Annotated in this window: 64 protein-coding genes and 1 pseudogene (2 of these 65 only partly in view); 47 read left to right on the top strand and 18 right to left on the bottom strand. The window is 61.0% G+C overall.

The features are described 5' to 3' along the window. The 3 genes from ACZYHG_RS06405 to nusG all read left to right on the top strand — a co-directional run. On the top strand, window positions 1–626 hold the 3' portion of the coding sequence (locus tag ACZYHG_RS06405; RefSeq protein WP_464613046.1) for a DEAD/DEAH box helicase. Its footprint begins 958 nt before the window's first position; 626 of the gene's 1,584 nt are visible here — the last part of the coding sequence; its start codon lies off the left edge, out of view; its stop codon occupies window positions 624–626. Then, window positions 623–1,546: a hypothetical protein gene (locus ACZYHG_RS06400; RefSeq protein ID WP_464613045.1), complete on the top strand. Its 924-nt coding sequence runs from the start codon at window positions 623–625 to the stop codon at window positions 1,544–1,546. Before ACZYHG_RS06405 ends, ACZYHG_RS06400 begins: the two co-directional genes overlap by 4 nt. A gap of 519 nt (window positions 1,547–2,065) precedes the next feature. Next, entirely contained in the window at window positions 2,066–2,605 is a 540-nt protein-coding gene (gene nusG / locus ACZYHG_RS06395) for a transcription termination/antitermination protein NusG (RefSeq protein ID WP_464613044.1), read from the top strand. A gap of 111 nt (window positions 2,606–2,716) precedes the next feature. Here nusG and ACZYHG_RS06390 read toward each other — a convergent pair whose 3' ends face one another. Together ACZYHG_RS06390 and ACZYHG_RS06385 are read right to left on the bottom strand one after the other, a co-directional pair. Further along, window positions 2,717–3,013, bottom strand: a complete 297-nt coding sequence (locus ACZYHG_RS06390) for a PilZ domain-containing protein (RefSeq protein WP_464613043.1) — start codon at window positions 3,011–3,013, stop codon at window positions 2,717–2,719. A 188-nt stretch (window positions 3,014–3,201) separates the two neighbouring features. Continuing rightward, window positions 3,202–3,408, bottom strand: coding sequence for a DUF2188 domain-containing protein (locus tag ACZYHG_RS06385; RefSeq protein WP_464613042.1), 207 nt, complete (start codon window positions 3,406–3,408; stop codon window positions 3,202–3,204). Window positions 3,409–3,450: 42 nt separating this feature from the next. On the opposite strand from ACZYHG_RS06385, the gene ACZYHG_RS06380 reads away from it, so the two are divergent. From ACZYHG_RS06380 to ACZYHG_RS06355, 6 genes are all read left to right on the top strand, one after another. Beyond that, on the top strand, window positions 3,451–3,780 hold the full coding sequence (locus tag ACZYHG_RS06380; RefSeq protein ID WP_464613041.1) for a hypothetical protein: 330 nt from the start codon (window positions 3,451–3,453) through the stop codon (window positions 3,778–3,780). Between the two features lie 41 nt (window positions 3,781–3,821). Continuing rightward, window positions 3,822–4,298: a terminase small subunit-like protein gene (locus ACZYHG_RS06375; protein WP_464613040.1), complete on the top strand. Its 477-nt coding sequence runs from the start codon at window positions 3,822–3,824 to the stop codon at window positions 4,296–4,298. A gap of 76 nt (window positions 4,299–4,374) precedes the next feature. Next, window positions 4,375–4,935, top strand: a complete 561-nt coding sequence (locus tag ACZYHG_RS06370; protein ID WP_464613039.1) for a terminase large subunit domain-containing protein — start codon at window positions 4,375–4,377, stop codon at window positions 4,933–4,935. Beyond that, window positions 4,932–5,687: a phage terminase large subunit family protein gene (locus ACZYHG_RS06365; protein WP_464613038.1), complete on the top strand. Its 756-nt coding sequence runs from the start codon at window positions 4,932–4,934 to the stop codon at window positions 5,685–5,687. The genes ACZYHG_RS06370 and ACZYHG_RS06365 overlap by 4 nt, the downstream gene beginning before the upstream one ends. Beyond that, complete coding sequence (locus tag ACZYHG_RS06360) at window positions 5,684–5,893, top strand: hypothetical protein (RefSeq protein ID WP_464613037.1); 210 nt, start codon at window positions 5,684–5,686, stop codon at window positions 5,891–5,893. The genes ACZYHG_RS06365 and ACZYHG_RS06360 overlap by 4 nt, the downstream gene beginning before the upstream one ends. 300 nt (window positions 5,894–6,193) lie before the next feature. Further along, on the top strand, window positions 6,194–6,664 hold the full coding sequence (locus tag ACZYHG_RS06355; protein WP_464613036.1) for a hypothetical protein: 471 nt from the start codon (window positions 6,194–6,196) through the stop codon (window positions 6,662–6,664). 55 nt (window positions 6,665–6,719) lie between these two features. Here ACZYHG_RS06355 and ACZYHG_RS06350 read toward each other — a convergent pair whose 3' ends face one another. Next, window positions 6,720–7,388, bottom strand: a complete 669-nt coding sequence (locus ACZYHG_RS06350) for a Crp/Fnr family transcriptional regulator (protein WP_464614634.1) — start codon at window positions 7,386–7,388, stop codon at window positions 6,720–6,722. A 244-nt stretch (window positions 7,389–7,632) separates the two neighbouring features. Here ACZYHG_RS06350 and ACZYHG_RS06345 point away from each other — a divergent pair, with 244 nt between their 5' ends. The 21 genes from ACZYHG_RS06345 to ACZYHG_RS06245 all read left to right on the top strand — a co-directional run bounded on the left by ACZYHG_RS06345 (window position 7,633) and on the right by ACZYHG_RS06245 (window position 31,475). Then, window positions 7,633–7,827 carry a hypothetical protein gene (locus tag ACZYHG_RS06345; protein WP_464613035.1) on the top strand — a complete coding sequence of 65 codons (195 nt, stop codon included), beginning with the start codon at window positions 7,633–7,635 and terminating at the stop codon, window positions 7,825–7,827. 95 nt (window positions 7,828–7,922) lie between these two features. Next, the gene (locus ACZYHG_RS06340; RefSeq protein ID WP_464613034.1) at window positions 7,923–9,671 is read left to right on the top strand and encodes a portal protein; all 1,749 of its coding nucleotides are present in this window, start codon (window positions 7,923–7,925) and stop codon (window positions 9,669–9,671) included. Beyond that, window positions 9,668–9,988 carry a Bbp19 family protein gene (locus ACZYHG_RS06335; protein WP_464613033.1) on the top strand — a complete coding sequence of 107 codons (321 nt, stop codon included), beginning with the start codon at window positions 9,668–9,670 and terminating at the stop codon, window positions 9,986–9,988. Before ACZYHG_RS06340 ends, ACZYHG_RS06335 begins: the two co-directional genes overlap by 4 nt. A gap of 58 nt (window positions 9,989–10,046) precedes the next feature. After that, on the top strand, window positions 10,047–10,619 hold the full coding sequence (locus ACZYHG_RS06330; protein WP_464613032.1) for a hypothetical protein: 573 nt from the start codon (window positions 10,047–10,049) through the stop codon (window positions 10,617–10,619). A 46-nt stretch (window positions 10,620–10,665) separates the two neighbouring features. Further along, a complete protein-coding gene (locus tag ACZYHG_RS06325; RefSeq protein ID WP_464613031.1) occupies window positions 10,666–11,574 on the top strand; it encodes a hypothetical protein in 909 nt (302 codons plus the stop codon). A 44-nt stretch (window positions 11,575–11,618) separates the two neighbouring features. Beyond that, window positions 11,619–12,608 carry a Coat protein gene (locus ACZYHG_RS06320; protein ID WP_464613030.1) on the top strand — a complete coding sequence of 330 codons (990 nt, stop codon included), beginning with the start codon at window positions 11,619–11,621 and terminating at the stop codon, window positions 12,606–12,608. Between the two features lie 57 nt (window positions 12,609–12,665). Beyond that, the gene (locus ACZYHG_RS06315) at window positions 12,666–12,848 is read left to right on the top strand and encodes a hypothetical protein (protein WP_464613029.1); all 183 of its coding nucleotides are present in this window, start codon (window positions 12,666–12,668) and stop codon (window positions 12,846–12,848) included. A 2-nt stretch (window positions 12,849–12,850) separates the two neighbouring features. Further along, window positions 12,851–13,444: a phage connector family protein gene (locus ACZYHG_RS06310; protein WP_464613028.1), complete on the top strand. Its 594-nt coding sequence runs from the start codon at window positions 12,851–12,853 to the stop codon at window positions 13,442–13,444. 5 nt (window positions 13,445–13,449) lie between these two features. After that, complete coding sequence (locus ACZYHG_RS06305) at window positions 13,450–13,728, top strand: hypothetical protein (RefSeq protein WP_464613027.1); 279 nt, start codon at window positions 13,450–13,452, stop codon at window positions 13,726–13,728. A 21-nt stretch (window positions 13,729–13,749) separates the two neighbouring features. Beyond that, window positions 13,750–15,912 (top strand): phage tail protein, encoded by a 2,163-nt coding sequence (locus ACZYHG_RS06300; RefSeq protein ID WP_464613026.1) that lies wholly within the window; start codon window positions 13,750–13,752, stop codon window positions 15,910–15,912. A gap of 84 nt (window positions 15,913–15,996) precedes the next feature. After that, window positions 15,997–16,371, top strand: a complete 375-nt coding sequence (locus ACZYHG_RS06295) for a hypothetical protein (protein ID WP_464613025.1) — start codon at window positions 15,997–15,999, stop codon at window positions 16,369–16,371. A 3-nt stretch (window positions 16,372–16,374) separates the two neighbouring features. After that, window positions 16,375–19,866, top strand: coding sequence for a D-Ala-D-Ala carboxypeptidase family metallohydrolase (locus ACZYHG_RS06290; RefSeq protein WP_464613024.1), 3,492 nt, complete (start codon window positions 16,375–16,377; stop codon window positions 19,864–19,866). Next, window positions 19,866–24,143 (top strand): AAA family ATPase, encoded by a 4,278-nt coding sequence (locus tag ACZYHG_RS06285; protein WP_464613023.1) that lies wholly within the window; start codon window positions 19,866–19,868, stop codon window positions 24,141–24,143. Before ACZYHG_RS06290 ends, ACZYHG_RS06285 begins: the two co-directional genes overlap by 1 nt. A gap of 285 nt (window positions 24,144–24,428) precedes the next feature. After that, window positions 24,429–26,720 carry a hypothetical protein gene (locus ACZYHG_RS06280; protein WP_464613022.1) on the top strand — a complete coding sequence of 764 codons (2,292 nt, stop codon included), beginning with the start codon at window positions 24,429–24,431 and terminating at the stop codon, window positions 26,718–26,720. 135 nt (window positions 26,721–26,855) lie between these two features. Next, window positions 26,856–27,938, top strand: a complete 1,083-nt coding sequence (locus ACZYHG_RS06275) for a hypothetical protein (protein WP_464613021.1) — start codon at window positions 26,856–26,858, stop codon at window positions 27,936–27,938. A 6-nt stretch (window positions 27,939–27,944) separates the two neighbouring features. Continuing rightward, the gene (locus ACZYHG_RS06270; protein ID WP_464613020.1) at window positions 27,945–29,081 is read left to right on the top strand and encodes an acyltransferase family protein; all 1,137 of its coding nucleotides are present in this window, start codon (window positions 27,945–27,947) and stop codon (window positions 29,079–29,081) included. A 237-nt stretch (window positions 29,082–29,318) separates the two neighbouring features. Beyond that, complete coding sequence (locus ACZYHG_RS06265) at window positions 29,319–30,170, top strand: glycoside hydrolase family 108 protein (RefSeq protein ID WP_464613019.1); 852 nt, start codon at window positions 29,319–29,321, stop codon at window positions 30,168–30,170. Next, window positions 30,167–30,460 (top strand): hypothetical protein, encoded by a 294-nt coding sequence (locus ACZYHG_RS06260; RefSeq protein WP_464613018.1) that lies wholly within the window; start codon window positions 30,167–30,169, stop codon window positions 30,458–30,460. The genes ACZYHG_RS06265 and ACZYHG_RS06260 overlap by 4 nt, the downstream gene beginning before the upstream one ends. Next, the gene (locus ACZYHG_RS06255; protein WP_464613017.1) at window positions 30,423–30,614 is read left to right on the top strand and encodes a hypothetical protein; all 192 of its coding nucleotides are present in this window, start codon (window positions 30,423–30,425) and stop codon (window positions 30,612–30,614) included. Before ACZYHG_RS06260 ends, ACZYHG_RS06255 begins: the two co-directional genes overlap by 38 nt. Before the next feature lie 16 nt (window positions 30,615–30,630). After that, window positions 30,631–30,963, top strand: coding sequence for a hypothetical protein (locus tag ACZYHG_RS06250; RefSeq protein WP_464613016.1), 333 nt, complete (start codon window positions 30,631–30,633; stop codon window positions 30,961–30,963). After that, window positions 30,960–31,475, top strand: a complete 516-nt coding sequence (locus tag ACZYHG_RS06245; RefSeq protein ID WP_464613015.1) for a hypothetical protein — start codon at window positions 30,960–30,962, stop codon at window positions 31,473–31,475. The genes ACZYHG_RS06250 and ACZYHG_RS06245 overlap by 4 nt, the downstream gene beginning before the upstream one ends. Window positions 31,476–31,575: 100 nt before the next feature. Here the strand turns inward: ACZYHG_RS06245 and ACZYHG_RS06240 are convergent, their stop codons facing one another. Next, entirely contained in the window at window positions 31,576–31,806 is a 231-nt protein-coding gene (locus tag ACZYHG_RS06240; RefSeq protein ID WP_464613014.1) for a hypothetical protein, read from the bottom strand. 85 nt (window positions 31,807–31,891) lie between these two features. Between ACZYHG_RS06240 and ACZYHG_RS06235 the strand changes: the two genes are divergently transcribed. Genes ACZYHG_RS06235 through ACZYHG_RS06225 form a run of 3 tightly spaced genes read left to right on the top strand, consistent with a single transcriptional unit; the run spans window position 31,892 to window position 33,194 of the window. Next, entirely contained in the window at window positions 31,892–32,773 is an 882-nt protein-coding gene (locus ACZYHG_RS06235) for an ATP-dependent DNA ligase (RefSeq protein WP_464613013.1), read from the top strand. Continuing rightward, window positions 32,748–32,957, top strand: coding sequence for a hypothetical protein (locus tag ACZYHG_RS06230; protein WP_464613012.1), 210 nt, complete (start codon window positions 32,748–32,750; stop codon window positions 32,955–32,957). Before ACZYHG_RS06235 ends, ACZYHG_RS06230 begins: the two co-directional genes overlap by 26 nt. A 3-nt stretch (window positions 32,958–32,960) precedes the next feature. Beyond that, a complete protein-coding gene (locus ACZYHG_RS06225; RefSeq protein WP_464613011.1) occupies window positions 32,961–33,194 on the top strand; it encodes a hypothetical protein in 234 nt (77 codons plus the stop codon). A 16-nt stretch (window positions 33,195–33,210) separates the two neighbouring features. On the opposite strand, the gene ACZYHG_RS06220 is transcribed toward ACZYHG_RS06225, so the two are convergent. Then, window positions 33,211–33,387 carry a Flp family type IVb pilin gene (locus ACZYHG_RS06220; RefSeq protein ID WP_464613010.1) on the bottom strand — a complete coding sequence of 59 codons (177 nt, stop codon included), beginning with the start codon at window positions 33,385–33,387 and terminating at the stop codon, window positions 33,211–33,213. A 132-nt stretch (window positions 33,388–33,519) separates the two neighbouring features. Between ACZYHG_RS06220 and ACZYHG_RS06215 the strand changes: the two genes are divergently transcribed. The 4 genes from ACZYHG_RS06215 (at window position 33,520) to ACZYHG_RS06200 (ending at window position 36,321) form a co-directional block, all read left to right on the top strand. Continuing rightward, window positions 33,520–33,741, top strand: a complete 222-nt coding sequence (locus ACZYHG_RS06215; RefSeq protein ID WP_464613009.1) for a DUF768 domain-containing protein — start codon at window positions 33,520–33,522, stop codon at window positions 33,739–33,741. 906 nt (window positions 33,742–34,647) lie between these two features. Next, entirely contained in the window at window positions 34,648–34,941 is a 294-nt protein-coding gene (locus ACZYHG_RS06210; RefSeq protein ID WP_464613008.1) for a hypothetical protein, read from the top strand. 713 nt (window positions 34,942–35,654) lie between these two features. Further along, window positions 35,655–35,870: a hypothetical protein gene (locus tag ACZYHG_RS06205; protein WP_464613007.1), complete on the top strand. Its 216-nt coding sequence runs from the start codon at window positions 35,655–35,657 to the stop codon at window positions 35,868–35,870. A gap of 286 nt (window positions 35,871–36,156) precedes the next feature. Continuing rightward, the gene (locus tag ACZYHG_RS06200) at window positions 36,157–36,321 is read left to right on the top strand and encodes a hypothetical protein (RefSeq protein ID WP_464613006.1); all 165 of its coding nucleotides are present in this window, start codon (window positions 36,157–36,159) and stop codon (window positions 36,319–36,321) included. 7 nt (window positions 36,322–36,328) lie between these two features. Here the strand turns inward: ACZYHG_RS06200 and ACZYHG_RS06195 are convergent, their stop codons facing one another. From ACZYHG_RS06195 to ACZYHG_RS06185, 3 genes are all read right to left on the bottom strand, one after another. Next, window positions 36,329–36,712 carry a hypothetical protein gene (locus ACZYHG_RS06195; RefSeq protein ID WP_464613005.1) on the bottom strand — a complete coding sequence of 128 codons (384 nt, stop codon included), beginning with the start codon at window positions 36,710–36,712 and terminating at the stop codon, window positions 36,329–36,331. Further along, entirely contained in the window at window positions 36,709–36,936 is a 228-nt protein-coding gene (locus tag ACZYHG_RS06190; protein WP_464613004.1) for a helix-turn-helix domain-containing protein, read from the bottom strand. Before ACZYHG_RS06190 ends, ACZYHG_RS06195 begins: the two co-directional genes overlap by 4 nt. Before the next feature lie 63 nt (window positions 36,937–36,999). Beyond that, the gene (locus ACZYHG_RS06185) at window positions 37,000–37,212 is read right to left on the bottom strand and encodes a hypothetical protein (protein ID WP_464613003.1); all 213 of its coding nucleotides are present in this window, start codon (window positions 37,210–37,212) and stop codon (window positions 37,000–37,002) included. On the opposite strand from ACZYHG_RS06185, the gene ACZYHG_RS06180 reads away from it, so the two are divergent. Continuing rightward, window positions 37,211–37,927: a hypothetical protein gene (locus ACZYHG_RS06180; RefSeq protein WP_464613002.1), complete on the top strand. Its 717-nt coding sequence runs from the start codon at window positions 37,211–37,213 to the stop codon at window positions 37,925–37,927. The genes ACZYHG_RS06185 and ACZYHG_RS06180 overlap by 2 nt on opposite strands. Window positions 37,928–38,038: 111 nt before the next feature. Here the strand turns inward: ACZYHG_RS06180 and ACZYHG_RS06175 are convergent. Continuing rightward, a pseudogene (locus ACZYHG_RS06175) lies at window positions 38,039–38,296 on the bottom strand (magnesium chelatase domain-containing protein); the annotation flags it as partial. Between the two features lie 242 nt (window positions 38,297–38,538). Then, complete coding sequence (locus ACZYHG_RS06170) at window positions 38,539–39,735, bottom strand: glycosyltransferase (RefSeq protein ID WP_464613001.1); 1,197 nt, start codon at window positions 39,733–39,735, stop codon at window positions 38,539–38,541. 53 nt (window positions 39,736–39,788) lie between these two features. Here ACZYHG_RS06170 and ACZYHG_RS06165 point away from each other — a divergent pair, with 53 nt between their 5' ends. Then, entirely contained in the window at window positions 39,789–40,862 is a 1,074-nt protein-coding gene (locus ACZYHG_RS06165; protein WP_464613000.1) for a glycosyltransferase family 2 protein, read from the top strand. Between the two features lie 92 nt (window positions 40,863–40,954). Here the strand turns inward: ACZYHG_RS06165 and gshB are convergent, their stop codons facing one another. The 3 genes from gshB to ACZYHG_RS06150 form a co-directional block, all read right to left on the bottom strand. Then, a complete protein-coding gene (gene gshB / locus ACZYHG_RS06160; RefSeq protein ID WP_464612999.1) occupies window positions 40,955–41,908 on the bottom strand; it encodes a glutathione synthase in 954 nt (317 codons plus the stop codon). A 130-nt stretch (window positions 41,909–42,038) separates the two neighbouring features. Further along, window positions 42,039–42,413, bottom strand: coding sequence for a GtrA family protein (locus ACZYHG_RS06155; RefSeq protein ID WP_464612998.1), 375 nt, complete (start codon window positions 42,411–42,413; stop codon window positions 42,039–42,041). Window positions 42,414–42,416: 3 nt separating this feature from the next. After that, window positions 42,417–43,418 carry a glycosyltransferase gene (locus ACZYHG_RS06150; protein ID WP_464612997.1) on the bottom strand — a complete coding sequence of 334 codons (1,002 nt, stop codon included), beginning with the start codon at window positions 43,416–43,418 and terminating at the stop codon, window positions 42,417–42,419. 162 nt (window positions 43,419–43,580) lie between these two features. Here ACZYHG_RS06150 and ACZYHG_RS06145 point away from each other — a divergent pair, with 162 nt between their 5' ends. From ACZYHG_RS06145 to ACZYHG_RS06110, 8 genes are all read left to right on the top strand, one after another. Then, entirely contained in the window at window positions 43,581–44,078 is a 498-nt protein-coding gene (locus tag ACZYHG_RS06145; RefSeq protein WP_464612996.1) for a hypothetical protein, read from the top strand. Further along, window positions 44,078–45,373 carry a GtrA family protein gene (locus tag ACZYHG_RS06140; protein WP_464612995.1) on the top strand — a complete coding sequence of 432 codons (1,296 nt, stop codon included), beginning with the start codon at window positions 44,078–44,080 and terminating at the stop codon, window positions 45,371–45,373. The genes ACZYHG_RS06145 and ACZYHG_RS06140 overlap by 1 nt, the downstream gene beginning before the upstream one ends. Window positions 45,374–45,583: 210 nt before the next feature. Then, window positions 45,584–46,933, top strand: coding sequence for a putative bifunctional diguanylate cyclase/phosphodiesterase (locus ACZYHG_RS06135; RefSeq protein ID WP_464612994.1), 1,350 nt, complete (start codon window positions 45,584–45,586; stop codon window positions 46,931–46,933). 155 nt (window positions 46,934–47,088) lie between these two features. Further along, the gene (locus tag ACZYHG_RS06130; protein ID WP_464612993.1) at window positions 47,089–47,856 is read left to right on the top strand and encodes an SDR family NAD(P)-dependent oxidoreductase; all 768 of its coding nucleotides are present in this window, start codon (window positions 47,089–47,091) and stop codon (window positions 47,854–47,856) included. Beyond that, window positions 47,853–48,806, top strand: a complete 954-nt coding sequence (locus ACZYHG_RS06125; protein WP_464612992.1) for a 2-dehydro-3-deoxygalactonokinase — start codon at window positions 47,853–47,855, stop codon at window positions 48,804–48,806. The genes ACZYHG_RS06130 and ACZYHG_RS06125 overlap by 4 nt, the downstream gene beginning before the upstream one ends. Further along, on the top strand, window positions 48,803–49,441 hold the full coding sequence (locus tag ACZYHG_RS06120; RefSeq protein WP_464612991.1) for a 2-dehydro-3-deoxy-6-phosphogalactonate aldolase: 639 nt from the start codon (window positions 48,803–48,805) through the stop codon (window positions 49,439–49,441). Before ACZYHG_RS06125 ends, ACZYHG_RS06120 begins: the two co-directional genes overlap by 4 nt. Continuing rightward, window positions 49,441–50,316: an SMP-30/gluconolactonase/LRE family protein gene (locus tag ACZYHG_RS06115; RefSeq protein ID WP_464612990.1), complete on the top strand. Its 876-nt coding sequence runs from the start codon at window positions 49,441–49,443 to the stop codon at window positions 50,314–50,316. The genes ACZYHG_RS06120 and ACZYHG_RS06115 overlap by 1 nt, the downstream gene beginning before the upstream one ends. Before the next feature lie 153 nt (window positions 50,317–50,469). After that, window positions 50,470–51,540 carry a D-alanine--D-alanine ligase family protein gene (locus ACZYHG_RS06110; RefSeq protein ID WP_464612989.1) on the top strand — a complete coding sequence of 357 codons (1,071 nt, stop codon included), beginning with the start codon at window positions 50,470–50,472 and terminating at the stop codon, window positions 51,538–51,540. 76 nt (window positions 51,541–51,616) lie between these two features. Here ACZYHG_RS06110 and ACZYHG_RS06105 read toward each other — a convergent pair whose 3' ends face one another. The 5 genes from ACZYHG_RS06105 to pyrF all read right to left on the bottom strand — a co-directional run. After that, window positions 51,617–52,033, bottom strand: coding sequence for a GFA family protein (locus ACZYHG_RS06105; RefSeq protein ID WP_464612988.1), 417 nt, complete (start codon window positions 52,031–52,033; stop codon window positions 51,617–51,619). A 17-nt stretch (window positions 52,034–52,050) separates the two neighbouring features. Further along, window positions 52,051–52,518, bottom strand: coding sequence for an SRPBCC family protein (locus tag ACZYHG_RS06100; RefSeq protein ID WP_464612987.1), 468 nt, complete (start codon window positions 52,516–52,518; stop codon window positions 52,051–52,053). Next, complete coding sequence (locus ACZYHG_RS06095; RefSeq protein ID WP_027062292.1) at window positions 52,515–52,835, bottom strand: ArsR/SmtB family transcription factor; 321 nt, start codon at window positions 52,833–52,835, stop codon at window positions 52,515–52,517. Before ACZYHG_RS06095 ends, ACZYHG_RS06100 begins: the two co-directional genes overlap by 4 nt. Window positions 52,836–53,071: 236 nt before the next feature. Further along, entirely contained in the window at window positions 53,072–53,359 is a 288-nt protein-coding gene (locus ACZYHG_RS06090) for a DUF1330 domain-containing protein (RefSeq protein ID WP_464612986.1), read from the bottom strand. A gap of 81 nt (window positions 53,360–53,440) precedes the next feature. Next, window positions 53,441–53,882, bottom strand: the 3' portion of a protein-coding gene (gene pyrF / locus ACZYHG_RS06085; protein ID WP_464614633.1) for an orotidine-5'-phosphate decarboxylase. 242 nt of this gene lie beyond the right edge of the window; the window shows 442 of its 684 coding nt (coding positions 243–684); the start codon falls outside the window, past its right edge — the gene reads right to left on this strand; the stop codon is at window positions 53,441–53,443.

Genomic DNA, 53,882 nt, shown 5'->3' with positions numbered 1-53,882 from the left:
GCAAGTCCTTCTCATCGCACATCCAAGAAATGGGCCGGGTGATGCGGATCGCGGACGGCAAAGAATTCGGGCTGTGGCTCGATCATTCGGGAAACAGCATTGCCTTCGCTGAACAAACCGCCTGGCTCTACGAATATGGCGTTGACAGTCTGTCCTCCGCGCAAAAGCAGGACAGCGAAGTGCGGGAGCCTGTAGAGCGCGTCAAGACAAAGCACTTCTGCGGCGGGTGCGGCTTCCAGCTGGAGCCGCTGGCGATCGCTTGTTTCTCCTGCGGGTGGGAACGGCCTCGCCGGGGTGAGATCAAGACCGTTGAAGGAACGCTGATCGATTTCGACCTGAGCGACCGGCATGCTTTCACTCCGCGCAAGGGCCTGCGCGTCGCCTGCCTCGGCAACCCCCGTGCGATTTGGAACGCGGCGTTGGCCTATTGCTTCGCCAACGGTCGTCGCGGCGAAGATGCGTCTCGGAAATGGGCATACGGAATCTGGGCGGGCATCTACCCGGGCAGCAAGCTGCCTTATGGGCTCTACGATGCGGCATGCCAGCATAGCACTGTCCATCCCGATGAGTACGGGTTGATCGATCGCGAGACGAAGCGCTTCCGCAAGTCGAGGAAGGCAGCATGACGGTCGATGAAGCGATCACCTCGGCATGCGATCAAGTCGGCATCCTCCCGCCAAAGATCGCCGGTTTCGGTCGCTGGCTGAAAACGGACACGATGTCGGGAAAGTCGGGCAAAGGTGACGGCCGCCTGATCGTCAACGATATGCATGTGACGGCGTGGAACTGGCAGACGGGTGAAAAGGTGACGGTCGGCCTGAAGGAGGCATTCTCCACGGCCGAGCGGCGCGAGATTTCCCAAAGAATCAAGGTCGCAAACCAGAAGAAGCGCCAGCGCGCAATCACGGCGGCCGACAAGGCTATGGCGATGATCGGTCGCGCTTCACCGGCGCAGCATCCTTACCTGGCGGGCAAGGGCTTCCCTCATGAGCGGGCACTGGTGATCGCTGCCGCTTCCGTGCGGGAGATCGGTGGGGAATATGGCGCCTACCTCATGCCGGACGGCGGCGGCGAACGAGCGCTTCTGATTCCCGCCCGGATCGGCGCTCGGGTGTCGAGCCTGCAACTAATCTGGGAAGACGGGACAAAAAAATTCCTTGCTGGCGGTGAGATGGAGCAAGCTCACCACCGCATCGCCAGCGGCGCATTCACCTGGCTGTGCGAGGGATATGCCACAGGCCTAACGCTTCGTTCGGCGGTCAAGTCCCTGCACCGCAACGACGGCGTGCTGGTGTGCTTCTCGGCCTCCAATGTCCTGGCGGTGTCGCGCACTGTGAAAGCACGCCGCGCAATCCTGACCGACAACGACAAGCCACTGCCTCAATATGGCGGGATCGGCACGGGGGAATATTTCGCCTATCAGGCCGACATTCCCTACCTGATGCCGCCTCTCGTCGGTGACGACTTGAACGACGTGCATCTGAGAGACGGCATCTTTGCCGTGCAGCGCCTCGTGTCCAACTTTCTGCGGGAGGCGACCTTGTAGAAAACTCAAGGCCGAAAGGTGCCAATGGCCGATGCAAGCGGCGGCGTATTTGCCTGAGCCTGCCTCCGGGAAGCGGTCTGGTAAAGCCGTGCGTCGCGCCGATAACAGCGACAACATATTCTGCACTGAGACCACGGCGACCGTGGCGGGGATTACCGGGATACGAGACCGGACCCGATCGCAGAGGCACCCTTACTCACACAGGACGCACCCCGAAAGGAGGTGCAGCCTCTCCCTGATCGTCTGGATGGTCTTCGAGGGGTGCCGCTGCCAAGCGATGCGCGTGTAGGGCCGACAGGGTAACCCCGGCTCGAGCCTCAAAGAGGCAATCACGTATCCAGATGTGCGCGAGACCCCGTCCCACCTGGCACGGAATCGCGTCACGCTTCGTCCTGGACGGGCGAAGTGTGTCTGGAGGGGAAGGGGGCCGGGATTATGGGAGCCCTAAGAGGGCGACCGATGGAGCGTAGCGGATGACGCCAACAATGGACAACGAGCCGACCAGCGAGGACCTGCACCATGAACGCACAGACGAAGACTAAGCTGCCCGCCTGGCTGGCGGTACAGACGAAGCCCGGCGGCGAGTACCGCGCCGTTACCGAGATGCAACGCCTGGGAATCCCGGTCTACATCCCGCAGTACCGCCACGAGTACCGGCATCACCGGACCAAGGCTTGGCTCGTGAAGAACTTCCCGCTGTTCCTCGGCTACGTCTTCACGCCGGCTCACGACGTGAAGTGGGGAGCCCTTAACAGTTGCGATGGCCTGGTCCGTAACGGCGTGCTCTGCGACATCGAAGGCAAGCCGGTGCCGATCTCTGGCGAGGACATCAAGGGCATCCGCGATGCGGAGGAGAAAGGCGTCTTCGACAAGATGCGTGAGCATGGGCTGCGGTTGAAACCGGGCGAAGGTGTGAAGGTCATGGAAGGGGTCTTCACCGGCGCCGACGGGGAGATGTTGACGGCCAAAAGTGTCAACAGCGTGCGCGTCCTGCTGGACATGTTCGGCGGCAAGGTTGTTGCCTCCGGGCCTGTTGCAAAGATCGCCAAAAAGGAATAGGTTCCTACGATCTGATTTGGCGATACGCCTGTCTGCGCGGGGCTTTCACAGTCACCCGCCGGGGCGATGAGGGGCACAATCGCCACCCTGACCCCGGAAGAAGTCATATCCTCAGCCGTAATGCAGTTTTGGCTTTGGCTCGGTGCCGGTGAACTTTACCCCGACGCGATCGTTGCGCCGCCACCGAACCTCGCAACGATAGGCAACGCCATCCGTCGGTACATAAAGCAGAAAGTGCTCTGGCACTCGCGCATCCGCCGCGACTCGAAGTTCGGCACCGTCGTCATGCTGATTTTTGATCGAGCAGCTGATTTCTGAATTCTGGATGCCGGTAATTATAGCAGCGCCCTTCAATACCCGCTGGCGATGGCGGCGGCGAAGTTCATCATTCGGTTGAACGGTGGCCATTCACCACAACGAAGCAGACGCTCGATAGATCCATTTCCCTGCGGCAATTGGTTAACGTTGACCAAGCCGTGCCCCGACTTTTCAGCGCTGATCTCGGCTACGCAACCAAAGCCTTTCGCTCGATCCTGAGAAGAGCCCGACGGGGCAAGGCCGCAACCTTGGACCGGGGAAGCTAGAGCGCCGATCTTTTACTCACTCGGCCACTCGGTACGCCACTTGTCGTCGATACCTTGGACAAGGACCTCTGCGTCGTGGCCACGCGACGCGGCTGCTTTCGCCCCTTTGATTGCCGCCACGACGGCGGCAACATTCGAAACGTACGGGTATTCCTCTCCGTCATAGCGGACCTTCCAGCGATCACCGTCTTTGAAGACGTAGTACTTCGCATTCGCCATGTCGGGCGCACCGTCAATTACCTACCCAACGGAGAATGAGAAATGTCTACACGATATGCAACCATCATTCCGAACGATGACGGCCAGGAGGTCGTCTCGAACATCGCCCAGATCGAGGGTGCCGCGCCGCAGGTAAGCTTCGGCAAGGTCGAGAAGGTCGCCGACGGCGTTCTGATCGGCATGGTTCGCGGCGGTCCTGTCAGCCCGGTTGCCGGCTTCGGCTTCCCTGAAGGCACGCCCGGCACCGGTGAGCGTGGTGTTGGCGTTGCCAAGGCCGAACCGAAGGACAAGCGCGTCAAGGCGAAGGAAAAGCCCGTCGCTGACGATCCTGCGGCTGATCCGCCTGCCGATCCCGATAAGCCGGCAGAGTGAGCTAACACGCGATGGCGCGACCGACGGACTATTCGCCAGCGATGGCAGACAAGATTTGCGAACTCCTCGCCGACGGCAAGAGCCTCCGCAAAATCTGCCTTGCTGACGATATGCCCGATAAGGCAACGGTCTGTCGGTGGCTCGCCGTCCACCAGGCGTTTCGCGACCAGTACGCGTGCGCCCGCGCGATTCAGGCTGACGAGCTCTTCGACGAAACAATCGAGATCGCCGACGACGGGTCGCAGGACTATTCGACGAAGACCAATCCCGACGGATCGACCTATGAGGCGTTCAACTCCGAGCACGTCCAGCGCTCGAAGCTCCGCGTCGACACGCGCAAGTGGGCGGCGGCCAAGCTGGATCCGAAGAAGTATGGCGAGAAGCTGGACCTGAATGTCGCGGGCACGCTGAACACGGTATCGGAAGAGGCGATAGATGCTCGCATCGCTGAGCTACTCGGAAAAGCAGGAACTGGCGCAGCTCCTGGAGGAGCGGGCAAGGCGGAAGGCGAGGAATAGGCTCCTCGGCTATCAGCCATATTCCAAGCAGCGCCAATTCCACGAAGCCGGCGCAACCAATCGTGAGCGGCTGTTCATGGCCGGCAACCAGTTGGGTAAGACGCTGGCCGGCGGCGCTGAATGGGCAATGCATCTCACCGGGCGATATCCTGACTGGTGGAAGGGCAAGGTTTTCGACAAGCCGGTGGCGATGTGGGCTGCTGGTCTCACCGGCGAATCCACACGCGACACTGTGCAAAAGATGCTGATCGGTCAGCCTGAGCGCAAAGACGCTTGGGGAACCGGCATGATCCCGGGTGACGCGTTCGCCGAAACCTATCTGGCGCGCGGCATTCCTAATGCGCTTGATAGCATAGTGGTCAAGCATGGCGGTGGTGGTGACGTCCAGTCCGGTCGCTCGATCCTCGGCTTCAAATCCTACGAGAAGGGCCGGGAGAAGTGGCAGGGGCCGACGCTTGACGGTGTGTGGTTCGATGAGGAGCCGCCCCCGGATATCTACAGCGAAGGTCTGACGCGTACGAACGCAACCGGCGGCATCACGATGATAACCTTCACGCCGCTGCTCGGCATGTCTGAAGTGGTGCTGATGTTCCTCACGGCCGATCAGGTCAACCACATGGTGAAGAGCAAGCAATGAGCCGTCACGTCACCTTCATGACCATCGATGATGCCGAGCACTACACGCCTGCGCAGCGCGCTGAGATCATCGCCGCCTATCCTGAGCATGAGCGTGAAGCCAGGGCAAAAGGCATCCCGGTGCTGGGCTCTGGGCGCATCTTCCCTGTTGGTGAGGAGATCGTGGGCTGTGAGCCGTTCCCCCTGCCACGCTTCTGGCCGCGTCTCGGCGCTCTCGACTTCGGATGGGACCATCCTTCAGCCGCGGTCGAATTGGCATGGGATACTGAGGCCGACGTGATCTATGTCACCAAGGCGCATCGCGCATCGCAACAGACGCCAGCCATGCAGGCCATCACGCTCAAGCCGTGGGGCGCATGGTTGCCGTGGTCATGGCCGAAGGACGGGCGACGCGACACGCTGGAAGGTGCGGGCGTAGCGCTAGCCAAGCAATATGCCGATGCTGGGCTGAACATGCTGCCGACCTGGGCGCAGTTCCCAGACAAGTCCGTCTCCGTCGAGGCGGGCCTGATGGACATGCTCGATAGGATGCAGTCGGGCCGTCTTCGGGTCTTTAACACCTTGCTCGATTGGTTCGAGGAATTCAGGCTGTACCACCGCAAAGACGGCGAAGTCGTAAAGCTGCGGGACGATCTGATGTCGGCGACGCGCTACGGCGTCATGATGATCCGTGAAGCGTTGGTCGATCCTGCTGAGTTCAAGGCTGCTCGCCGCAGCAACGTGCAATCCGATCCGCTGGCAGGGTATCGATGAGCGCTCGCGTCCAACGTTTCAGCCCTGGGACAGGCAACTATGTCCTGATCGACGTGGCCAGCGGCATGGTGCTTCAAGAGCGGCCCGCCGTGCGTGAGCCCGGCAAGCCGCTCGGTTCTCCGTTCAGTGATGTCGACGAGATTGAGCCTATCGAGGCTAAGCAGTTAATTGGCAGCCAGAGTGATCCGCTCGCTGACTACCGGTGAGTTTTCTGGGAACGAAACTGGTCGTGCCCGGCGCGGCTAGGAACTGGGAGGGCTGTCACATTCGACCACTGTTCCACTTATCAACAGATAACGAACGGTCAAGAAGTAGCCCTTGTTGGGTCTCCCAAGGTCAATGAACTCGGCGCGGACAATTGGATCGTAAAGCTCTTGATTGGGAAATTTTCGAAGGTCGAATCGCCTGCTCTCCCGACAGTATTCGTCCGCCTTGAGGAATTCTTCTGGTGTGAAGTCGATCACAAGGCGTCGCATGGAACCTTCAACTAAGATGCTTCCGCAAGCATGACTGTTCGTATCGTTGGTGGCAACATCCGCGACCTGTCCTACATCGCCGCAAACCTTCGGCCGGAAGACAGGGCAGAGATCGACTGTCAGCTCGACGAGTGGTCGCCGGAATCGCTGGCGCTGCATGCCATGCAGGGGCCGGCCTATGTGGTCGAGATCGACGGCAACCCGGAAGCAGCCTTCGGCGCGGCGGAACTGCGGTCTGGCCTCTGGATCGCCTGGTCATGGGGCACTCGGCGCATGAAGCGCTGCGTTCCTCGGATAACGCAATTCTTCTGGCAGGTGCTCGGCCCTGACGTCGCTGCGCAAGGTGCATGGCGGGTCGAGGCTCGGGCCTCGGCATCGAATGACCTGGCGCTGCGCTGGCTGCATCGCCTCGGCGCAACGGAACGCTGCCGCTTACCTGCCTACGGCAAGGGCGGCGAAGATTTCATCCTGTTCGATTGGACAAGGGAGACGTGGAGATAGCAGCGCCGCGCGTTTATCTAGTCCGGTCTATCCACCGATCCAGGGCGTTCAACGCTTAACCTATTTCTCCGAGAAGTCTCACATACTCGGCTTCCGGCACACCATATCCGCCATTGGCTAGCGCAATCAGTCCAGGGCGATCCACTATGATGACCTGATTACGGCGCGACCGGATCAGGCCAAGACCTTCCAGTCCCTGAAGGGCAACCGTAACGCCTGGCCGTCTTACCCCCAACATAATGGCGAGAAACTCGTGCGTAATGGAAAACCGCACGCCGGCCACACGGTCGTCGCACATCAGCAACCACCGTGCCAAACGAGGCGCTAACCTCGCGCGAACATTGACAAGCGCGGTGCACCCGGTCTGGACCTGAAGAGAATTGACGAAGCCTAACAGGAATAATCGCAATGTGGGGCTGGCCCTAAGGGCATCGGTGAACCTGCGTGCGTCGATCCGCATCGCTTGGCCTTCAAGTTGCGCAAAACAGGCAAGTGGCGAGCGGTCGTCGTCCATCACCAGCGAAGTCCCAGTCATTCCTTCATAGCCGATGAATCCGATCTCGGCCTCGCGTCCACCGGACGTGCGGGCAACAATGGATGCAATGCCTCGCTCGATAAAGTAGACGGCTTCAATCGGCACGTCGGGGGTTACAAGCGGCATTCTCAGCGGCATGGCCACCGGATGCAAATCTCGTGCAATCAGCGCGAAATCCTCCGCGCTCATCTTCCGCAACAGTGCATTTCGGAATTCTGACTGACAGTGGCCCTCATAAGCCGGTATGCCGATGACAGTCGATTGGGTGATTTCAATGTCCATCTTATAGCTCCCGCGGGGCGGGAGCACGATCGACACTCTCAAGCGCCAGCGCCCGTTCAGTGGCTAGCGACACACCTTATGTACGCAACCGACAATCGGATTGCGAGTCATTCGAGGCAATCCCTGCAATCAACCTCGGAAGGAGCCAACGATGTGCCTATTTCAGAAGCCGCCTGAGCTGAAGCCGTTGCCGCCGACGCCGACCGCGCAGGACAAGGACGTGCAAGCACGCGCCGACGCTGTCCAGGCTGCGCTCAAGACCAATGACGGCACGGCCAACACGGTCAAGACCGATCTCGATCCGACTGCCCTCGTGGGGCAGAAGCGCGTTCTGCTGGGCGTCTGACCATGGGCGCGATGAAACGAACGTTCCGCGATCGTGCCGGCCGCGCCTGGGCGATCTGGCGCGCCATTGCACATCGCATCAAGCGGAAGACCTGAATGAGCGATTCCCGCGCGCACGATATCCTGTCTCGCCAGTCCGACCTTGAGACTGAGCGCTCGGCCTATGAGACGGTGTGGGAGCAAGTCGCGGAATTCTGCGACCCCGATGCGCCCGACGTCTGGAGCGGCCGGCGTACGTCTGTCCCCGGTCGTGACAGCCAGGCAGAGCGTCAAGAGCGTCGCGGCTCTCGGGTCTATGCAAACACGATCAACAGCGCTGCCAACCGGCTCGCTGCTGGTCTGGAGAGCCTGATCATCCCCCAATCGGAAAAGTGGCATGGTCTGTCGACCGCCGCTATGAACGACGAAGAAACCGACGACGAAAAGGAATGGGCCGAAAGCCTGCGCGACTTCCTGTTCTCGCTGCGCTACTCGGCGAACTCGAACTTTGTGCCAGCGACACAGGCCTGCCTGCGCAACGTGGTCCGCTATGGGCCGGCCTATCTCTACGCTGAAGAGGGCTTCGGCTCGACCCTGATCCGCTACGCGTCCATTCCGGTGGTCGAGGGCTATCTGTCGCGCAACCGCTGGGGCATTGTCGACACCTTCCATCGTCGGTATGAGCGCACCGCGCGCCAGGCTGCGCAGCTGCTTGGCTATGAGAAACTGCCGCCCAAGATCAAGACGCTGGTCGACGATCCGACGAAGTGCGACACGAAGATCTCGCTCATCCAGTGCATCCAGCCGCGCGATGAGCGCAAGATGTACAATCTCGCCGGCCGATACGACTATCTCGACACGGCCTTCGCCTCCTACCACTTGGTCGAGGAGGAAGAGACAATCGTGAAGGAAAGCGGCTTTCGCACCTTCCCAGTCTCGACATTCAGCTGGCGCCGCTACGAAAGCGATCCTTACGGCATCTCGCCGACCATCGAGGCGCTGGTGACGGTGAAGGAAGAGAACGCGGTGCGGCGCTCTGGTCTCCGCGCACTGCAACAGATCACTGATCCGCCGACGGCTTCGGCCGCGCGCCTTGACTTTATCCCGGTGCTCAATCCCGGCCAGAATTATGAAGGCGTGCTGGACAACCAGGGCCGGCCGCAAATTGTGCCGATCAACACCGGCGCCAATCCGACATTCGCATTCGACTATGCCAAGACGCGCGCCGATGAAGTCCGGGATATGATGTTCGTGAACCTGTTTCAGGTGCTCGTGCAAAACCCGCAGATGACGGCAACTGAAGCGCTGATCCGAAACGAGGAGAAGGCATCGCTGCTCGGTCCCTCGGGCTCGATCATCCAGGCCGGCTTTGCGACGAACCTCGATCGCGAACTCGGCATTCTCGAAGACAAGGGCCTCTACGATCAGGACAGCCGCTTCCTGCCGCCTGAGAGCTTGGCCGGCAAGCAGGTGCGTCCGACCTTCACCAGCCCGCTCGACGTGCTGCGTCGCTCCGCCGAGGCGAAAGACACGATGCAGGTGCTTCAAGCCGCCGGCCAGATCGCACAGTTCCAGCCGGAAGTGATGGACACGATCGACGGCGAGGAAGCGCTGCGCGTCATCCACGGCGCCGGCCGCAGCCCGCAACGCATCTTCCGCAGCCAGGACGATATCGCCGCCATCCGCGATACCAAGGCCAAAGCCGCGCAAGCGCAGAAAGGCATGGCGGGCATTGCAGCAGCGGCCAGTGTCGCCAAGGACGCGGTGCCAGCAGCGGTGCAGGCGCGTGACAGCGGTCTACTCGATCAACTGCAAGGCATGATGCCGCAAGGCGGGCAAGCCGCTCCGCAGGGTGCGCAGCAATGACCGAGAAGCGCTTCGCTTACTCCAAGCAAGCCGGCGGCCCTGCCAAGGCACAGGACGCGCTGACCAAGGCTTATCTCCGCGTCTTCTCCGGGCAAGAGGGCGAAATGGTGCTGGCCGATCTGGTCGCGACGGTTGGCTATTACCGCCGGCCTTCATACGGCCAGTGGATGGCAGACACCAAGTCGCCGCACGGCTTCGAACTCCACAGCGCTCTGTCGAATGCCCGGGCTGAAGTCGTGCAGCACATCATGCGATTCCTGACGCTGACCGATGATCAGTTGATCGCGCTCGAACGCGCTGCGCGACTCGAACAGTAGTTTCTGCCCGCGGCGGGTCCAGCCGATCAATCCCTCCCCAGAATGAAGGAATATTGTTATGGCACGTGGACTTCCGCGAACCCTTGCGCGCGCCGCTGCGCGTGAAGCTGGCACTCATCCCCCGGTCGCCGGCCTGAAGGCTGAGACCACAGGCGGAGGCGGCACCTATCGGACCGTCTTTACCTTCAACGGCATGCAGGTGCCGGTTACCGACGCTCTGGCTTATGCCTCGCTCAAGATCTTCGACTTCCTCGACGGTAAGGTCCGCATCAAGGGCGGCACCGCAAGGCTGCAGTTTGCCGTTCTCGGCGTTCGCGCCAGCACGATCAATGACAACGCTGCGCTGACATGGTCCCTTGGCTCCGCTGCGGCGTCCAGCGCCACGCTGGCCGGCACGATGGTCAACGTCATCGCCTCGACGGCTCGCACGCTGGACGGGGCCGCTGCAGCACTGTCGACGGCATCGACGGCTGATGTGGTTGCTGCTGCCACGCTCGACGGCACCACAACCGCCGTTGACCTCTTCCTGAACCTCGCCTTCGCCACCGGCACCGACATCGATGCCGACGGCGTGCTGGCGATCACCGGCACCATCACGCTCCTGCATGAAAACTGGGGCGACAACGTCTAACGGCCCTGCGGCTGGGTGAGCCGCCCAATCGAAGGAACATTCTCTCATGACAGATTTGGCAGCAGCTGGGTCCGTGGCGGAAACGCCGGCGGGCAACCTGGAGAAGCCAGCGGCAACGGTGGAAAACGGGTCCACCACCGAAGCCGGCAAAAGTTGGTTTGACGGTCTTTCCGAAGGCAACCGCAAGCTCGCTGAGAACAAGGGCTGGACCAAGCCGGAAAGCGGCATCGATAAGGTGCTGTCTTCCTATGCGGAACTCGAACGAATGCAGGGCGAGAGCCTGCGCGTTCCCGCAGCCGACGCAGCGGCGGAGGAGTGGGAGAAATTCAACTCCAAGCTTCCCGAGACGATGCGGCCGGTAACATCGCCTGACAAGCTGGAATTCAAGCGCCCGGAAGGGCTTCCTGAGAACGTCCCCTATTCGGCGGAACTCGCAACGGCGGCCAAGCAATGGGCGGTCGATGCGGGCGCAACGCCGAAGGTGGCGCAGGCCTATCACGATAAGTACGTGGGCTATGTGGCCGAGCAGGCGAAGGCGGCGCAAGCCGAACTCGCCAAGCAGGTCGAGAGCACGCACACCGAACTCGTGAAGGACTGGGGACCGGTGGAAAGCGACGGCTTCAAGCAAAAGCTCGAAGTTTCCAACCGCGCGCTGAAGAAGCTTGGCCTGGTCGACGCCTACAAGGCGAAGGGCATCCTTCTGCCTGACGGCACGCTGACCGATCCTCAGATCGCACGGGCTTTCCATGCGGTCGGCGAGGCGATGTTCAAGGAAGACACGATCGAAGGCGGCGCAGCGCACGGCGGGGAAAACCCGTTCAAGCGCAACGCGGCCGGCGAACGCAATATCTCGGCGATTTCAGCCCTCGTCAAAAGCGACCCTGAACGCGCGAAGCGGCTTGCCCGCGAGGCCGGTGAAAACCCGGATCTCTGGGTGTCCAGCAATCCCCGCTGACGGGGACCGACACCGCTCCGCATTGCTTGAAGGAATGAAATAAAATGGCTGACGCCTATACCCGCATTGCGAACTCGATCGTCCCGTCCGTCTATGCGCAGTACTCCTTCGAGGAGCATGTGCAGTCCCTCGAAATCTACCAGGCCGGCATCCTCTATTCGGACCCGACCATCTCGGCAAAGCTGAGCATGGGCGGCCGACAGGTCGATATGCCCGGCTGGAAGGATCTCGGCAACGATCCGTCGGAACCCGTCAACGACGATCCGACCGACAGCATCGAGATGAAGAAGATCGGTTCGCGCCGTGAAGTCGCGGCCCGCGCCGTTCGTGCCAACGCCTGGGGCATCCCGGACCTGACCAGCATCCTGGCCGGCTCCGACCCTCAGAAGATCATCGTGCAGCGTCAGACCGACTATTGGCAGCGCGCCAATAAGCTGACCCTGCTCGGCATCCTCAAGGGTGTGATCGCGGACAACATTGTGACCAACGGCAGCGACCTTGTGCTGACGACGGGCGCATCCATCACCGAAACCGACGCGATCGATGCCGCCTATCTCATGGGCGACAAGGCCGACACGTTCCGCACCTGGTGGATGCATTCGAAGCAGATGAAGGCTCTCAAGAAGAAGAACCTGATCGACTTCATCCCGTCGGCCGAACAGGGAAAGATGCTGCTTCCCTACTACATGGGCCTGCGCTGCATCGTCGATGACGATATCCCGGTGGCATCGAACGTCTACACGGCGTTCATGTTCAAGGATAAGGCGATCCTGTGGAACGAGCTTCCGGTCAACACGGAAGGCGGTCCGCTGGAATTCGACCGCAAGCCCCGCCAGGGCCACGGCGGCGGTGTTACCGAGATGGTCGGACGTTGCCACTTCGTCCCGCACGTCCCCGGCACGCGTTGGCTCGATGCCTCCACGGCCGGCGAGTTTGCTACCGACGCTGAATATGCGCTGGCGGCTAACTGGAGCCGCACCGCGTCGAGCGTCAAGAACATGACGTTCATCGCGGTCAAGACCACCGAAGCCTGATCATAGGCACGGCGCGGGGCTTCGGCTCCGCGCCTCTTTCCCGTTTGTGAGGCTCACATGATCATTCCCACCAAGCGAAACCCGAAAGAGACGCGCGCGGAAGCGGTGCGCCGGCAGTTCCGTGAGCATGCCTTGCGCCTGGCGCCGAACCCTGCCGTCATCGTCTATGACAGCTTTGGCCGGCCTCGGCGTGATCCGAGCTATCTGAGCGTCCTTGCCGCTTCGCAGATGAAGCGCTGACCATGGCGACGACGCCGCTCGACGTTGCCAACATGGCGCTCGCGGTCCTCGATGAGGCGCCGATTGATAGCCTCGATCAGGACGTCAAGGCTGCACGCCTGCTCAACCTGCATTTCGATCTGACGTGCGAAGCCGAGTTGACGAAATACGCCTGGGTCTTCGCCATCCTGCGCGCGTCAGTGGTCGGCGCCGACACGGGCACCGGTGACTGCACGATGCGCTGGTCATACGAGCTTCCGGCTGACTGCCTGCGGCCGCTGCCGCTGACCGACAATGGGGAACCGGATGGCGTGCCGATCTCGTGGCGGCAAGAGGCCGGCCTGATCTACACCAACCTGTCGGGACCGCGCATCATTCGCTACATCGCGAACCTAACCGACCCGAACGACTGGGACGCCTTGTTTACCGAAGTCGTGGTCGCGGCGCTCGCCATCAAGGTGGCGCATCCGCTGACCCACAAGTCCGGCATGATCGACGTTGCTCGCGCGGCCTATGACAGGGCGCTGGACGCGGCTTTCAATGCGCAGGCCATCCAACGCGGCGGAAAGCTTTCGACGACGTCCTGGGCGCAAGCCCGTGGCGATTGGAGGGCATAGCGCTGATGGCCACGCTCTATCCGGTCCAAGATACCTTCGTCCGTGGCGAGATCAGCCCTCGCTTGCATGCCCGCGCCTCGCTGGACCTCTACCGCGCGGCGCTGGCGCTGTGCCAGAACTTCGTGACCCTGCCACATGGCGGCATCCGCAAGCGCGGTGGCACCTATTTCTGCGCGGAGGTGAAGACCTCGGCGAAAGAGACACGCAGCATCCCTTTCATCTTCTCGTCCGACCAGGCTTACATGCTGGAATTCGGCGACCTCTACATCCGCGTCTATGCCTAGGGCGTCGCGGTCGGGGTGGAGGTGGTAACGCCCTATCTCGAACCGGACCTGTTCGAGCTCGACTATGTGCAGTCCGCCGACCAAATGTGGATCACGCATGCGAACTACCCGCCGAAGGTGCTGACCCGGACGGCGCACACGACTTGGACGCTAACGGATTTCCAGTTTCTCGATGGCCCCTATGACGACGTCAACACCACTGCAACCACGCTGACGCCGGCAAACACGGGCCATGTAACGCCGCAAATGACGTCATGGACGGCGCCGAGCGGCACGGTGACCGACGATGGCACGGGCACCAACTCCTACAAGGTGTTCGATCGTGATATCACGCAACAGATCAAAATCACCGGCGGCAGCAGCGGCTTCTTGCAGTATCAGTTCCCGGCCGGACAGGGCAGAGCCGTCAACGCCTACTGGCTGGCTGCTTCCGACAACGTTGCTTCGAACGGCGATATGGCGACGCAATGGACGCTGTCGGGGTCGAACGACGGCATCAATTATACGACGCTCGATAGTCACGCTGGTGAGACGGGGTGGTCAGGCTCGGAAGTGCGCTTCTTCGAGTTCCAGAACGCGACCACATACCTGTATTACAAGTTTGCGTTCTCAGGCGGTGGCGGCGGCGACGCCAGTGTGACAAGCCTTGCAGAAATCGCCATGGCCGAGAATGGCGACACCATGACGCCGTTCAATCTGACTGCGTCGTCGATCGTCGGCATCAACGGTGGGACGGGGTTTCAGACAACCGACGTTGGCCGCTCAATCCGCCTGCTCGGCGGTGACAACGTTTGGCGCTGGGCGAAGATCACAAGCCGCACCAGCACAACGGTCGTCGTCGTCAGGATGTATGGCCACGCGCTGCCCGACCTGTCTCCGATCACCCGTTGGCGGCTCGGCACGTTCGTCCCCGGCAAGTATGTCGAGAGCGGTTCACTCTATGAGGAGCGGCTGGCCTTCAGCCGGCGCTTCTCCGTCTATGCTTCAAAGACGGGCGACTTCGATAACTTCGCGCTCGGCGAAAAAGACGATGACGCGCTGGAATTCCTGCAAGCCGGCGGCGGCCAGGCGAACGACATCCAGTGGATCGCGGAATCGGATGGCGCCTTGATGATCGGTACCTCGGGCGGCGTCCGCGCGCTGTCGGGCTCCGGCGTCGATGAAGCGCTGACGCCGTCGTCCTTCAAGAACCGGCGCTCGCGCACTTTCGGATGTGCCAAGATCAGGCCGGTTGATGCCGGCCAATCGTTTATCTACGTGACGCGCTCGCGCAAGGCGATCGCTGAACTGACACAGGTGGCGACGAACAAATTCACATCGGATGACATCGGACAGATTTCCGAGCACCTGCCGAAAAAGGGCGTCATCGAACTTGCCTATCAAACCGACCCGGACCCGGTGATCTGGTTCCCGGTCGATACCGGCGAAATCTGCGGCTACACCCATCAGCCATCGCAAGACGTGCGCGGGATGCACCGCCACCAGATCGGCGGCACCTTTACCGGCTCCGGCTGGGCGCAGGTAGAAAGCGCCTGCGTGACGCCGGGCCAAGACGGCGTCGATGACATCTGGCTGATCGTGAAGCGCACCATCGGCGGTGTAACGAAACGTTACATCGAAATCATGCAGCCGCCGTTCGAATACGGCAATCTGGTCGATGCCTTCGCAGTCGACTGCGGCCTGACCTATTCAGGGGCGGCCGTGGGCACTGTCTCCGGCCTTGCACACCTCAATGGCCAGGTGGTCGACGTGCTGGCCGATGGCAAGGTCTATACCGGGCTGACTGTCGGCACGGGTCAAGTCACGCTGCCCGACGGCGTCACCGCGGCTAAATGGCAAGTCGGCCTGCCGTTCGATGCTGAAGCGGACACGCTCGAACTGGACGTAGGCGGGAAGGATGGCTCGATCATTGGCCGTCGCAAGAAAGTCGCTCGCGTGATCCTCTCGGTTCTGGAAACGGACACCACGGGGCTGTCGGTGCAATCCTTCATGCGCGGCAAGTGGGAGAACGTGCGCCTGCCCAGCGTCGTTGCGCCTGACGGCAAGGCAAACCTCTTTACCGGCAACGTCGAGGTGCCGATCGACGATAGCTGGGAAGGTCAGGGCCGCGTGAGGATTCGCCACACGAACCCGACCCCGTGCACGATCCGATCCTTCACCCCTGCCTTTGACGCCGAACCGTAGGTTTACCCCATGTGCTCCATTGCCCTTATCGGCCTCGGCCTATCGGTCGGCGGCGCGCTGGTCGAAGGCCAGCAGCAGAAGCAGATGGCCGAGATGCAGGCCAAGGCTTACGAACAGCAGGCCCAAGCTGACGCCAATGCAGCGGCGTTCGAACAGACGCAGGAAAAGCACAAGCAGGACTTGCTTGCGTCCCAGGCACGCGCTGCGGCCGGCGCCTCGGGTGTGGCGGTTGCCGGCTCTCCGACCGAAGTGCTGGCGGCCAATGCCCGACAAAATCAGCTGGACCTGAAGGCGATCCAATTCAATTCGCAGCTGCGCCAGAACAACCTGAACACGCAAGCGTCAATCTCGCGGTTTCAGGGCAAGCAGGCCGTGACGTCGTCCATTTTCAAGGCTGGTGGCGATCTGTTCTCCGGCATCAATAAAATCCAGATGGCTCAAAACCCGTTGGCGGCGTGATAGATGGCAACCATTCCTCTTCAAGTCGCTGAACGTCGGCTCGATCCGGGCAACGTCGTCCAATATCCGGGCGGCGGCGATGTCGGCCGCGCCATGCAAGATGCCGGCGGCGAGGTCACGGCCGTCGCCGATCGCATTCAGCAGCGCCAGGACGAGATGGACCGCTTCAAGCGGATCACCGTCGAGAACGCCATGGATGCGGATACTGCCAACCAGGCGGCTGAAGCCGCTCGGAATGGCTCGGCCGACGGCACCGGCTTGCACGATACGATCGTCGGCCAGATCGATCCAGCGACCGGCAAGGTCGCAAAGCCCGGCTTGTTCGACAACATCGCGGATCAATATCGCGCGCAAGTCCCGCAAAGCCAGCGAGGCTTTTTTGACGCCTCGCTGCCGGCGAAGCGGCTGCAACTGTCGGGAAGCGCGGCGTCGGCGCAGTTCGAGCAAGAGCAGAAATATGCCACGCTCGAGACTACGAAAATTCAGAACGGCATCATCGGCAGCATTCTGCAGATGGACCCGAACGACACTGCATCGTACGACGCCTATAAGGCGCAAGGGCGAAAGGCTATCCTCGCAAGCCCACTTAGCCCGCTGGCAAAGCAGGCGACGCTGGAAAGCTGGGACCAGGCCACACCGAAGGCCCTCGCCCAGGCGATCAGTGCTCGTGATCCCGGCCAATTGCGCCGGCTATTCGGCATGGCCCCGCCGGCTGGCGCGGGCAAAGGCGCATCGGCAAACATCGTTGCGACCGACGTCATTCCCCCGGAAGGCGCGGCGCTGCTCAACACCATCGCCGGCACCGAAAGCGACGGCGCCTATGACGTGATCAATGGCGGAGAGAAGTTCGCCAGCTTTGCCGATCACCCCAAGGCCGGTCAGCATGGTAGCTCGGGCATCGCTGCCGGCCGGTATCAGGATCTGCCGTCTACGTGGGATCGGATCAAGAACGCAACCGGCGTGCCAGATTTCTCGGCACGATCGCAGGACATCGGCAACTGGTGGCTGGCACAGAACGACTATAAGCAGAACACCGGCCGCGATCTGCTGACCGATTTGAAGTCACCGGATGCGAACGTCAAGGCTGGTATTCGCCGCGCGCTCTCCAGCACGTGGGCCGGTCTGAAGACATTGGGCGATGGCGACTTCGCCAATCAAGTCAACGGCGGCCCAGTCAGCGGCGGCGGTGCAGCGGCCGCGCCGAAGCACACCGGGCCTGATCTGCCAATCGTGTTCGGCGATACAACAGGGCGTGTCTCTGCCGTCCCTGACATGACGGGCGTTCACCCGGAGGTGATCAGCCGCTTCAAGAGCCTGCAGAATTCCCTCGGCTTCTCGCTACCTGTCGTGTCGGGTTTCCGTGATGCTGCTCGCAACGAACGTGCCGGCGGTGCCAAGGCCTCGCAGCACATCGAGGGCAACGCGCTCGATCTCGATGTCCGGGGAAAATCCCAGGCCGAGCAAATCCAGATTATTCAGGAGGCGCGCGCACAGGGCTTCGGCGGCATAGGCGTCTACGGAAACTCGATCCACATCGACACAGGCCCGCAACGCGCCTGGGGTGCATCGCATCATTCCGACAGCTTGCCGATGTGGGCGCGCCACGCGCTTGATAGTGCGCCGGTCGGCCAGGCTGTGGTGCGCACCGCGAACGCGCCGATGGACCCGCGCTTCACCGGCATGTCGCCGGATGACATGCTGGCGCTGGCAAATCAGGACGATGTCGCCTTTCGTCAGAAGCAATCGGCCGATGTTGCCCAGGCCAAGGTCGAGTATGGCGCCTACAAAGACCATATCGAACTTGGCATTCGCACTGGTGAAATCCGCGACCCTGCGCTGATCCTGAGCAGCAAGTTGAACGAGGGCGATCAGGCGACGCTCTACGAAATGCTGAAGACGGAGAACAAGGACAACGCGGGTGTCGATGCCATCATCAGCGCGATCGGCTCCAACCAGAAGGTGCCGATCAACAGCTTCGACAGCGATCAGGCAAAGATCGGCGACAAGGCCTATAACCAGTTCGTCGCGGCTGTGCCTCCCGAGAAGCGCGGCGCGGCGGCCGCAACCTATGTGCAGGCAACGGGATACATCCCCGATCCGCTGCAAGCGACGCTTCGCCAGGGTGCTGCCGCCAAGACGGCGCCTGAACTCTCCTCGGCGCTCTCCCAGGCGGACACGGTCGAACGCATTGCGCCGACTTCCTTCAGCAACATTCCCGGCGGTGATGTGCAGACGAAGCTGACAGATTACCGGCATTTCGTGAATGACCTCGGCATGACTGGCGAGGATGCGGCACAGGAAATCTTGCGCCGTTCCGATCCTACCAGCAAAGCCACGCGGGAGGTGCTGAAGCCCCAAGCCGAAAAATTCCTGAAGGGCCTATCCGTCGGCGACGTGACAAACGCGTTTGACACTTTCACCGGTCCCGGTGGCGAGCCTGGCGCCGGCGTCATGCCGCAGCAGCCGACCGAACTGTTGGCCGAATACAAGGAACTGGCGACCGACGCCTTCTATGACACGGGTGGCGACGCTGGCGCGGCCAAGGCGCGGGCAATCGCCGGGATCAAGAAAACCTGGGCGGTGAGCAACATCTCAGGATCTCCGAACCTGATGAGGATGGCGCCCGAGCTCTACTATCCCCCGGTCGGCGACAATCTCGACTATCTGCGCGCCGACGCGATGAAGACGGCCCAAGCTTACGCTGACGAGCACACGCCGGGCCGCACGGTCGAGAACATCGCGATCAAGATGAGCCCGGACTGGACGCGGCGCGACGTCGAGATGATGCGCACCGACAAGAGCCGGTTCCCTCGGTACAAGCTCTACTACCAGTTTGATGACCATGGCCAATCGACATGGGAAGAAGCCTATGGTGTGCCGTGGGGCGTCGATGCTGCCACGATCGCCAAGACCCGTGACATTATTGCCGGCAAGTCGCAGCAGGAATCGGAAGCGACCGCCGTCGATGGCGGCATCCTCCGCGCTGCGCAGGGCAAGGCCAAGGCAATCAATGCCGACCCGGGCACGCAGGATTTCATCAAGGCGCTGAATTCCGAAGCGACCATCGGGGCGGCACAGTTCCAGGTCAACGTGAACAAGGACGACAGGGCAGGAGCAGCGGCGGCACAAGCGCAAGCAAATGCACAGAAGGCCGGAGAACTCGGGACGGCGGCTGGCAATCTGGCCGGTCAGAAGAAGACCGGGTCGGGCGATGCCCCCGGCAACATCCCGGCCAATATCCCCGCGCGGCCGGCAGACGCTGCGCCCGCTGGGCGGCCCGCGATTGACCAAGCCCCAGCCCAAGCTACGCCGCTGACCGATCAGGACTTCGTCGACTTCCAAAAGCGAATGGCAGACGCCTCAGCGGAAGAACGCGCCAAGGCGCGGGACGAAGCCGCCGCTGCCGAGCAGAGGGCCAAGGCCGACTATGAAACGCGGGTCGCCGAGCACAAGCGCATTCGAAAGATCCTTCAACAGCAGAACGGCGCAAACTGATGGGCGCTATCACCTATCCCGACGATCCGCTGCCGATCTCGCAGTTTGGTGCTGTCGACTATCGCCCGCAAGAAGATGGTCCTGGCCCCGATGCGATGACCGTCATCGGTGCGGCCGTGCGCCAGAGCAATACGATCGGCTCGATGGCGTCGAACAAGATGGCCGGCATCGACACCTATGCGCCAGAAGACGGGTGGACCAGCCGAACGGCCTATGACCGGATCAAGGGCACGAAGTACGAACCCTACTGGGATCGCTTTGCGCCGCTTCAAAACAGCACCGCCTTCAACGCGATGCAGTCGCAGATCGACATGGAGCAGGAGGACCGCCGCAACCTCGATTCCGCTGGCTGGCTCGGAACTGCCTTCAGCGGCGCGGCGTCGATCGTCGACCTACCGTCATTGATACCTGGCGGGGAAGCGGTCACCGGTGTCCGAATGGGTCGGGCAGTCTTTCAGACCGCGCTGCGCACCGCCGTTGCTGGTGGCCTAAGCGCGACCGCTTCCGAAATCGCGCTGCAAGCATCGCAGCAAACCCGGCCGCTTGCAGATAGCGCGATGGGAATCGGCGCCGGCTTCGTCCTCGGCGGTGTGCTGGGGTCTGGTGCGGGCGCGCTGATGTCGGTTGCCGAGCGCAAGGCGGCCATGGAAACCGTACGCAAGGTGATGGCCGAACCGGTCAACCCGAATGCCTACAACGAATTTCGTGAAGGAGTGGCTGAAGGCGTGGCTCAAGCCGGCTCACCTCAAGGTGTCGGCGCTGCGGCGGTCTCTGGCCCCGTGCTGGAAGACTATGATATCGGCGCCGGTGCGAAAGCGGTTGGCAAGGCAACTGCGCAGCTGAACCCGCTGCTTCGCGGCTCGCACAGCCCGCTTGCCGAAGCCCGTGAGATTATGTCCGGCATGGCAGAGACCGGGTATTACATCGAGCGCAACGCGCGCGGCGAAGGTGATATCTCGGTCGAAAGCGCGGTCAAGGAATGGGATCGCGGCGCCTTTGTGAAAGCCCAGCAGGATACGCGGGCGATCTACACGGAAGCGCGCAAAGGCGATCTGACCCTGGATCCAGAACAGTTCCGGACTGCGGTTTCGAGGGCGATGCGTCGCGGCGACGAAGGCGAACACGACGCGGTGTCGAAGGCGGCCAGCATCTGGCGTTCGACGCTGTTCGAGCCGTTGAAGGATTATGCGATCAAGGAAGGCCGGTTGCCGCCGGATGTAAGCGTGAAGACGGCTACCTCTTACCTTACGCGCATGTGGAATGCACCGCGGCTAACCGCTGAAGAGGCGCGTTTCAAAGGGATCGTCCGGCCGTGGATCGATGAGCAGATTTCGCATCTCCAGTTCAAGAGCGAAGAAATCGGCCTCGGCAACAAGATCGTCGACAGCGATAAGGCGATGGAAGCGCACGATCGGCTCTCCTCGCGGGTGCAAAGTCTTGAAGACCGCTTAGCCGAACGCACCGGATCAAGGCAGCGTCGCACTGACGCTCTGACCAAGCTCAACCAGGACCGTCTCGACGTGCTCAAGACGCGCGCGCCGGCCGCGCTGGTGACAAGGCTGCGCGGCGCCGATGAAAATGCGGTGATGGTCGACGCGGTCAAGCAGGCTCGGGCCGCTGAGCGGTCGGCTGGGAAACAGCGGACGTTCGCTGAGCGCTCTCCGGTCTTGGCCATCATCAAGGCAAAGGGCGGCGCTCGCGTTGGCACCAAGCTCGACAATGAGTTGCGCGCGATGGGCGTGACGCCGAAGACGCACCCTGGCATGTTCGTCAAACGGGGCGGTATCGGCGACGTCGACAATTTCGTCCACAGCGAAGACGAGATTTTCGCCAATCTGCCGCACGACGGCAATGGCTACGTCGAGCCCCGATCCTTGATGGAAGCGGTTCGCTCGGAACTGGCCGGCAATCCTTTGCGGTCGGCGGATGAGGAAGCTGCTGCGGCGGCCGCCGACGATATCGACAAGACGGCGGCGGAATGGCTCAACCAGGTCGGCCTGCCTGCCAACGCCAAGGTCAAGGACGTTCGCGACCATATCGCCCGCGTGCAGGCGGCTGAGCGCAACACGGAAGGGCTCGACACCCGCATCTCGCGCTTTGAGCGGGAGTTGGACGAGTTCGACCAGGCAACAGACGGCATCGTAAACGAACACGCGATCAGCAAGACCGAACTGCAGAATGCCAGCGACCATCTCCAATCGCTCGAGGATGAGATTGCGAAGTCTGCCGATCTGGTGAATTCATCGCCGCGCGTGAAACTGATCGTCGACTATGCGACGGCCAAGCGCGACATCTTCAAGGCAAAGCTCTCGGAACGCTCGCTGCGCAAGCGGGTGGAAGCGCTGCGCCGGATGGAAACTGAAGGCCGCGCCAACGAGGCGATGCTGTCGGAACTGGCGGCGAAGTCGATCGACCTCGATCGCATCCAAGCCAAGGTCGAGGATCTGAAGGCAAAGGCCAACAAACTGGAGCCGATGGTTCCGAAGGTGAAACAGGAAATTCCCGATTTCGTCTCGGATGCTGACCGCGCGGATTATGTGAATGGCATCGTCAATGACATCCATGAGCAACTGACTGGCCGCGCCAAGCAGGGCATGCCGTCTTACGACATGGTGATGAGCGATCGGGGGCCGATGAAGGAACGGTCCTTCAATATCCCCGACCATCTGATCGAGGACTTCCTGGAACACGACATCGAGATGATCGGCAAGCGATATGCCCGCGTCATGGCAACCGATATCGAGCTTTCACGAATGGATCGCTCGATGGGCGGTGCCGGCGATCCGACGCTGAAGAGCCAGCTTGATCGGGTGCGCAGCGGCTATCTGGCGCTACGCGATAAGGTGAATGCTTCCGACATCGACCAATCGGCGAAGGCCAAGGCGCTCAAGGAACTGACCGCCCGCGAAAAGAGCGACGTGAACGACATTTCCAGCGTCCGCGATCTGCTGCGCGGACAGTACCAGGTGGGAAACTCGCAAACAAATTATGCGCGGGTGCTCCGCGTCGCGCAGACCTTCAACTACATGCGCTCTCTCGGCGGTGTGCTGGTCGGCTCCGTCACTGACGTCGCCCGGCCAGCGATGGTCAATGGCATCGGCCGGTACATGAATGAAGGCATCCTGCCGCTCCTGACCAACCTCAAGGGCATCAAGCTGGCGGTCGAGGACGCTAAGACGGTCGGAGCCGTGACAGAGCGGGCGCTGCAATCTCGTATCGCCTCGATGGCAGAGCTCGCGGACCCCTACGCGCACAACTCGCCGTTCGAGCGCTTCATGGACAACGCCTCCAACATCTTCTCGAAGATGACGCTGCTGCCCTGGTTCAACGACATGAACAAGTCGATTGCCTCGGTGCTGACGCAAAACCGCGTGTTGAAGAACGTGCAGGCGGACTATGCCGCGCTGGCGCCGGCAGAACGCCGCTATATGGGCTATGTCGGCATCAATCCGGACATGGCGCAGCGCATCGCCCAACAGTTCGAGCAATTCGGCACGGTCGAAGGAAACGTCCATGTTCCCGGCATCGAAGGCTGGACGGACATCGATGCGCGCCGGGCGTTCGCCGCTGCGGTCAACAAGGACGTCGACACGACGATCGTGACGAAGGGCGTAGCCGACGTGCCGCTGTTCACGCATACGCCGACCGGGCGGGCTCTCGTGCAGTTCCGGTCGTTCGTGCTGGCTTCACATCAAAGGGTGATGATGCGCGGCATGCAGGATGGTGTGGGCTCTATGCTGACAGGTTTGGTTGGGATGGCCGGCCTGGGCATGTTCGCCTATTGGGCGAAGGCTGTGGAATCGGGCCGCGACGTTTCCGACAATCCGGGGAACTGGGTCGCTGAAGGTCTCGATCGATCCGGAATTTTCCCCCTGGCTTTCGAAATCAACAATGTGTGGGAGAAACTGGGGGCGCCGGGGCTCTATGAAGCGGCGGCCCGCGTCGGCCAGCAGATCGATCCATCAGCCTCGATCAAAGGGCCGGCATCGCGCTACGCGAACCGAGACGTGTTCGGCGCCCTGCTCGGCCCATCGTTTCAGCTTGGCACGGACACCGCCCAATTGCTCGGCATCCCCGCGCAAGCTCTGTCGTCGCTTACCGATGGCGATTCGTCGACCAATCCCGACCTGAAGAAAGCCGACGTTGACAGGGCCGCGAAGATGATCCCGTTCCTAACGCTGCCCTATTTCCGATGGCTTATCGAGGGTGGCGGTCCGCTAAACGGGACCGGGATCGGCGTGAAGCCCATGCTGAAGAACGCGGTCGACGCTCAATAATCGCAGTCTTCGTCGACGCTCATGCCTTTACGGCAATCGTACGTTTCGCCGCTAGGATGGCCGACAAGCCTCGTGGCACCCCAGGCCATCACGAAAAGCACGACAAGCGCAAGTGGTATGCCGAGCCAGCTATAGCGCGGGTTTGCCCAGAACGAACCCTAGGGGCTGCTGGTCGATCGGCCATGCGAATTCCTCCCGGCGTCAACGCCATAGCCGCGCACTCAATGTCAAAACCCGCCTTTTTTCAAGCCTCGCCATCGCGAGGTGCTTAATGGAGCAAGCCCTATGGCCCGACCCGCAACTGCTGCCGTCCGCCTTCTCACCGGTGAGCGGGAACCTGTTCGCCTGGCAACAACAGCGAATATCACGCTCTATGGCCTCCAGACGATCGACGGCGTGCTGACCCAGGTCGGTGACCGCGTCGTTGTGAAGGACCAGTTGGACGGAGCCGAAAACGGCATCCGCACCGCGTCGGAAGGACAGTGGTTCCGAGCAGCCGATGCCCGCACCGCCCGGACAATGCAGAAAGGCACCACTGTCCATGTGCAGGAAGGCTCGGCCAATGCCGGCAAGACCTTCGTCTTCAACACGGATAGTCCGGTCGTCGGCGATACCGCGATCTCCATCATCTTCTACATGTCGGATTCGCTGGTAGGCGACGCCACGGCACAAGCTGTCGCCGCGGCGGCCAGTGCTGCTGCGGCACTTTCATCCCAAGGCGCGGCAGCCACAAGCGCGGGTGCAGCATCGACCAGCGCCGGCGCGGCCGCGACCTCAGCGTCAGCCGCCAGCACATCGGCATCGAACGCGGCAACCTATGCATCGGGCGCGGCTACCAGTGCAACGAATGCAGGCAATAGCGCAACTGCGGCCGCAGGCAGCGCAACTACAGCATCAACCGCAGCGACCAATGCCGGGAACTCGGCGACAGCGGCTGCTGGCTCTGCGGCTGCGGCTGCCGCTTCGGCGTCCACGATCAACCTGCCGTCCCCGGTTGCAGACACCGTTCTTTTGCGCAACCCAGGGAATACGGCTTATATCACCCAGACCAAGACACAGCTCAAGTCGTGGCTGGCCACGAGCACCGCCGACATTTCGTTTCTCCAATCGGGCACTGGTGCGATTGCCACTACAGCGGAAGCAAAGCTTCGGGGCCTCGTGTCTATCACTGACTTCGGCGGCATCGGGGATGGCCTGTTGGCGAGCGCTTCGACCAACGCAACAGCCCTCACCAACGCGCTCGCCACAGGCAAGCATGTGTGGATTCCCTACACTACTGCCGGCTATCACTTCGGCACGAACCAGATCACCGTTGGCACGAGCAAGGCAATTTTCGGTGAAAACCAGGTTCTTTTGAAATCGACCGCCACGACATCGCTGTTTTATGTGACCTCGTTTGAGGTGACGGCGGCGCCAGCCGTTATCCAAAACTTCAAGATCGATATGACAGGCTCAGGCGCCTCCTCGACCGCGATCCGCTTTGCCACGTCTCTTGGCGTCGTCGCAGGCGCGCAGCTCAACCAGCTTCTTTTTACGAATTGCGTCGAGGCCATTGGCGACGAAACCAGCGCTTCGAACTACGTTGTGGATGTCTGGGCGAAGGACATCAGGTGCCTCATCACACGAGGCAGGCAAGTGTACATCCGCCGGTCGCGCGGTTTCCTGTTCTTCGACACGCTCAGAGTCGACCAGACTGTAGGCAGTGGGCAGACCGTCACGCCTGTCACTTGGAACTCTGCGCAGTTCGAGGACTTCATTGGCCTTGAAATCAATCGTTTCGATAGTGTCGGCCCCGTCACCACGACATACCAATCGGCCGTCTATGGCCTCTACATCAACGGCACTGTTGGCGGCCAATCTTCCGTCTGGCTCAACCGGATTCTGGTGGACAACACAAGTGGCAATGGTATCGGCCTGCTCAATATCAACTACCTGAACGGCAACTGGATTGAATCTTTCCAGAACCTCGGGAACCAAATTATAATCGACACAGTAACAAAAACGCAGTTGTCCAATGTCTTCGCCAATGGCGCTGTGGGTGTCACCGGGGCAGCGGCTGGCGCAAACGGGGTGTCGATCGCCAACAGCACGCAAATTGCCGTCGCCAACCTTTACAGCAATAGCAATACCGGTGCGGCGCTGGGGGTGACGGGAACTTCGGCAGGCGTCTCCATCAGCAACCTCCAAGCGGTCTCTAACACTGGGGTTGCGTTGGTGCTGGCCAATAGCGCCGACTACGTGCTCGTTAACGGTGGTTATATCGCCTCCAACGGCGGCACCGTTTCGAACGGATCATCAGGGACGCACAATGTCATCCAGAACGTCGCTGGCTACAATCCGGTTGGGGCGGCTGCTGTCACAACGAGCGCGTCACCGTACACCTACACGGCGAGCACCTCGCCCGAGACGCTGTATTTCAGCGCCTCGACGGGCATCTCGGCGATCACACAAGGCGGAGTTTCAATCTTGCCTGCAGCGCTTGCGGCCAATGTGCCGTTCGCGGCGCAACTAGGGCCAAATGAGCCGATCGTCATCACCTATACCGGCACGCTTACGGCAAAGAAGATGGTGCACTGACAAAGTTAACCTGCTACGGGATCGCTGTCCTGAGACTTGGAATTGGCGGCCAACATGCGTAACGGACGGCTCGACTCGACACCTAGGATTATGTGGCTCCTGAACCATGCGTCGGCACGAAAGTTCGAAGTGCCCATGCTCAAGCGCATCGGCTTCAACGAGATTTTTACTCCCAAGAACTATCCGCAGGAGCCTGGATTCCGGTCAGCGGGAATTGACTATTCGGATGATGCAGACCTGACGATACCTAAGGGAGATCTGGCCGTTCTTAATGCTACCGAATGGAACGGCAACACGCGGGTGCCGCGCGACACATGGGCAATCGCCAACAAGTGGTTCGATGCTGCCTTCTTCATCATGTACGGGTACGATGCAATCACCAGCATGGCGGTGCATTTCAAAGGTTCTATCCTCTGGCGGGCTTATGGAGTTCAAAAACACATCCGTTACATCAATCTGATGAAGCTCAATGAGCCCACCTACCTCGCCTTGACGAAATCGGCCGGAGACTTCTGGTTTGCCACCGCCTACCAAGGCATTACTGACGTAGAGCCACGGGAATTATCGCGCAGGGAAGTCTACCTGCCTCTCGGGTTGCCCAGCATTGAAACAAAGGATCAGTGGTCTGGGGATACGAAACGAGTGCTGTTCGTTTGCCCCGACATCGTGATTAATTCTTATTACGCGGATGTCTACCATCAATTTCTGAAGGACTTTGGGGATCTGCCGTACTCAATCGGTGGCGCTCAATCGATAAAGGCGAGCGACCCAGATGTACTTGGGTTTGTCACTGGCGAGCAGCACGCGGAAAACATGCGCCGCTACAGCGTCATGTTCTACCATTCGCAGGAGCCGAGGCACATACACTATCACCCCTTGGAGGCCATCCGAGCAGGGATGCCGCTAGTGTATATGGCGGGAGGCCTGCTCGATCAGATGGGTGGCGCGGCGTTGCCTGGCCGAGCAAGAAACATCGAGGACGCAAGGCGCAAGATCGAGGCGATACTGAGAGGCGACAGGCGTCTCATTGAGAGCATCCGAGAATCTCAAACTCACATCCTGGAGGCCTTCGATGCGGCAAAGCTTGAGCCATTTTGGCGTGACGGCATGCTCAAAGTGCTGGGTCGTAGCGATGTCGATCTGTCCGCCGTAACCGTCCATGAGCCAAATCGGCTCCCATTGTCCAGTCTGCCTGGATACATGATACACCCGTTCTGATCAGAAATGGTCTCGAAGACTGAAACCTATCGCAGCAATCCCCTCGATGGTCTTCGAGGCATCGCGTCTGCATCTGTAATTTTTTATCACGCTATCCTTCACAATGAGACGCTGGTAAACACAGTTTTGCTGCCGCCTATACAACAGATGACCACAATTGGGGATATCGCTGCGAAGGTTGTCCTCGCCTTGGTCAACGGAAACAGCGCTGTCATTCTGTTCTATGTGTTGAGCGGATTTGTGCTTAGACTTTCGCTTGAGAGAAGCGACGAACGGCGCGAGTTGCTGCTTGTGAACTTTGTCGTACGCCGGCTGTGCAGGCTATATCCGGCCATGTTCTTCTGCATGGCTGTTTTTTTGGCTTTGGCAGTTTTGTATAAATGGATGGGATGGTCGGGGTTCCCGATGCCGAACACCAGCGATCCCTTGCTCAACGCCTTGCTCATAAAGATAACGTGGCACGGTCCGTCATCCACGATCCAGGCAGAATTTCTGGCGGTGCCGTTCATCCTTATGACATTCTTCATCGGACGAGCTTGGGGCGGCGTGGCGGTGTTAGTCTGCGTAGCTTACTCGTTCTTCGCTTTTGGAAACCCGGCGATGGTGTTGTGGGCACCTAACATGCACAGTTGGCTCTCTCCGTTCATGGTCGGCATGCTTGTAGCGGACAAGCGGCTACAGTCTTTCTTTTCAGGCGTGACCAGTCCGGCGCTCTTGGTGCTTAGTGTCGCATCGATCGTTCTTCGAGCTGTCACGAACATGGAGGGCATTCAGAGTGCTATAGGTCAGGCGGCGTTAAGTGGCGGCTTGGTCGGTGCTGTTTATTATGCCTCGCCGGGGCTGGCGGTGGTTCGCTTGCTGAACTGGGCGCCAATCCTTTTTTTGGGGCGTATCAGCTATAGCCTCTATCTACTCAACGTCATTTGGTTGTTTGTCGCTTGGTCGATAGTTGATCCAACCGGCATATACGCGACTCACCCGCTACTGACCGGTCTTGCGATCGGGACAGTCGTTCTTGTGCTAACGGCGCCTGTAGCAGCATTCTCCGAGCGTATATTCGAGCAGGGCGGTATTTGGCTCGGGCGGAGATTGACCACCCGGAAGCTTGAAATCGCTACCGATCGGCAGCCTCAAGAGGCCTAAACCAACTCGTCCTGCCGCTCGCGAAATGCGTCACGCGGATGAAGTCTCCATCCGTCGGCTCCCGGCCTAGCCCGTCCTTGACCGGTCCCCAGATTTTCACAGCTTCAATGTCGCTGTCGACCTGAACCTCGGCGCGTCACACGGCTTTGCCGTCGCGCATCATTTGGACTGTGTAATTCCCCATCGGCTCGCACTCCGGCGCCGACCATAGCCAAACATCATCTGAAAGGAAAACCCATGGCTGTTTCCCGTGAGAAGGAATCGCTTGCCCGCGTGCTTGCACATGAAGGCGGCTATTCGAACCATCCCGCAGATCCTGGCGGTCCGACGATGAAGGGCGTCACCCAGCGCGTCTATGACGGCTACCGTAAGGGCAAAGGCCTCGCTACCCGCTCGGTGAAGGGCATCACCACCGACGAGCTCAACGCCATCTATGATCACCAGTATTGGGACGCGGTTCAGGGTGACGCGCTGCCGGCCGGCGTCGATTACGTGCTCTTCGACGGCGCGGTGAACTCGGGTCCGGCACGCTCGATCATGTGGCTTCAGCAGGCCTTGCGCCCTGCCTATACCGGCGTAATTGACGGCGTCATGGGCGTTGGCACGCTGGCGGCCCTGAAGGCCGACAAGAACAACGACGCGCTGATCGATCGCATCTGCAACGCCCGCATGGCCTTCCTGAAGCATCTCAGCACCTTCGGCACCTTCGGCAACGGCTGGTCGGCCCGCGTTCGGGAGGTTCGTGCGATCGGCCAGGCATTGGCAACGGGTGAGGTGCCGCAGGCGGCAAACTTTGTCGATGGCGGTCAGGCGAAGGCGTTCGTCGAGGATGCCGACACTGCGCCGTCGACTGCGCCAGCCGACGCGGCGATCGGCGCCGGCATCGGTGGCGGCGGCATCGCCGGCACACTGCAGGATCTCCAGAACCAACTTTCTCCGATGTCTTACGGCAGCGAATTTATTATGCGGGTTGTGCTCGTCCTGGCTGTCATCAGCGCCGTGCTGCTGATGGGTGGCGCCGGCTATCGCTGGTACGTAAACCGCAAGGCCAAGCACCTCGCCGCGGCACTCGGCACGGCGCCGGCATGAGCTTCCTCATCACCCTTCTTGTCGACCGACTTGGCGTCTCGCGCCTGGTCGGCGGCATCATCGGCTGGGCAGTCATCGCCCTGGTTGCCTCGGGCACCGTCTTTGGCGGCTACGAACTCATCAAGCATTGGGGCGCCGACGAACTCCGCGCCAAGATCGAAAAGGACAATCAGGATGCGATACGCAAGGGGATTGAGGCCAGCCGCTCTTTTGACGACTGCACTTCTGCTGGTGGGCTGTGGGACTTCCGGCGTGAACGGTGTTCCAGCCCTGCGGGCGGCGATCGGTAGCAGCCTCGCCGGCGCAAAGGGGAAGACGGTCGAGGATCAGAACAAGATCGACCGGACGATGGCGCCAGGCTGTGCCGTGAAGCTCTACACGGCTGCTGAATGCGACGTGCACACCAAGGCCAGCGCCGCGCGCCGCGCCGAACTGAAATCCTGAAAGAGCGACGGGGCCGATGGCTGAAACAGACCCAAGCGAGTTGCCGCAGCGGTGGCGGGAACTCGACAAGCGCACCATTGAAATGGTCGCACGATGGAATGAGGACGAGCGGGAACGCCTCATTCAAATCAGCCATCTCAGCAAGAAGCAAATGGACCGGCTCGGCCAGTTCCTGAGCCTGCCTGACGACAAATGGGATGCAGGATTCAAGATTGTGACCCGGTCAGTGGTGATTGCCGGCGCCATTCGGCGGGTGCCGAAGTTTGTTCTGGGCCTCGCAGCGGTGCTGGTTGCCGTCAATCAAATCTGGGCCTGGGTCTCGCCTTACCTGCTGAGGGCAATCAAATGACGCTTGGGCAGAGAATTACCCGGTTCGACTGGCGATCGGCGCTCATAGCCTCCCCCTTCGCGATCCTGCTCGCTTGGTTTGTCACGGCGGTCATAGATCGTGAGCCGCCGATCATCTATGACCACGTCGCCGCCTTGAAAGACCATGTCCCCCAAGGTGGATCGATCGAGGTTGAATTTACAGTCTTCCGGCTCCGCATCTGCGATGCGGACGTCAAGCGCTGGCTGATCGATTCGAAAGGGGCGAAACACTCAATCCCCAGCTACACATTCGGGCCTCGACCGCTGGCCGGCCTCGACACTTATCGACGCTCAATCACGATCCCCGATGCCGCCGCGCTTGGGCAGGCCCTTTATCAGGTCCAGCTGAATTATACCTGCAACATAATCCACCGCCTGGGCTGGCCGATTTCGGTGCTCTCGCCCCCGATCCGTTTCACGATCACGCCGAATGAGGGAGTAGTTCCGTTCCCGCTACCGCCTCCGCCGATCAGCCAAGATACGCCCGGGTGATGAAACCAACGCCGCCGCCGCAAGTTGAAATTATGCTGGGTTGATCCCTAGCACTCCAGACCCTGCCCGCTAGCCTCACGGCTGGCGGGCTTTTTTGCTTTTAGGCCAGGCTTTTGATGCTCGGCGCTGGCGGCTTCACCGTCATCTGCAACTGCAATATCTCGATGGTGGCGACGATCGCGACGGACAGTGCCTCGGCCTCGTCCAGCAGGCTTGGACCATAAATGCCGTTCACTGCTTCCTCGCTGGGCAACACCCCCGGCGGGCAATGCTGCTCGATCACGGCTCTGATCATCCGCAACGCTGCTCTGCCCTCGGGATCGTTCTTCATGACCGATTCGAACAGCCTGCCGAGGTAAAAGTTCCGGAACCATTTAAGCGCAAGCTAATTGAATCGCGTTTTCGTGAGTCAGTTCATGCGTTTAGCGTTCGTCGAACCACTGCTGCCGACCCTTGTCGACAAGCCTCCCGAAGGCGACGAATGGATTCACGAGATCAAGTTCGACGGCTACCGATCGCAGATCATCATAGACCACGACGTCCGCATCTTCACGCGCAACGGCCATAACTGGACGCTGAAGTATCGTAATCTGGTTGGCGCGGCGAAACGGCTCGGGGTTGAGAGCGCCATCATCGACGGCGAGATCGTGGTCCTGAACGCGGCCGGCCTGTCCGACTTCGCCGCGCTCCGGAAGGCCATCACACGGCGGGAGCAGGACCTGTATTTCGTCGCCTTTGACCTCCTGTACCTCAACGGCCACGATCTGCGCGACATGGCACTGGAGGACCGCCGCGAGATCCTAGGGGGCATCATCGAACCGGACAACCATATCCAGTTCAGTCAGGCCATGCCCGGCGATGCCAAAGCGATCTTCCGCCTCATCGACGAAGCCGGCATCGAGGGCATGGTTTCAAAGCGGCGCGACAGCAAATATCGCAGCGGCCGGTCGACCAATTGGCTCAAGATCAAGAGCTACGCGATTGACGAATACGAATTGCTTGGCGTCGAGCGGGAGATGGGCAAGCCTGCCTTTGCGCTCATGGCCGACCGCGCCACTGGCAAATATGTCGGATCGGCTTTCATCAACTCAAAAGGTGCCATCCGCGACAGGCTATGGAAACGCGTCCAGGAGCATGCCGGCCCGGCGCCGAAGGGGATGAAGCGGCCGGCGACGCAATGGGTTAAGCCGGGAATCATCGGCCGCGTTAAACACTTGCGGGGAGAGGAAGACTTGCGGCATGCTTCCCTCCAGGATTTTCGGGAGGACGAACGTGCCAATTCAGAGAAGGGCGACTGAGGTCGGCATATTCGACGCGGCCGAACTGGCGCTGCTTGGAAGGGTCTACGACAAGCTCATTTCGGACGATCAGACGCGAGACGCGCGCGAAATGATCGCATCCCGGATTATCGCAAACTACATGGCGGGTGTGGTCGACGAAGACGAACTCGCTTCGCTGTCAAAGCAGCCGTTAGGGCGCTGAACCATGGCCGTGCCTAAGAAGGACCAAGAGCGCGCCGGCTACGCCTGGATGTACGGCGCGCAGGCGCGCAAAGATGGCAAGGAACGCGCTGTGCCGGAGTATTGGGAAGAGTGGCGCGACGCCTGGCTGCAGGGTTTCGACGGCGTTGCGCTGGAGGGTGCAGTCAAGCCCAAGCCGGTCAGCGACCAAATGGAGGTTGAGGTTGACGAGGCGGGAGTGGATCAGCCAACAGAATAGTTCCGGGAAAATGGAGTTACGATCCGGTGCTCGCGACTTTGGTTCCGATTGACGTGAACTTGGCATTGATTGAATTCCCCAACGCCCCGGCGCCGGTTATTATAGCCAACGCGATGAGAGCCGCGATCAGACCATACTCGATCGCGGTCGCTCCTGATTTGTCTTGAATGAACCTCTTGAATATTTTCTTCATATCCAACCTCGCCATAGTCTCTAAGGAACTCCTAATAGACCGCCGTGAGTTGCAGCTGCGTTAACTTTTTTGGTTGTCAATCCATTAAGGCCACGTCGCCCGACCTAAACCAGCGACCGAGCTTAAAGCTCGATGAGCGCACGCGGTATCAACTTCCTTGACCAGTGGATCTGGAACAACGTCCCGGAGACGGCCAAGGCCGATGTCATCTCCATCGACGAACTTACCCATAAGCTCATTGCAGATGCGAAGGCGGTCGGGATCAAGCGCGTTGATATCGATGAGGAAGTCGACAGCCTCTACCGCACAATCCTCGATGCCATCGTGCACTTTGATCCTGGGCTTCCGGAATGAGTCAGCGAGCCGTCCGCTTTTGCATCTTTGGCTGGAGCAAAACGATCTGCTTCATGGCCGCCCCGTCGATGATGCCGAGATCTCCAAGTTCGCAGCCGATCTATTCATTGAAGCTGAAACCGAAGGCATAGAATCGCGATCTCGTTAAGGACTCGGTCATCATTGCGGCGCATCGTTCGGATGGGTCCAAAACAAAGCCCCCTAGGCCCCGGACCCACCCTCGCCTAACGCCCGCTGCCGCTCCCCTCAGGCCGGCAGCGGGCTTTTTATTCCATCTGGACGCAGCGGCGCTCGCGCCAATTATAGGTATGACCAGCCGGACGGGTAAACGTGGCATGCTGCCGGGGCCGGCGAAATGATTTTCTTCCGAACTCCTGCGACAGTCTGTCCGCGTCCTCACCCGAAACCCGCCTGGATATGAAAACGTACAAACTCGAACGATCAAAGAGTTTGAGCCGGATGAATTGGACTTTTAGGCGCCTGATTGATGCGGGCATGGGAATAACGGCGCATTGCGCGCGTTGTGGCCACACAGTGAAGCTTGACCTCGTTCAATGGCGCGACACGCACGGTGCAGACGCGTCCGCTATGGCGTCTGACCTTTCGCCGAAAGTTCGCTGTCCAAATTGCAAAGGCAGGACGATAGGGTTCAGCTACAACCCGCAAGGAACCAGCTAGGGCGCGGACTCTACCGCTGAGTGGCCCGCCACCGTGAGGCAGCGGGCCACCTGATCAAGTGTCGGAAGGGCAATTGATCAGAATGACCGTGGCAAAGCTGCCCGTTCTCCTATTGTACGACCTCTCGTGGTCGAAACTCGCGTAATATCGCCCTTCGCCAGAGGAACGTTTTCGTGAATGGCCCGTTTTTGAGTTGATCGTTCCAATGACGGTCAGGAGGATACCCAAATGAACATCAAGAAGCTCTGCATGGGCGCCATGGCGCTTTCGATGATCACCGGTGCTGCACTCGCCGGCAGCACCACCGGAACGTCCGCACTCGACGATCCGGCCAAAATGTCGCCATTCTTCACCGATGCCGGCATGAAAACAATGAAGTCCGAAAAGGAAATCAAAGCAGCCTGGATGGCGATGAAGGAAGAAGACCGCGCAGGCATGATGAAGGAATGCGGCGACGAGGCCATTGCGAAGGCGCATGACAATTTCTGCAAGATGACCAAGCAGCTCGGCGGCGCAAACTGATAATGCGCACCATCAGTCGCTAACAACGCCCGCTGCCTCACGGTGGCGGGCTCTTTTAGCCGGAACTTTGCAGGTCTTGGCAAGTTGCCGAAGCAAGCGGCGGTGCCTCTCCAGGCTGGTCGCTGTGCAAGGTGCGGATCTTGGCCGGCCGGCAGAAAGCGCGTCGATCCAGACGGAACGGTCCTGTGGTAGAATACCCAGCGGAGTTCTTTACAGGGGCCAGATCCGTGATGCCGGCTCCACTGAAAACAGTGAGGGAAACAAGGTCGCCAGCGGCCATTCCCCTATGACTAGGTATCGATCGATCGTTTACCGATTGTTGACCATATTAGGGCACGCTCATAAAACGGACATGCCAAGTTGCTCGTACATGCCACAGAAGGGCCTCAGCGCACTCACCCCGCGCTGGGGCCTTTTTAGTTTGCCCCCACGGCTGGGTCAGCCCGTCATACCGGTGGTATCTCAGACCATCCGTATAGTCCGACCCATATAGCCGTCCCGATCAACGCGACGATGACGGCATATTCCAGAATGGTTCGAAAGGGGAGCATGCCCCCTTTTTACGCTTCCAACATTAGGTCTTGCTAATCAAAAAAAGTGCCTGCCTGTCACAGACAGGGATGAATCTGTTCATTGGGTTTTTCACCAGATAATCGCCTTCCAAATATCTGGTCGACTGTGGTGCTCGGGTTCATCTGTCCTGAGGCAGAACCGTGATTGGCGGCCAGACAGCGCCGTTTGACTTCGCCGCCCACTATCAAAGGGAGCCTGTCGGTCGGATTATGAAGGAGACCGCCGGCAAGCTTGAGAACAAGTGGTCTTGGTATCAGGGCTCATCGAGCGGGCAGGTGGACACCAAAGATGAAGCGGTGTTGGGGGTTGAGCGCGCATATACCCGCATCGTCGTCAAAGCCGATTATCCGAAATGAGCGCGCCCAGACAGCGCCTCCGCGACCACTACCGGGCTACACGTGTCTTGCATGATGTGCTGTTGAAAGCCGTACGGGATGTGACCGGCAAGGAAGTCGGGTTCATCCGGTGGAACCCCACAGGACCGGTGCGACCGCCTGCGGCACCTTGACGGAACATTAGCGATCTCTAAAAGTTTGTGCTGCGGCAGGGGATGTCTCAGCAACACCCCTGCCGAAGATCGGCCCTCCGATCGGCCCGCGCTTGCCCGCAAGCGGCGCGGGCTTTTGGTGACCTGGAGAAGAGATGACCGACGAGCCGGAAACGACCTACGTCGTGAGCGTCTACGAGGCGCCGCATTGGCGCACAGTGCTTACCACCAAGGATAAGGCCAAAGCACTCGCCTGGGCGCGAGAGATCGGCGACAAGGTGCGGATCGAGGAGATCACGCCGAAACCAAAGGAGCGCTGAGAGGCGCTTAGTCCTGCTGGCACACACCGGAGGTGATATCGACGTTAGCGTCGATTGAGGCGAAGCTCATGAGCATTTTCAGAGCCCCCGTGACCTTGTTGATCATTATGACTTGGGCCATCAAGTCGCTGTCCTTGCCATAGGTGAACACTCCGATGAGGCCAAGTTTGTCATTTTTGACAACTTGGAATGCTGGAAGTGCTGCTTCTACTCCCCACGCCTTGAAAAGCTTTTCGCCCGCCATGTCCGTGATCTGATCGCCCCGGACACCGAACTTCTGGATCTCGGGCATCCCAGAGGTAGTTGATCTAGTCGAACAGACCCAATCATCAGCAAAGCCGAAAGCTGGTATCATGGCCGTGACCAGTGCAGCAGTCACGACCATCTTCATTTCCGCAACCTCACCCCGGCGCCGCCGCCATTCTCGGGGATGAGCTCCACGCCGGCTGTCTCGAACGCACGCTGAAGCACGTCAAGTGTCGCATTCTGCGGCGTCGAACGCCCCCCCTCGAAATTGCGAATAGTCGCGTTGCCAATTTTCGCAGCGTCGGCGGCATTCTGCTGGGACCAGTTGAGAAGGGCACGAGCAGCGCGGCACTGAGCGGGGGTCATCATTCTTCTCCAATAGCCCCTATTAGCGATAAACGCTAGCCATATCGAATAACGCTTGCGCTTTAGTTAATAGCGTATATGGTTATCCATAGCGAAAATCGCTAACACCTTATGGAGAACAATCATGCCGAACACACCTGTTCGGGCAGCCGCCGAAGGCATGCCCAGTTGTCCCCAGGAAACACGTTTGAAGGCCTTCTTTCGTAAACTGCCGGTGCGTTGGTCTGCTCGGGCTAGCTCAAAACCAGCAGTGTCAAATTCCGCATCGGAGACTTTCATGAACCAGCATGTTGATCGTCGTGCACTTCTTTCTTCATCAGGGGTTGCAGCAGCCGCACTAGCTACCGCCGCTGCAACTCAGGAGACGCGGGCAGGGGACGCGGGGGGCGCTGGTGTGTCGCGTGATTTGGAAGGCCTGATCGAGGCGAGGCACGTTGCCTATGAAACTTTCAACGACGCGTTGGGTACAAGCTATAAAATGGAGGAAGCCTATTTCGCGCAGCATAAGAAAGAGCTTTTCGTGGAACTATCGATCGGCGGCGCTCAGTCGTTCCGGCCCGATTTCGAACGCGATATCCTCCACCATGATGTACGCGCCGATATCATTCGCCGCTATGACGAGCAGCGCCGGAAGCTGGCGGCCATCGAAAAACTTGATCCGGCGGTTGCTGCTAGCGCAATGGCGGTGTTGCGGGCGGGGCAGGCAAAGGACCTTCGCACGTTCCGGCAAGTACTACGCGATGAAATCGCGCGCCGCGTGGCATTTGGGCTCTGGCAGGCTACGGAGGCGGTGGCTGAGGGGTCGGCGGCCGATTTTGACACGTTCACGGCTCTATGCGCTTACCGTTGTACAAACATGACGGAACTCGCTCGAAAGGCTGAGGTCATTGCTCATTTTACAGGGACGCAATTCGCCGAGATCCGAGCGGGTGACTTCCAGGAATTACTCGCCTCGATGATGCCAGAAACGGGTGAAAAAGGCGGCGCTGCGTAAGCGCGCATCAGCACACAGCAACTTATTGGCCCGCTGCCTCACGGTGGCGGGCTTTCGTTTTGGTGAGTTTGATGTGAGTTGCCGGTGCGCTAATCCAGCAAAGCCATAAGGCCCAAGCCGCAGCGGCACGTAGTGGCTGCCTTCCTTGGGCAGGTCGGCGGGCGCCAGATTGACGGTGACCTTCTTCGACGGCATCGACAGGCCGGACGCGTGGAGCGCTGCCTGAACGCGCTCGCGGCTTTCGGCCACCGCCTTGTCGGCCAGGCCGACAATATGCATGTTGACCTTGCCGGGCGCGATCATCACCTGCACGTCGACCGGCACGGCCTCGATGCCCTGGAAAGCGACCGTGCGAACCCGCGCCACCATTTCTTGCCCCCGGGCCACAACCCACGCGATTGGCCAGGAATGGCCACCCGTGAAGACAATCACAATTCCTTGATCAAATCAAGAACATTACCGGAACATGCGACCGCCTAAGTTGCAGCTCGATTGAGGTCGGTTGCAAAAACGGAACATGGTTAAGACAAAATGAAAACGGCTGCTTCCGCTTGCTCTCGACCGCGTCAGGAGGGCGACCCGTTCCTCCGGCAATCCGAGGCTGTCGCCGTCTAAGCGGTTATGAAGGCATCGACCGAACCTGAAAGGGATCGATCGATTGCGATCTGGGGTGGAAGCCACTCCATGACAGGATATCGGAAAGGCCAAGGCATGGCGATCCGGTGCAAGGAGCCGCTTTCCAGAAAAATCTCATTTACAAGATCTATGAACCGCCCGCGGTCTCGTTCAACTCGTTTCAAAGTTTGCGAACGAATGTAAGCCCGGGGAATTCGTCGCTCCTTCAGCGCTAAGACGGCCTCCGCGATGGATCGAGGATCGGGTGAAACTGTAAGCGAATAATCGTCATCCAGATAAAGGTCTCGGCCACCATGGTTCGGCGTCGTGACCACGGGAAGCCCCGCGAGAAGATATTCTGTGCTGGCGAACATTGGTCCCTCCACTTCAGAGAGACAAATTCCCACGGCTGCACGATTTAGATGCGTGTTCACGTGAGCCGGTGCCAATCGGACAGGCTTGCCCGTGCCGTCAAACTCGTTGATAAAGACGTGATGCGGCGCGAGTTCCCTGTGCCGATCTATTATTGCTCTCTCCGATTCCTTCGTAGAGGACTCGCTTGAATCTCGATAAAAGATAAATGCGCAACGCGGTATGCCAAGAGACAAGTCATGGCGCTTCCACGGAGCCAGTTGCGCATTGTAGATTGCATCGAATTCTACAGGGACGTCATCGAGAGGCCTGAATATGTATTCGGAGGTTACTGAAGTCTTGTTGTGCAGGACGGCGGCCTCGCCGGACTGATTCAACAGATCAGCCTCGGCTTGCGTGTTGGACAGGAAGATTAGCGAGTGACGGGGATTCCGAAGTCTATGCAGAACGGCATAGGTCCTGATGGTTTTGACGCTGGAACTGTTTTCGATGGACCAGGTTGGCGAGATGAGAAACCAGGCCCGGTGGCTGCGTGGAAGGAAAGGCATATGACTTGCTAATCCGAGGGGAGTACCGGACATTCCCGAATAGGATATGAACGGATCGTGCGACAGCAAACTTGCCTGAAGAGCAGGTTGCGATTTCGCGGAAGGGTGCCCTTTTCTGAGGTTGCGGCCATGACGCAGCATGGCTCTGACAATCTCGAATCTGGTAGGAGGGCGATACCCGTGCTTTAGAGTCAACATGCGGCAATTGCGATCATAAGTACGGAAGAAAACTCGCTTCGGCAGAGAGAAATTTGGCAAAGAAAGCATCGCCATTTGATCGACGGGATATCTCAGGCGATCAAATTTGGTGTACGGAGAAGCACCTCTTGAAAGAAAACATCCTCCCAAGCGGGGCTGGCTCTCACATCGCGCTACCAACCGTATCCGTTTGCGTAGGCTGTTTCAATCAAGAGGCATTCATCGACACAGCGATCCGATCCGTAGCGGCGCAGACGTACACTGCGTTCGAGTGCGTTGTGGTCGATGATTTTTCGACCGACGGTTCCCGCCGAAGGATTGAAGAGTGTCTGTCTCAGCTTGGCGACAGCCGTTTCCGCTTTCTGCCCCGGCCGCAAAATGGCGGGCAGTTGGCAACAATGATGACCGGGCTTGACGCGACAGCCGGACCTCTGATCTCCTTTCTTGACGGTGACGATGCTTGGCATCCTGACTTCATAGAATGCCATGCGAGAGCGCATTTCAGCCACACCCGTATCGCGGCGATGTCGAGCTCCGATGAGGTGTTGATCGATGCGGCCGGCAACCTGCTTGCGGGCGGTCATCCCGTGTTCCACCTGAATGACCCGCGATCGATTCCGAAAATGAGCGGCTACCTGCATGTCGATGCGGAAGCTGACCCAACATTGTTATTTATTGATCGGGGTACCGTGGGTTGGTTTTGGTCAACCACATCGGGGATGATGTTTCGTCGAGCTCCGCTTGAAATCATGCGTCCATCTGATCCGGGCGAAATAAGGATATGTGCCGATGATTATATGGCTCGTGCCGCCCATATGATCGGGGGAACCGTAAGGATTGGGCGGGCTCTTGGCAGTTATCGGCTTCACGGCGGCAATGGCTGGGCGGACGGGCGCGTCCTGGGTGCCGGAGTTGGCCTCGGCAGGATGTCGCCCGATACCGAAATGGCGATACGGCGGGCACTGGCCAATCGTTGGTGCGAAGTGGCGCCGGGACTGGAGCATTTGATCTCCCGCCACTCAATGCGCAGGACCTTGGTCGACCTGATCGGACATTCCGCGGCTTTTGCACTGCTGGAAAAGAACTCCGATGCGGGTTTTCTGCTGAAAGACTGGGCAACACCACAGCGAAAATTGCAGACCAGACTTATCGGCCTCCTTCCTCCGAAACTGAGGCCTCGGCGCTTCCGGGACAGAGTTTGATGTGATGAGCCGCTTGCTCAGCGGTCTTACTCGATAAAGAGTATCTTTCGATGCTTCTCTGGACCCACCAAAGTCCTCCGTAACAAAGCACATTACGCGGCCGACTTCCGCCGCTTTTCCTCCACGCAATCCCAGAACAAGCTGGCGATGTCGGCGCCGCCGAAACGGGCGACTTCGCGCACGCCGGTCGGCGAGGTCACGTTGATCTCGGTCATGTAGTCGCCGATGACGTCGATGCCGACCAGGATGAAGCCGCGTTCTTTCAGCGCCGGTCCGATGCGGGCGCAGATCTCGCGCTCGCGCTCCGTCAGCTCGGTCTTCTCGGCGCGGCCGCCGACATGCATGTTGGAGCGGGAATCGTGCTCGGCCGGCACGCGGTTGATGGCGCCGACCGGCTCGCCGTCGATCAGGATGATGCGCTTGTCGCCCTTGCGCACGTCCTTGAGGTAACGCTGCACGATATAGGGCTCGCGGAACATCTGGCCGAACATTTCGAGCAGCGAGGCAAGGTTGCGGTCGGCCTCGTGCAAATGGAAGATGCCGGCGCCGCCATTGCCGTAGAGCGGCTTGACGATGATGTCGCCGAACTCCTTGCGGAAGGCGGCGACCTCGAGCGGATCCTTGGTGATCAGCGTGTCCGGCATCAAATCGGCAAATTCAGTGACGAAGATTTTTTCCGGGCTGTTGCGCACCCACGCCGGGTCGTTGACGACCAGTGTTTTCGGGTGGATGCGCTCGAGGATGTGGGTGGTGGTGATGTAGTTCATGTCGAAGGGCGGATCCTGGCGCAGCAGGATCACGTCCATCTCCGACAGGTCGGTGCGCACCTTGTCGCCCAGCGAATAATGGTTGCCCTTCTCGTCGCGCACCTGCATTTCCTCGATGCGGGCAAACACCTTGCCGTCGCGCAGCGACAGCCGGTCGGGCGTGTAGTGGAACAGTTGATGGCCGCGTCGTTGCGCTTCCAGCGACAGCGCGAACGAGGTGTCGCCAGCGATCGACACGGTGGAGATATGGTCCATCTGGACGGCGATTTTCAGCTTCATGGCAAGTCCCCAGCGCAGTCGACGAGAGCGATATAAGGGTCCCGGCGCCTTCTGCCAATCGGGCCAGAGGCCTTTCCTTCTATGCATGTCGTTGCCCCAAAACCGGGAAGCCACTTTTGGGAGACATGCATTAACGGTCGAAGACCAGCCTGGAGTAACCGAGGAAGGAAAGCGTCATGGCGACCAGCGAGGCGACGGCAAGGGCGGCCAGCGGTGGAGCTGCAGGCAGTGCGAACAGGATGGCGCAATAGACGAGATAGTTGACGACGCTGGTGGCGATGCCGACGCCGCCATAGCGGGCGCCTTCCTGTGCTAGGCCACGGCGCGAGGGTGCGAACGTCAGATGCCGGTTGATCTGCCAGGTGACGCAGAGCGCAAAGCCGATCGAAAGCAGGCGGGCGACGAACGGACCCAGCGGCGTGACGGCCAGCAGCAGCCAGAGTGCGGCCGCGTCCGTGACGAAGCCAATGCCGCCGGCGAAGACAAAGCGGACGAGCCGTTGCATCGTTCAGGCCGCGCGCGGGGTCTTGCCCGGCTGCGGCTTTTGCACCACTTCGCCAGTACGCCGCTCGACTCGGCCCGAAGGCATGGAGAGGTAAAAGATACGCTTCTGTTCGGCGCGGCCACGCGAGACGGAATCGAGGATGAGCCCGGTCACCGCCGCCAGCATCGACAAGAGCAGCAGGCCGACTGACAGCACCCAGGTCGGCATGCGCGGCACGAGCCCGGTTTCGGCGAACTCGACCAGCACCGGCGCCATCAGCAACAGGCTGGAGGTCAGGAAAAACAGCGAAAAGGCACCGAAGAAGCGCAGCGGCTGCGTCTCCTTCATCAGCATGGCGAACATCCAGAGGATTTTCGCGCCGTCGCGGAAGGTCGACAGTTTCGACGACGAGCCTTCCGGCCGGCGGCCATAGTCGAGCGCGATTTCGCTGACCGGCAATTTGAGTTGCGAGGCGTGCACCGACATTTCGGTCTCGATCTCGAAGCCGCCGGAGACGGCGGGAAAGCTCTTCACGAAGCGCCGGGTGAAGACACGGTAGCCGGAGAAGATGTCGGTGAAATCGCTGCCGAACAGCCATTTGTAGAGGCTGTTGAAGATGCGGTTGCCGAAAGCATGGCCGGCCCGGCCGGCGTCATCGGTAACGCCGCGTCTGGTGCCCACCACCATGTCGGAGCGTTCGGTCACAAGCGTGTTGATCAGCTGCGGCGCGTCCTCGGGCGCATAGGTGCCATCGCCATCGGCCATCAGATAGATGTCGGCGTCGATGTCGGCGAACATGCGCCGCACCACATTGCCCTTGCCCTGGCGCGGCTCGCGAACCACGATGGCGCCAGCCGCCCGGGCGCGTAGCGCGGTCAGATCCTTCGAATTGTTGTCATAGACATAGATGGTTGCCGCCGGTAGCGTCTCGCGGAACCGTCGCACCACCTCGGCGATGGTCAGCTCCTCATTGTAGCAAGGCAAAAGCACGGCGATGACGGGTTCATGTCTGATGTCTTGCGGCATTTTCGTCTCCGAATGCCTTGTCGACCACAGGTCGCACGCCGGAAACCGGCCCCGTTCAGGCGGTTTTACTATTTATTGAAGCCGTTAAGGCTAGGTTTAGAACGACTTCATGAATGCCGATTGACCTGAAAAGGTCCGGCATTCCCGCCAAGGGCGATCGGGATGGGCACAGCAAGGGGAACTTCCACAGGGAAGTCCGATATCGCGTTCGCGTTGCTTGCCGCCTTGCTGCTGCTGGCGCTCAATGCTCATGCCGGGTTCCCGCAACTGGTCAATCCGGCTGGTGACAATGACAGCCTGCTGCAACTGGTCCAGGTCCGCGACCTCCTGGCCGGCCAGGGCTGGTTCGACCTGCACCAGTATCGGATGGGGCTGGAGGGCGGCTTCATCATGCACTGGTCGCGGCTGCTCGACGCGCCGCTGGCGTTGAGCATCCTTGCCGCATCGGCCCTGACGGGCAGCACCGCGCTGGCCGAACAGATAGTGCAGATACTCTGGCCTGCCCTGCAATTCTGGCTTGCGATCTTTTTCATCATCCGCGCCGCGCGCGCATTCGCCGGCGCGCATGCCGTGCTGCCCGCTGCCGTTGTTGGCAGCGCGGCCCTGTATTACATCGGGATTTTCTCCCCGGTGCGCTCGATCATCACAATATCCAGCTGATGCTGACGCTGGCGAGCCTCGTTCTGTTGCTGGAGGCGCCCACGCACCGGTGGGCTGCCTTTGTCGCGGGCATCTGCGCCACGCTGACGCTCGCGATCGGCATGGAAAGCTCTCCTTATGCGGGCGCCCTCGGCGCCGTCGTTGCCTTGCTGTTTCTCGGCAATGGGGACAGCGAAAGGCTGATCGCCAAGGGTTTCGGCCTCGGCGTCGCCGGCGTTTCGGCTGTCGTCTTCGTCGCCACCGTCCCGGTGTCATCCTGGGGCCAGGCCCAGTGCGACACATTCTCGGTCGTGCAGTTCGCCGTCACCGGGCTGGCCGGCGTCGGACTGGCAATCATCACTTCATGGAAAGCCGCCAACGCAACGACCACCCGGCGCGTGATCTCGCTCGGCGCGCTTGCCGCAGCCCTCGCTCTCGTCGTTGTGCTGCTGTTCCCGCAATGCCTGGCGGCGCCCTATGCCCATCTCGACCCGCGCCTGCAGCAGATGTGGCTCGGCTATATCGAGGAGGCGCAGTCGATTGTCCAGCTTGTCTCCGACGATCCGGCAAGAGCGGTGGCGCGCTTTGCCACGCCATTGGTGGCGATCATCCTGATGGGGCTTCGCTTCAGCCATGGCGGCTGGCGGCGGCAGGACAGCCTCGTCGGCGCGCTGCTGGTGGTGGCGGTCCTGGTCAGCGCCTGGGAAGTGCGCGGCTCGACCTTCTCGATCGCCTTTGCGGTGATCCCGCTTTCGGCCTGGATCGCCAAATGGCGGCAGCGGGCCGAGACCAGCCCGTCCAGCGGCTCGGTGCTGAGGATGGCCGCGGCCTGGCTGATTTCGGTCAATGCAATCTGGTCGGGTGCCGCTCAAGCCGCATCGAATGCCTTCGAGACCGGTGCCCCCGCCAGCGATGCCGGCATCGATGCCCCCTGCAACAGCAAAGCGTCGTTCACCGCACTGGCCGGTACGGCCCCCACCACGGTCCTTGCCATCTCCAATCTTGGCTCGCCGATCCTCGCCTTCACCGGTCATCGCGTGTTCGCCGGACCCTACCATCGCAACGTCGCCGGAAACCTGCTCGTGTTCGATGCCTTGCTGGGTTCGGACAGCGACGCGAAAGCCATTGTCGAAAGCCACCATGTCGGCCTTGTCGCGCTCTGCCGCGGCAACCCGGAAAGCCGGCTGTTCGCGGCCAAGGCACCGGACGGCTTCCTCGCCGGGCTGATGCGCGGCAACGTGCCGGACTGGCTGGAGCCGGTGGCGGAGACCCTCGGCGCCCCGCTCGAGCTCTATCACGTCAAGTCCAGCGGCTGAATATCGGCGTAAGACAAAGGCTTGATGCAGGTTTTCGGCGGGCATCCCCAGAGCATCTGACGTCAACCGGGCCCAGCCTTTTCAGCAAACCGGATACCATTCTTCGGGATCATGATTTAGCCGCGAAAAATCGATTTTCGGGATACGTTTCCTAAAGGGTTTGCTGCCAGTCTCGGAAATAAATTCCGACGTCAAAAAACAGGGACACCGATGCAAACTTCGTTTGGCACCGGTCAGGCAAACAGGGAGAGCACGGATCTGGCGTTTACAGATCCGTTGACCGGGCTTGGCAACCATCGCCGCTTCTTCGACAAGGTCGACCGCCTGATCAGCGATCGTGCCGACGATCCCGCGCCTTTTACCGTCGGCATTCTCGACCTCGACGGCTTCAAGCCGATCAACGATCTGTTCGGCCACAAGGCCGGCGACGATATCCTGATCCAGGTCGCGATGCGGCTGCGCGCCTCGATGGACGGCCATTCGACGGTCTGCCGCATCGGCGCGGACGAATTCGCCTTCCTCTATCCGCTGGTGTTCTCGGAGGAGGCGGCGGCGGAAAAATCCCGCATGCTGATCGAGATCCTGTCGGCGCCTTACGATGTCGGCGAGCGCACCGCCAGGCTGTCGGCCTCGGTCGGCTGCTCGCTGTTCTATTCCGGCGACGAGACCACCGAGATCCTCGTCAACAAGGCAGAGACGGCGCTCTACCACGCCAAGCGTTCCGGCCGGGGCCGGGTCGTCGTCTATACACGCGAGATGGAAGAGGCGGCCAAGCGCGTCACCCGTATCGAGCAGGCACTGCGCCGCGCCGTCTCGGCCGGCGAGGTGGAACCGCATTTCCAGCCGATCGTCGACCTCACCACGCGCCGCACCATCGGCTTCGAGACGCTGGCGCGCTGGACCGATCGCGACCTCGGCGCCGTGCCGCCCACCGTCTTCATTCCGATCGCCGAGGAGCGCGGCATCATCGGCCCGCTGTCGCAGCTGGTGCTGCGCAAGGCGACCGAGGCGGCCCGAAGCTGGCCGAAGGACCTGTTCTTGTCCTTCAACCTGTCGCCCTCGCAACTCGTCGACCAGAACACCGGCCTGCACATACTGGCGATCCTCGACCGCACCGGCTTTGATCCGCGCCGCCTCGAGATCGAGATCACCGAAACCGGCCTGATGAACGACCCGGCCTCGGCCGCGCAGATCGTCGAGGACCTGCGCCGCGTCGGCATCCGCGTCTCGCTCGACGATTTCGGCACCGGCCAGTCCTCGCTCGGGCGCCTGCGCGAATTCCATTTCGACAAGCTCAAGATCGACCGCGCCTTCGTCTCCTCCATTCTCGATGACCGTCCGTCCGAACACATCATCCGCGCCATCCTTGCCATGTGCGAGGGGTTGGGCATGGATGTGGTCGCCGAAGGCATCGAAGAGGAGGCGCAGGCCGACCGCCTCGTCCAGTTCGGCTGCGCCGGCGGGCAGGGTTATCTGTTCGGCAAGCCGGTCGATGCCGACGCCACGCTCGGCTATCTCCGCGATACCTTCCGGGGTGCCTTGCGCGCCAAGGCGATCTGACCGGCGATCTCGACTTCTGTCCACCATCGCGACTTTGCGCCCGGTGCGGCGCATTGTCGTTTTGTCTGACATATGCCGGCAAATCCGACGTTTCGCCCTTGCCCGTGCGACTTCTCTGGCTAGGATGCGCGCCGGTTAAGTGCGGAGAGAACAATATGATGCCATCGGCGGATTTTGCCGACCTCAAGGGGGCCTCGGTGCTGATCACCGGCGGCGGTTCCGGGATCGGCGCGGCGCTGACCGAGGGTTTTGTCCGCCAGGGCGCCAATGTCGCCTTCATCGACATCGCCGATGGCCCGAGCACGCTGCTCGCCGACCGCATCGAGAGAGACTTCAAGCGGCGGCCGCTCTACCTCAAGACCGACCTGCGCGACATCGATGCCTTGCGCGCCTCGGCGGCCAAGGCGGCAGAAGTGCATGGCGATGTCACCGTGCTCATCAACAATGCCGCCTGGGACGAACGCCACGCCGTCGAGGATGTCACCGTGGAGTTCTGGGACAACAACCAGGCGATCAACCTGCGACCACATTTCTTCACCGCGCAGGCGGTGGCGCCGGGCATGAAGCGGGCCGGCGGCGGCTCGATCATCAACTTCACCTCGACCTCCTACCTCATCAACCATCCCGACATGCCGGCCTACACTGCCGCCAAGGCGGGCATCCTCGGCCTGACCAAGGGTCTCGCCGGCAAGCTTGGGCCCGACCGCATCCGCGTCAACGCCGTCGCGCCCGGCTGGGTGATCACCGAGCGGCAGCAGGAACGCTGGGTCACCGAAGGGGCGCTTGAGGCCCATGTCGCCAAGCAGTGCATCAAGGAGGTCATGCGGCCGGACGACATGGTCGGCACGGTGCTGTTCCTGGCCTCGGACGCCTCGCGCATGCTGACGGCGCAGATGCTGATCGTCGATGGAGGTTTCCTGTGAACCCGGCCAGCAACGCTCCGGCGGTAGCGGCTCTCGATTGGGGCACGACCCGGCTGCGGGCATGGCTGATCGACGGCAACGGCAAGGTGGTTGCGGAACGTCGCGGCGATGACGGCCTGATCACCGCGCGCGAAAAAGGGTTTTCGAACGTGCTGGAAGGCCATTTGGCCGCCATGGGCGCGCCGGAGGCGCTGCCCGTCATCATCTGCGGCATGGCCGGCTCTCGTCAGGGCTGGATCGAGGCGCCCTATGTGACCGTGCCGGCGCCGCTCAGTGCTATTCTCGGTGGTGCCGCCCGGGTGGCTGATCAGAAACGCGACATCCGCATTGTGCCGGGCCTCGCCCAGCGCCTGACCGATGCGCCCGATGTCATGCGCGGCGAGGAAACTCAGCTTGCCGGCGCTGGTTTGCCGGCAAAGGGGAGACATCTCGCCTGCATGCCCGGCACGCATTCGAAATGGGTGCTGGTCGAGGATGGCGCGGTTGCCGGCTTCGGCACATGGCCGACCGGCGAACTTTTTTCGGTGCTTTCAGCGCATTCGATCCTCAAGCATTCGCTGGGCGAACATCCGGCCCCGGTCGCGGCCGACAGTCCATTCTTCCGGCAATGGTGCGAACGGGCGCTTGGCGAGGGCGGCGATGTCACGTCGAAGCTGTTTGCCATTCGCGCCGCCGGGCTTCTGCAGGACCTGAAATCGGAGGATGCGGCGGCCTGCCTGTCCGGGCTTTTGATCGGCGGCGAGATCGCCTCGGCGAAGCGCCGCTATGGTGCCGGCGACGCGCCGGTGGTGCTGATCGCTTCCGGCGCGCTCGCTTCTCTCTATTCCGCCGCACTCGACCTCGCAGGGCTTGTCTTCCGCACCGTCGATGCCGATGAAGCGGTGCGGGTCGGGCTCATCGAGGCCGCGCGCGAAAACGGCATGATCGCCAGAACCGGAGCCTTGGCATGACTGAGACCGCAGCCTTTCCAAAACTCAAGCGCGGGCTGGTCGCCATCCTGCGCGGGCTGAAACCGGCTGAAGCGATTGCCATGGGGCAGGCGCTGTTCGATGCCGGCATCGAGGCGATCGAAGTGCCGCTCAACTCGCCCCAGCCATTCTCGTCGATCGCCAGGATTGTCCAGGTGCTGCCGAAGTCGGCCCTGGTCGGCGCCGGCACCGTGCTGACGGCGGCCGATGTGGACGGTCTCCACCAGGCTGGCGGGCGGCTCCTGGTCAGCCCCAACATCGATGGCGAAGTGATGGCGCGCGCCAGGCATTACGGCATGGTCACCATGCCCGGCGTGTTCACGCCGACAGAGGCGTTCCAGGCGATCCGGCTCGGCGCCTCGGCGCTGAAATTCTTTCCGGCCAGCGCGCTCGGTGCATCAGGCATTTCCGCAATCCGGGCGGTGCTGCCGGCGCAGACGCTGGTCGGCGCGGTCGGCGGCGTTTCGGAAAAGGACTTTGCCGGCTACAAGGCGGTGGGCGTCACGGTTTTCGGTCTTGGCTCCAGCTTGTTCAAGCCCGGCATGAGCGTCGATGATGTGGCCGCGCGGGCGCACGTCGCTGTCGCTGCCTGGGATGCAGTGTTCGGAGACGCATGATGAGCGAGGTTTCGGTTTTTTCCGATCATATCTGCCAGCTTGGCGAAGGGCCTAGCTACGACCCCGCCACCGATGCACTGTTCTGGTTCGACATCGTCAACGGCAAGCTTCTGGAAAAAGCCATGGACGGCGGTCCGTTGAAGATCCACGAGCTTGGCCAGATGGCGAGCGCCATCGCCATCATCGACGATCATCGCCAGCTGATCGCCACCGAGACCGGGCTTTTTGTCCGCGACGTCGCGACCGGCAAGATGACGCTGCACACACCGATCGAGGCCGACAATCCCATTACCCGCTCGAATGATTCCCGCGTCCATCCCTGCGGTGCCTTCTGGGTCGGCACGATGGCCAAGGACGAGAGCAAGGGTGCGGGCTCGATCTACTGGTTCTTCAAGGGCGAGCTGCGCACGCTCTACACTGGCATCACCGTGTCGAACTCGATCTGCTTTTCGCAGGACGGCACCATCGCCTATTACACCGACACCGAGACCGGCCTTTTGATGCGTACCGCCTGCGATCCGGCGACGGGCCTGCCGGTTGGCGAGTCGAAAGTCTTTGTCGACCATCGCGCCTCGAAGGGCTACGTCGACGGCTCCGTCGTCGACCGTGACGGCGTGCTGTGGAACGCTGTCTGGGGCGGCAAGGCTGTGAAGGCCTATTCGCCCGATGGCACATTGCTGCGCGAAATTTCCATGCCGGTGACGCAGGCGTCCTGCCCGGCCTTTGTCGGCGCCAAGGCAGACCGGCTGGCGGTGACCTCGGCCTGGAAGGGCAAGGACGAGAAACAGCGCCAGCTCGATCCGCAGGCGGGCATGACCTTCCTGCTCGATATTCCCGTCAACGGCCGGTTCGAACCGCGCGTGCTGATCGCCTGAACAGAGATCGCCTGAGCATACTGGGGCTATCGTCGCGGCCCGTATCCCGAGCGCCGCTGTCACCCAAGCGCCCGGCATGGGTCGGTTTCGCGAAAGCCGTTTGCGTCGGCCGTGCGATGTTAAGCGATACCACCGCCGGGAAGCGTTCACCTCATGTCGAGCCGCAAGCCAAAGCTGATCCTTGTCTACGAGCCGGAAAAGGCTTGCTTCGATCGCCTGATCGCCGGCGGCTATCCTCAGCAGCGCGCCACCGAAATCTCGTCCTATCTGGCGCAGTCGACCGATCTTGCTCTTGAGTTTGATGCGCTTGCCGCCGCCTGTGAAGCGCGAGGCCTGTCCTTTGCGCCGGTGGCGCTCGACGATGTAGCCGAGGCACTGGAAGGCGAGGATCCGGAGAAGACGCTGGTCTGGACGCTGTCCGACGGCATTGCCTATTTCCGCGGCGGCGCCGCGCCCGCACTGGCCCGGCTGAAGGGATTGAGGACGATCGGCGCCGATGATTCACTGTTCGCGCTCTGCCAGGACAAGTTCCGCTCTGGCGCCGTGCTCGGCGCGCTCGGCCTGCCAGTGCCGCAGGCTGGCCTTGCCCGGGATGGCAGATGGCTGGTCGAGCCGCCGGCTTCCGCCGGCGGCTGGTTCGTCAAGCCCAACCGGCTCGGCGCCAAGATCGGCATCTGGCCGGATTCGCGCGTGGCTGATCTCGTCCATGCGCTGGAGCTTAGCCGGCGCGTCTTCGCCACCTATCGCGACGATGTCGTCGTCCAGCCCTATGTCGCCGGCCGCAACGTGCGCGCCAGCTTCCTTGGGCTGACGCCGCAAGTGGGTGTCGAGGCGCTCGGCGTGGCCTTTGTCGATTCAGGTGCCGATTTCCAGACCATGGCCGACAGTATGGCGCTCTACGGCGAAACCGGTGAAGCGGCGAAGGCGGCAGGACAGTATGTCGAACCGGAGCTCGTCGCCGTTGCCGATATGCAGCCGAAGGCCGACGTCAGGATCAGGGCGATCGCCAGCAAGCTGATCAACGGACTTGGCTTGCGCGACGTGTTCTCCGTCGACCTGCGGGTCGAGGCCGACGACACGGTCCACCTGATCGAATTCGAGGTCTGCCCCGGCCTACCCTGCTTCGATTTCCGCGCCTATTGCCGGTCGCAATGGGATCTGAGCCTTGCCGACGCTATGGCTGAAACGGCGGCCAATCGGCTGATTTCGACCTCACTGTCGTGACCGCGTTCAGATTTGCCTCTCGGCTCGCTCATGCGCTGGCGCGGCAGAGGCCGCCGCTTAATCGCTCCCGGTGAATTTATCCCCGAGGCATTCGCTCGAATGCCTGCAGCGAAGGATCGATCGTATCCCAGCCATGGCCTGATATCGTGTAGGTGACCACTTGCGGCTCGAAAACGCCGGGGTCGTCCAGGCTGGTGGCGTGGACCGCGATCAGTTCCGGCATGGCGACGAATGTCAGATAGACCGGCGTTCCACAGGTCGGGCAGAAAGCGTGGATCTTTTCGTTGCCGCTGGCGCCGGCCACCCGCCACGTGCTCGCCTCGCCGCTGATTGCCATATCGGCGCGGCGGCCAAAGGTCAGGTAGGAACTGTGGCCGGTGCCTGCGCGCTTCTGGCAATCCAGGCACTGGCAGTGGTTCTGGAAGATCGGCTCGCCGCTCGTCTCATAGCGAATGGCGCCGCACGCGCAGCCGCCGATATAGCGTTTGGTCATTGTCATTCCCTTTGCAATCACGCTGATTTCGGCTTGGCAAACACGTCGATGCCGCTGCCGGTTTCCAGCAAGGATTTCAGGCTGGACAGCACGACCGGCCATCCCTGGCTGATGCCTTTTGCCATGCCGGAGCCGGCTTCGAGTTCGTCATGGGTGACGGTCAGCCGGACCATGGCGTGGTATTCCTCGATGCCGAAGGTCACCCGGCTGTAGCTTGCGGGATCGGCGGCCCGCGAAGGGCTCGCCCAGGTCATGACGAGACGGGTTGGCGGCAAGACCTCGACGACCTTGCCGACAATCTGGACGGTGCGCTCATCATTGGCGCGGATATGTTCCCATTTCGATCCAGGCTTCCAGTCGGAGACGTTCTCATGGCCCCAATAGCGCCTGGCTATATCGGGTCTGGTGATGGCCTCGAAAACTTTCTCCGGCGTCGAGCGGATGTAGGTCACGTAGACAAAGCTGGTCGTCTCGGTGGTGGTCATTGATCGTCTCCTTCGAGTTCCTGTTTTAGGTCGTGCAGCAGGCTCAACCGCTGCCGTTCAAACTTTCGCACCCAGCGCTCGTAGACTTCGTGCAGCGGCACCGGGTTGATGAAGTGCAGCTTTTCGCGGCCACGCTTGACCGTACTCACCAGATTGGCCGCCTCCAGCAGGTCGATGTGCTGGGTGGCCGACTGCCTGGCCATGTCGAGGTGTTCGCAAAGCTCGCCAAGCGTCTGCCCGTTCTTCTCGCAGAGAAGGTCGAGCAGCCGTCTGCGTGTCGGGTCGCCCAGCGCTTTGAAAACCTTGTCGGCGTCCATAAGCCTCACTCTGTTGTGAGGCTATAATATGCAGGTAAATACCTGCATGTCAACTCACGGCTGTTCATGCCTCGGAATTGCCCGGGCGAACGCCACCCTGGCGAGTCAGTCTCGGCTTGATGGGCGCGTACCGGCGATAGGCCGGCTGAACGGTCATCGAGCCGCAGGACTAAGCCTGAAGCGAACAGAGCCTTTGAATGTGATCTTCCAGCGTTGTCTGGATTAGGCCGAAGGAATCAGGCGCCCTCGACCAGCACGATCTCGCCGTCGGCGACCTTCTGGCGGATGGCGACCGCGCGCTGATATTCCGGCGAGTGGTAGCAGTCATGCGCGACCGCAAGCGATTCGAACTCGATGATCACGTTGCGGGCGCGGCCCTGCCCTTCGGCCAGCTCATGCGCCCCGCCGCGCGCCAGGAATTTCGCGCCGAACCGCTCGAAGGCAGGTTTGGCGGCGGCCACATACTCCTTGTAGCCCTCGGCATCGCGCACATCGACACGAGCGACCCAGTATCCCTTTGGCATTGTTCTTCTCCGAACTTGGAAACTCTGTGTTTTGACGCAATTCCGGACGGAAAACCGTTTCACACTTTTCCTGGACTTGCTCTAAGCAGAGCGCATTTCGTCGACGATCGCTTGCGCCGCGGCGCGGCGGTCGCTTGCCGCGACGATCGGGCGGCCGACGACGAGATGGCTGGAGCCGTTGCGGATTGCTTGCCCCGGTGTCACCACGCGCTTCTGGTCGCCATGGTCGCTGCCCGCCGGCCGGATGCCCGGCGTCACCACCGCCATGTCGGGGCCGACGATGCGGCGCACCGCTTCGGCCTCTTCGGCCGAGCAGACGATGCCGCCCATGCCGGCATGCAGCGCCTGTTCCGAGCGCCTGAGCACCAGCGTGTGCGGGTCGTATTCATAACCGACGTCGATCATGTCCTGCTCGTCCATCGAGGTCAGGACGCTGACGGCGAGCAGGCAAAGGTCGCTGCCCCTGGCCGCCTCCACGGCAGCCCGCATCGCCTTGGGATAGGCGTGGATGGTCAGCATGGTC

Source organism: Mesorhizobium subarcticum, assembly GCF_055456085.1.
Note: the sequence above shows the minus strand (reverse complement) of the source record. Positions and strands in the feature narration are given on the sequence as shown.

Coding starts and splice junctions, on each gene's coding strand:
- ACZYHG_RS06105 (WP_464612988.1), bottom strand. CDS start 52,033: ATGACCAAACGCTATATCGGCGGCTGCGCGTGCGGCGCCATTCGCTAT.
- ACZYHG_RS06295 (WP_464613025.1), top strand. CDS start 15,997: ATGGCCGAGATGCAGGCCAAGGCTTACGAACAGCAGGCCCAAGCTGAC.
- ACZYHG_RS06270 (WP_464613020.1), top strand. CDS start 27,945: ATGGTCTCGAAGACTGAAACCTATCGCAGCAATCCCCTCGATGGTCTT.
- ACZYHG_RS06190 (WP_464613004.1), bottom strand. CDS start 36,936: ATGATGACCCCCGCTCAGTGCCGCGCTGCTCGTGCCCTTCTCAACTGG.
- ACZYHG_RS06265 (WP_464613019.1), top strand. CDS start 29,319: ATGGCTGTTTCCCGTGAGAAGGAATCGCTTGCCCGCGTGCTTGCACAT.
- ACZYHG_RS06345 (WP_464613035.1), top strand. CDS start 7,633: ATGTGCCTATTTCAGAAGCCGCCTGAGCTGAAGCCGTTGCCGCCGACG.
- ACZYHG_RS06390 (WP_464613043.1), bottom strand. CDS start 3,013: ATGGCCACCGTTCAACCGAATGATGAACTTCGCCGCCGCCATCGCCAG.
- ACZYHG_RS06325 (WP_464613031.1), top strand. CDS start 10,666: ATGACAGATTTGGCAGCAGCTGGGTCCGTGGCGGAAACGCCGGCGGGC.
- ACZYHG_RS06220 (WP_464613010.1), bottom strand. CDS start 33,387: ATGAAGAAAATATTCAAGAGGTTCATTCAAGACAAATCAGGAGCGACC.
- ACZYHG_RS06210 (WP_464613008.1), top strand. CDS start 34,648: ATGAACATCAAGAAGCTCTGCATGGGCGCCATGGCGCTTTCGATGATC.
- ACZYHG_RS06115 (WP_464612990.1), top strand. CDS start 49,441: ATGAGCGAGGTTTCGGTTTTTTCCGATCATATCTGCCAGCTTGGCGAA.
- ACZYHG_RS06130 (WP_464612993.1), top strand. CDS start 47,089: ATGATGCCATCGGCGGATTTTGCCGACCTCAAGGGGGCCTCGGTGCTG.
- ACZYHG_RS06330 (WP_464613032.1), top strand. CDS start 10,047: ATGGCACGTGGACTTCCGCGAACCCTTGCGCGCGCCGCTGCGCGTGAA.
- ACZYHG_RS06095 (WP_027062292.1), bottom strand. CDS start 52,835: ATGGACGCCGACAAGGTTTTCAAAGCGCTGGGCGACCCGACACGCAGA.
- gshB (WP_464612999.1), bottom strand. CDS start 41,908: ATGAAGCTGAAAATCGCCGTCCAGATGGACCATATCTCCACCGTGTCG.
- ACZYHG_RS06090 (WP_464612986.1), bottom strand. CDS start 53,359: ATGCCAAAGGGATACTGGGTCGCTCGTGTCGATGTGCGCGATGCCGAG.
- ACZYHG_RS06355 (WP_464613036.1), top strand. CDS start 6,194: ATGACTGTTCGTATCGTTGGTGGCAACATCCGCGACCTGTCCTACATC.
- ACZYHG_RS06380 (WP_464613041.1), top strand. CDS start 3,451: ATGTCTACACGATATGCAACCATCATTCCGAACGATGACGGCCAGGAG.
- ACZYHG_RS06170 (WP_464613001.1), bottom strand. CDS start 39,735: ATGGCGATGCTTTCTTTGCCAAATTTCTCTCTGCCGAAGCGAGTTTTC.
- ACZYHG_RS06310 (WP_464613028.1), top strand. CDS start 12,851: ATGGCGACGACGCCGCTCGACGTTGCCAACATGGCGCTCGCGGTCCTC.
- ACZYHG_RS06250 (WP_464613016.1), top strand. CDS start 30,631: ATGGCTGAAACAGACCCAAGCGAGTTGCCGCAGCGGTGGCGGGAACTC.
- ACZYHG_RS06285 (WP_464613023.1), top strand. CDS start 19,866: ATGGGCGCTATCACCTATCCCGACGATCCGCTGCCGATCTCGCAGTTT.
- ACZYHG_RS06225 (WP_464613011.1), top strand. CDS start 32,961: ATGGCCGTGCCTAAGAAGGACCAAGAGCGCGCCGGCTACGCCTGGATG.
- ACZYHG_RS06280 (WP_464613022.1), top strand. CDS start 24,429: ATGGCCCGACCCGCAACTGCTGCCGTCCGCCTTCTCACCGGTGAGCGG.
- ACZYHG_RS06370 (WP_464613039.1), top strand. CDS start 4,375: ATGGCCGGCAACCAGTTGGGTAAGACGCTGGCCGGCGGCGCTGAATGG.
- ACZYHG_RS06365 (WP_464613038.1), top strand. CDS start 4,932: ATGAGCCGTCACGTCACCTTCATGACCATCGATGATGCCGAGCACTAC.
- ACZYHG_RS06275 (WP_464613021.1), top strand. CDS start 26,856: ATGCTCAAGCGCATCGGCTTCAACGAGATTTTTACTCCCAAGAACTAT.
- ACZYHG_RS06350 (WP_464614634.1), bottom strand. CDS start 7,388: ATGAGCGCGGAGGATTTCGCGCTGATTGCACGAGATTTGCATCCGGTG.
- ACZYHG_RS06135 (WP_464612994.1), top strand. CDS start 45,584: ATGCAAACTTCGTTTGGCACCGGTCAGGCAAACAGGGAGAGCACGGAT.
- ACZYHG_RS06215 (WP_464613009.1), top strand. CDS start 33,520: ATGAGCGCACGCGGTATCAACTTCCTTGACCAGTGGATCTGGAACAAC.
- ACZYHG_RS06260 (WP_464613018.1), top strand. CDS start 30,167: ATGAGCTTCCTCATCACCCTTCTTGTCGACCGACTTGGCGTCTCGCGC.
- ACZYHG_RS06245 (WP_464613015.1), top strand. CDS start 30,960: ATGACGCTTGGGCAGAGAATTACCCGGTTCGACTGGCGATCGGCGCTC.
- ACZYHG_RS06385 (WP_464613042.1), bottom strand. CDS start 3,408: ATGGCGAATGCGAAGTACTACGTCTTCAAAGACGGTGATCGCTGGAAG.
- ACZYHG_RS06235 (WP_464613013.1), top strand. CDS start 31,892: ATGCGTTTAGCGTTCGTCGAACCACTGCTGCCGACCCTTGTCGACAAG.
- ACZYHG_RS06180 (WP_464613002.1), top strand. CDS start 37,211: ATGAACCAGCATGTTGATCGTCGTGCACTTCTTTCTTCATCAGGGGTT.
- ACZYHG_RS06240 (WP_464613014.1), bottom strand. CDS start 31,806: ATGAAGAACGATCCCGAGGGCAGAGCAGCGTTGCGGATGATCAGAGCC.
- ACZYHG_RS06335 (WP_464613033.1), top strand. CDS start 9,668: ATGACCGAGAAGCGCTTCGCTTACTCCAAGCAAGCCGGCGGCCCTGCC.
- ACZYHG_RS06375 (WP_464613040.1), top strand. CDS start 3,822: ATGGCAGACAAGATTTGCGAACTCCTCGCCGACGGCAAGAGCCTCCGC.
- ACZYHG_RS06100 (WP_464612987.1), bottom strand. CDS start 52,518: ATGACCACCACCGAGACGACCAGCTTTGTCTACGTGACCTACATCCGC.
- ACZYHG_RS06185 (WP_464613003.1), bottom strand. CDS start 37,212: ATGAAAGTCTCCGATGCGGAATTTGACACTGCTGGTTTTGAGCTAGCC.
- ACZYHG_RS06140 (WP_464612995.1), top strand. CDS start 44,078: ATGCTGACGCTGGCGAGCCTCGTTCTGTTGCTGGAGGCGCCCACGCAC.
- ACZYHG_RS06110 (WP_464612989.1), top strand. CDS start 50,470: ATGTCGAGCCGCAAGCCAAAGCTGATCCTTGTCTACGAGCCGGAAAAG.
- ACZYHG_RS06315 (WP_464613029.1), top strand. CDS start 12,666: ATGATCATTCCCACCAAGCGAAACCCGAAAGAGACGCGCGCGGAAGCG.
- nusG (WP_464613044.1), top strand. CDS start 2,066: ATGAACGCACAGACGAAGACTAAGCTGCCCGCCTGGCTGGCGGTACAG.
- ACZYHG_RS06200 (WP_464613006.1), top strand. CDS start 36,157: ATGACCGACGAGCCGGAAACGACCTACGTCGTGAGCGTCTACGAGGCG.
- ACZYHG_RS06145 (WP_464612996.1), top strand. CDS start 43,581: ATGGGCACAGCAAGGGGAACTTCCACAGGGAAGTCCGATATCGCGTTC.
- ACZYHG_RS06320 (WP_464613030.1), top strand. CDS start 11,619: ATGGCTGACGCCTATACCCGCATTGCGAACTCGATCGTCCCGTCCGTC.
- ACZYHG_RS06340 (WP_464613034.1), top strand. CDS start 7,923: ATGAGCGATTCCCGCGCGCACGATATCCTGTCTCGCCAGTCCGACCTT.
- ACZYHG_RS06400 (WP_464613045.1), top strand. CDS start 623: ATGACGGTCGATGAAGCGATCACCTCGGCATGCGATCAAGTCGGCATC.
- ACZYHG_RS06290 (WP_464613024.1), top strand. CDS start 16,375: ATGGCAACCATTCCTCTTCAAGTCGCTGAACGTCGGCTCGATCCGGGC.
- ACZYHG_RS06155 (WP_464612998.1), bottom strand. CDS start 42,413: ATGCAACGGCTCGTCCGCTTTGTCTTCGCCGGCGGCATTGGCTTCGTC.
- ACZYHG_RS06195 (WP_464613005.1), bottom strand. CDS start 36,712: ATGAAGATGGTCGTGACTGCTGCACTGGTCACGGCCATGATACCAGCT.
- ACZYHG_RS06120 (WP_464612991.1), top strand. CDS start 48,803: ATGACTGAGACCGCAGCCTTTCCAAAACTCAAGCGCGGGCTGGTCGCC.
- ACZYHG_RS06360 (WP_464613037.1), top strand. CDS start 5,684: ATGAGCGCTCGCGTCCAACGTTTCAGCCCTGGGACAGGCAACTATGTC.
- ACZYHG_RS06150 (WP_464612997.1), bottom strand. CDS start 43,418: ATGCCGCAAGACATCAGACATGAACCCGTCATCGCCGTGCTTTTGCCT.
- ACZYHG_RS06305 (WP_464613027.1), top strand. CDS start 13,450: ATGGCCACGCTCTATCCGGTCCAAGATACCTTCGTCCGTGGCGAGATC.